Origin of the sequence: Mycolicibacterium canariasense, assembly GCF_002101555.1 — a bacterium.
In the GTDB taxonomy this organism is placed as follows: domain Bacteria; phylum Actinomycetota; class Actinomycetes; order Mycobacteriales; family Mycobacteriaceae; genus Mycobacterium; species Mycobacterium canariasense.
This window is the reverse complement of record NZ_LQOL01000018.1, coordinates 1-57,671: the sequence shown is the minus strand read 5'-3', so window position 1 is coordinate 57,671 and position 57,671 is coordinate 1. Positions and strand designations below refer to the sequence as shown.

General features: G+C 69.1%; 46 protein-coding genes and 1 pseudogene. 33 read left to right on the top strand and 14 right to left on the bottom strand.

What is annotated here, in order from left to right; genetic code table 11:
* Positions 1-223: 223 nt before the first annotated feature.
* Both AWB94_RS01975 and AWB94_RS01970 read right to left on the bottom strand, forming a co-directional pair.
* Positions 224-979, bottom strand: a complete 756-nt coding sequence (locus AWB94_RS01975; protein ID WP_234811576.1) for a CPBP family intramembrane glutamic endopeptidase — start codon at positions 977-979, stop codon at positions 224-226.
* Between the two features lie 32 nt (positions 980-1,011).
* Positions 1,012-1,803 carry a DUF2470 domain-containing protein gene (locus AWB94_RS01970; protein ID WP_062660062.1) on the bottom strand — a complete coding sequence of 264 codons (792 nt, stop codon included), beginning with the start codon at positions 1,801-1,803 and terminating at the stop codon, positions 1,012-1,014.
* A gap of 115 nt (positions 1,804-1,918) precedes the next feature.
* Between AWB94_RS01970 and pheA the strand changes: the two genes are divergently transcribed.
* Positions 1,919-2,851, top strand: a complete 933-nt coding sequence (pheA, locus tag AWB94_RS01965; protein WP_062660063.1) for a prephenate dehydratase — start codon at positions 1,919-1,921, stop codon at positions 2,849-2,851.
* The gene (locus AWB94_RS01960) at positions 2,848-3,519 is read left to right on the top strand and encodes a histidine phosphatase family protein (RefSeq protein ID WP_062660064.1); all 672 of its coding nucleotides are present in this window, start codon (positions 2,848-2,850) and stop codon (positions 3,517-3,519) included. The genes pheA and AWB94_RS01960 overlap by 4 nt, the downstream gene beginning before the upstream one ends.
* On the opposite strand, the gene AWB94_RS01955 is transcribed toward AWB94_RS01960, so the two are convergent.
* The 3 genes from AWB94_RS01955 to AWB94_RS01945 form a co-directional block, all read right to left on the bottom strand.
* Positions 3,471-3,686, bottom strand: a complete 216-nt coding sequence (locus tag AWB94_RS01955) for a hypothetical protein (RefSeq protein WP_084395536.1) — start codon at positions 3,684-3,686, stop codon at positions 3,471-3,473. The two genes, AWB94_RS01960 and AWB94_RS01955, sit on opposite strands and share 49 nt — an antisense overlap.
* 120 nt (positions 3,687-3,806) lie before the next feature.
* The gene (locus tag AWB94_RS01950) at positions 3,807-4,157 is read right to left on the bottom strand and encodes a metallopeptidase family protein (protein ID WP_062660065.1); all 351 of its coding nucleotides are present in this window, start codon (positions 4,155-4,157) and stop codon (positions 3,807-3,809) included.
* 7 nt (positions 4,158-4,164) lie between these two features.
* Entirely contained in the window at positions 4,165-5,613 is a 1,449-nt protein-coding gene (locus AWB94_RS01945) for a septum formation family protein (protein WP_062660066.1), read from the bottom strand.
* Positions 5,614-5,728: 115 nt separating this feature from the next.
* Between AWB94_RS01945 and serS the strand changes: the two genes are divergently transcribed.
* The 5 genes from serS to AWB94_RS01920 all read left to right on the top strand — a co-directional run bounded on the left by serS (position 5,729) and on the right by AWB94_RS01920 (position 9,772).
* Positions 5,729-6,982, top strand: coding sequence for a serine--tRNA ligase (serS, locus tag AWB94_RS01940; RefSeq protein ID WP_062660067.1), 1,254 nt, complete (start codon positions 5,729-5,731; stop codon positions 6,980-6,982).
* On the top strand, positions 6,979-7,779 hold the full coding sequence (locus tag AWB94_RS01935; RefSeq protein WP_062660068.1) for a DUF5718 family protein: 801 nt from the start codon (positions 6,979-6,981) through the stop codon (positions 7,777-7,779). The genes serS and AWB94_RS01935 overlap by 4 nt, the downstream gene beginning before the upstream one ends.
* A 108-nt stretch (positions 7,780-7,887) precedes the next feature.
* On the top strand, positions 7,888-8,727 hold the full coding sequence (locus AWB94_RS01930) for an SH3-like domain-containing protein (RefSeq protein WP_062660231.1): 840 nt from the start codon (positions 7,888-7,890) through the stop codon (positions 8,725-8,727).
* A complete protein-coding gene (gene scnC, locus AWB94_RS01925) occupies positions 8,727-9,431 on the top strand; it encodes a thiocyanate hydrolase subunit gamma (RefSeq protein ID WP_109762672.1) in 705 nt (234 codons plus the stop codon). The genes AWB94_RS01930 and scnC overlap by 1 nt, the downstream gene beginning before the upstream one ends.
* The gene (locus tag AWB94_RS01920; RefSeq protein ID WP_024452584.1) at positions 9,428-9,772 is read left to right on the top strand and encodes a hypothetical protein; all 345 of its coding nucleotides are present in this window, start codon (positions 9,428-9,430) and stop codon (positions 9,770-9,772) included. Before scnC ends, AWB94_RS01920 begins: the two co-directional genes overlap by 4 nt.
* A gap of 6 nt (positions 9,773-9,778) precedes the next feature.
* Here the strand turns inward: AWB94_RS01920 and AWB94_RS01915 are convergent, their stop codons facing one another.
* On the bottom strand, positions 9,779-10,114 hold the full coding sequence (locus AWB94_RS01915; protein WP_024452583.1) for a hypothetical protein: 336 nt from the start codon (positions 10,112-10,114) through the stop codon (positions 9,779-9,781).
* Complete coding sequence (locus AWB94_RS01910; protein ID WP_024452582.1) at positions 10,111-11,670, bottom strand: MBL fold metallo-hydrolase; 1,560 nt, start codon at positions 11,668-11,670, stop codon at positions 10,111-10,113. Before AWB94_RS01910 ends, AWB94_RS01915 begins: the two co-directional genes overlap by 4 nt.
* A gap of 85 nt (positions 11,671-11,755) precedes the next feature.
* On the opposite strand from AWB94_RS01910, the gene AWB94_RS01905 reads away from it, so the two are divergent.
* The 3 genes from AWB94_RS01905 to AWB94_RS01895 are packed head-to-tail and all read left to right on the top strand — an operon-like array spanning position 11,756 to position 14,108.
* On the top strand, positions 11,756-12,526 hold the full coding sequence (locus AWB94_RS01905; protein WP_024452581.1) for a lysophospholipid acyltransferase family protein: 771 nt from the start codon (positions 11,756-11,758) through the stop codon (positions 12,524-12,526).
* Positions 12,527-12,531: 5 nt separating this feature from the next.
* Positions 12,532-13,278: a lysophospholipid acyltransferase family protein gene (locus AWB94_RS01900; RefSeq protein WP_024452580.1), complete on the top strand. Its 747-nt coding sequence runs from the start codon at positions 12,532-12,534 to the stop codon at positions 13,276-13,278.
* Between the two features lie 17 nt (positions 13,279-13,295).
* Entirely contained in the window at positions 13,296-14,108 is an 813-nt protein-coding gene (locus tag AWB94_RS01895) for a Cof-type HAD-IIB family hydrolase (RefSeq protein WP_024452579.1), read from the top strand.
* Positions 14,109-14,117: 9 nt separating this feature from the next.
* On the opposite strand, the gene AWB94_RS01890 is transcribed toward AWB94_RS01895, so the two are convergent.
* Positions 14,118-15,710 carry an N-acetylmuramoyl-L-alanine amidase gene (locus AWB94_RS01890; RefSeq protein ID WP_062660069.1) on the bottom strand — a complete coding sequence of 531 codons (1,593 nt, stop codon included), beginning with the start codon at positions 15,708-15,710 and terminating at the stop codon, positions 14,118-14,120.
* Between the two features lie 174 nt (positions 15,711-15,884).
* Positions 15,885-16,895 (bottom strand): hypothetical protein, encoded by a 1,011-nt coding sequence (locus tag AWB94_RS01885; protein ID WP_062660070.1) that lies wholly within the window; start codon positions 16,893-16,895, stop codon positions 15,885-15,887.
* A gap of 234 nt (positions 16,896-17,129) precedes the next feature.
* Here AWB94_RS01885 and glf point away from each other — a divergent pair, with 234 nt between their 5' ends.
* The 21 genes from glf (at position 17,130) to AWB94_RS01780 (ending at position 45,428) form a co-directional block, all read left to right on the top strand.
* Complete coding sequence (gene glf / locus AWB94_RS01880) at positions 17,130-18,368, top strand: UDP-galactopyranose mutase (RefSeq protein ID WP_062660071.1); 1,239 nt, start codon at positions 17,130-17,132, stop codon at positions 18,366-18,368.
* A complete protein-coding gene (locus AWB94_RS01875; RefSeq protein ID WP_062660072.1) occupies positions 18,365-20,302 on the top strand; it encodes a glycosyltransferase in 1,938 nt (645 codons plus the stop codon). Before glf ends, AWB94_RS01875 begins: the two co-directional genes overlap by 4 nt.
* Before the next feature lies 1 nt (position 20,303).
* Entirely contained in the window at positions 20,304-20,825 is a 522-nt protein-coding gene (locus AWB94_RS01870; protein ID WP_062660073.1) for a phosphatase PAP2 family protein, read from the top strand.
* Positions 20,825-21,742, top strand: a complete 918-nt coding sequence (locus AWB94_RS01865) for a decaprenyl-phosphate phosphoribosyltransferase (RefSeq protein WP_062660074.1) — start codon at positions 20,825-20,827, stop codon at positions 21,740-21,742. The genes AWB94_RS01870 and AWB94_RS01865 overlap by 1 nt, the downstream gene beginning before the upstream one ends.
* Positions 21,720-23,711 (top strand): terminal beta-(1->2)-arabinofuranosyltransferase, encoded by a 1,992-nt coding sequence (aftB, locus tag AWB94_RS01860; protein WP_409366001.1) that lies wholly within the window; start codon positions 21,720-21,722, stop codon positions 23,709-23,711. Before AWB94_RS01865 ends, aftB begins: the two co-directional genes overlap by 23 nt.
* 170 nt (positions 23,712-23,881) lie before the next feature.
* Entirely contained in the window at positions 23,882-24,862 is a 981-nt protein-coding gene (locus AWB94_RS01855) for an esterase family protein (RefSeq protein ID WP_062660075.1), read from the top strand.
* 121 nt (positions 24,863-24,983) lie between these two features.
* Entirely contained in the window at positions 24,984-25,988 is a 1,005-nt protein-coding gene (locus AWB94_RS01850; protein ID WP_024452570.1) for an esterase family protein, read from the top strand.
* Positions 25,989-26,239: 251 nt separating this feature from the next.
* Positions 26,240-27,085 carry an alpha/beta hydrolase-fold protein gene (locus tag AWB94_RS01845; protein WP_062660234.1) on the top strand — a complete coding sequence of 282 codons (846 nt, stop codon included), beginning with the start codon at positions 26,240-26,242 and terminating at the stop codon, positions 27,083-27,085.
* A gap of 49 nt (positions 27,086-27,134) precedes the next feature.
* Entirely contained in the window at positions 27,135-27,632 is a 498-nt protein-coding gene (locus tag AWB94_RS01840; protein WP_109762674.1) for a DUF732 domain-containing protein, read from the top strand.
* A 63-nt stretch (positions 27,633-27,695) separates the two neighbouring features.
* Entirely contained in the window at positions 27,696-28,709 is a 1,014-nt protein-coding gene (gene culp6 / locus AWB94_RS01835; RefSeq protein ID WP_062660076.1) for a carboxylesterase Culp6, read from the top strand.
* 170 nt (positions 28,710-28,879) lie between these two features.
* Positions 28,880-30,772, top strand: a complete 1,893-nt coding sequence (gene fadD32 / locus AWB94_RS01830; protein WP_062660077.1) for a long-chain-fatty-acid--AMP ligase FadD32 — start codon at positions 28,880-28,882, stop codon at positions 30,770-30,772.
* 56 nt (positions 30,773-30,828) lie between these two features.
* Positions 30,829-36,177: a polyketide synthase Pks13 gene (gene pks13, locus AWB94_RS01825; protein WP_062660078.1), complete on the top strand. Its 5,349-nt coding sequence runs from the start codon at positions 30,829-30,831 to the stop codon at positions 36,175-36,177.
* A complete protein-coding gene (locus AWB94_RS01820) occupies positions 36,174-37,748 on the top strand; it encodes an acyl-CoA carboxylase subunit beta (RefSeq protein ID WP_062660079.1) in 1,575 nt (524 codons plus the stop codon). The genes pks13 and AWB94_RS01820 overlap by 4 nt, the downstream gene beginning before the upstream one ends.
* A 3-nt stretch (positions 37,749-37,751) precedes the next feature.
* Positions 37,752-39,167 carry a phytoene desaturase family protein gene (locus AWB94_RS01815; protein ID WP_062660080.1) on the top strand — a complete coding sequence of 472 codons (1,416 nt, stop codon included), beginning with the start codon at positions 37,752-37,754 and terminating at the stop codon, positions 39,165-39,167.
* 90 nt (positions 39,168-39,257) lie between these two features.
* Positions 39,258-40,622, top strand: coding sequence for a serine/threonine-protein kinase (locus tag AWB94_RS01810; RefSeq protein WP_062660081.1), 1,365 nt, complete (start codon positions 39,258-39,260; stop codon positions 40,620-40,622).
* Entirely contained in the window at positions 40,622-41,059 is a 438-nt protein-coding gene (locus AWB94_RS01805; protein ID WP_064961427.1) for a hypothetical protein, read from the top strand. The genes AWB94_RS01810 and AWB94_RS01805 overlap by 1 nt, the downstream gene beginning before the upstream one ends.
* Positions 41,052-41,501 (top strand): RDD family protein, encoded by a 450-nt coding sequence (locus AWB94_RS01800; RefSeq protein ID WP_234811575.1) that lies wholly within the window; start codon positions 41,052-41,054, stop codon positions 41,499-41,501. Before AWB94_RS01805 ends, AWB94_RS01800 begins: the two co-directional genes overlap by 8 nt.
* 44 nt (positions 41,502-41,545) lie before the next feature.
* Positions 41,546-42,547 carry a DUF4331 family protein gene (locus AWB94_RS01795; protein ID WP_036397829.1) on the top strand — a complete coding sequence of 334 codons (1,002 nt, stop codon included), beginning with the start codon at positions 41,546-41,548 and terminating at the stop codon, positions 42,545-42,547.
* Positions 42,548-42,632: 85 nt separating this feature from the next.
* The gene (locus AWB94_RS01790; protein WP_234811574.1) at positions 42,633-42,929 is read left to right on the top strand and encodes a WhiB family transcriptional regulator; all 297 of its coding nucleotides are present in this window, start codon (positions 42,633-42,635) and stop codon (positions 42,927-42,929) included.
* 38 nt (positions 42,930-42,967) lie between these two features.
* Entirely contained in the window at positions 42,968-43,246 is a 279-nt protein-coding gene (locus AWB94_RS01785) for a DUF1490 family protein (RefSeq protein WP_024452558.1), read from the top strand.
* A 10-nt stretch (positions 43,247-43,256) separates the two neighbouring features.
* The gene (locus AWB94_RS01780; protein ID WP_062660082.1) at positions 43,257-45,428 is read left to right on the top strand and encodes a heavy metal translocating P-type ATPase; all 2,172 of its coding nucleotides are present in this window, start codon (positions 43,257-43,259) and stop codon (positions 45,426-45,428) included.
* On the opposite strand, the gene AWB94_RS01775 is transcribed toward AWB94_RS01780, so the two are convergent.
* A complete protein-coding gene (locus AWB94_RS01775; protein WP_062660237.1) occupies positions 45,391-46,221 on the bottom strand; it encodes an MBL fold metallo-hydrolase in 831 nt (276 codons plus the stop codon). The genes AWB94_RS01780 and AWB94_RS01775 overlap by 38 nt on opposite strands.
* Positions 46,222-46,517: 296 nt before the next feature.
* Here AWB94_RS01775 and AWB94_RS01770 point away from each other — a divergent pair, with 296 nt between their 5' ends.
* A complete protein-coding gene (locus AWB94_RS01770) occupies positions 46,518-47,720 on the top strand; it encodes an ankyrin repeat domain-containing protein (protein WP_062660083.1) in 1,203 nt (400 codons plus the stop codon).
* A 75-nt stretch (positions 47,721-47,795) separates the two neighbouring features.
* Here the strand turns inward: AWB94_RS01770 and AWB94_RS01765 are convergent, their stop codons facing one another.
* From AWB94_RS01765 to AWB94_RS01755, 3 genes are all read right to left on the bottom strand, one after another.
* Complete coding sequence (locus AWB94_RS01765; protein ID WP_109762702.1) at positions 47,796-50,981, bottom strand: arabinosyltransferase domain-containing protein; 3,186 nt, start codon at positions 50,979-50,981, stop codon at positions 47,796-47,798.
* A gap of 17 nt (positions 50,982-50,998) precedes the next feature.
* The gene (locus AWB94_RS01760; protein ID WP_062660084.1) at positions 50,999-54,241 is read right to left on the bottom strand and encodes an arabinosyltransferase domain-containing protein; all 3,243 of its coding nucleotides are present in this window, start codon (positions 54,239-54,241) and stop codon (positions 50,999-51,001) included.
* Between the two features lie 74 nt (positions 54,242-54,315).
* Complete coding sequence (locus AWB94_RS01755; RefSeq protein ID WP_109762676.1) at positions 54,316-55,464, bottom strand: alkane 1-monooxygenase; 1,149 nt, start codon at positions 55,462-55,464, stop codon at positions 54,316-54,318.
* Between the two features lie 261 nt (positions 55,465-55,725).
* Between AWB94_RS01755 and AWB94_RS01750 the strand changes: the two genes are divergently transcribed.
* A complete protein-coding gene (locus tag AWB94_RS01750) occupies positions 55,726-57,216 on the top strand; it encodes a GMC oxidoreductase (protein WP_234811573.1) in 1,491 nt (496 codons plus the stop codon).
* Here the strand turns inward: AWB94_RS01750 and AWB94_RS34920 are convergent.
* A pseudogene (locus AWB94_RS34920) lies at positions 57,213-57,671 on the bottom strand (hypothetical protein); the annotation flags it as partial. The gene AWB94_RS01750 and the pseudogene AWB94_RS34920 overlap by 4 nt on opposite strands.

Sequence of the window (57,671 nt, the reverse complement as noted above, 5' to 3'; positions counted from 1 at the left end):
AGCCCAGGGCGTTGCGGCCGTCGAGTTCCTGGCAGCCGGCCGGGAGGTCGATACCGGCCAGGGATTGGGCGGCCACTGCGGTGGCGGCCGATACCCGGGCTCGCGACGGATGACCTGTGACGGCTCCCGTGGGGGCACCGGCCGCCTGCGGGGCGGCGGTGGCTCCTGGCCGGGCGGCCGGTGGTCGTTCACAGCTGCGAATGTACTGGCCGGGGCCGCGGCGTCAGGTCAGCCAGTCCAAGTGGCCCGCGGCCAGCGAGTAACCGACGAACGCGACGGCGTCGATCAGTCCGTGCGCGATGATCAGCGGCCACAGTCGGCCCGTGCGCATCCAGAGGTATCCGAACACCAGCCCCATCACCACGTTGCCCAGGCCCGCGGAGTAGCCCTGGTACAGGTGGTAGGCGCCGCGCAGCAGCGCCGAGATCGCCAGCGCGGCCGCCGGATTGAATTGCAGCTGGCGCAGTCGGGTGATCAGGAACGCGACGACGATGATCTCTTCGGCCCAGCCGTTGGCGAAGGCCAGCGCCAACAGCACCGGGATGCGCCACCAGGTGTCGTACAGCTGGGCCGGTTCCACGGCGGCGCTCAGGCCCAGCACCCGGGCCGCGACGTACAGCCCCAGTCCGGGCAGCCCGATGAGGGCGGCCAGGCCGAGGCCACCGGTCACGTCGGGATGCCAGCGGATACGCCCGAGGCCGATGCGGCGGGGGCCGAAACCGCTGCGCCACAACAGGTACAGCCCCAGGGCGCCCCAGGCCACCAGCTGCAGGACCGAGGCCATGTTGAGGCCGAAGTCGATGAGGTCGAACGGGGACCGGCGCTGATTCAGTGCCACCCGCCGACCGGCCAGCCCCAGCAGGACGGCCTCGATCAGGTCCAGCAGCGCGGTGTAGGCGCTCAGTCCGAAGGTGACGGCGAGGACGACGAAGACCTCGATGCGCAGGGTGCGCCGGGGCAGCGGGTCCGGTTCGGTCACCGCAGCCACGCTAGTGGCCGCGCGGCGCGACTTCAGATCCGGCGCGCGCGTAGCCCGTTGAGGAAGGGGCAACCCATCAGGATCCGGATGGCCTGGCTGAGGCCGGCCACGTCGTCGACCGGTTTGGCGAACGGCAACCGGACGTCGTGGTCGCCGGTCTCGTCCTCGACCCGCAGTTGCACGCCGTAGCGATCCAGGCCCAACGGCCGCACCCGGCCACTGCGCAGCGTCATGGGCAGCCGGGCCGACAGCCGCTCGACGACATCGCGGTGCGCCGATTCCAGGTGGCGTAGCCAGCAGGACTCCAGGCCGCAGAACGGATCGGGCCGCGCCTCCAGCAGGGCGCCGACACCGACCGACTCGGCCCCGGTCGAGTCGGCGACCACCACGGATTCGATCTCCAGGCGGACCAACGCGTACGGCGTCTCACCGCCGACGGGTTCGTCGGTGTTCACTTGCAGCAGAGCGGGATTCGGGTGTTCGGCGGCGATGAGGTCGAGCAGGCCGCCGACCTCGTGGGCGGGCACCGGCACCAGGCGGCCACGCATCCATACCAGGGATCGCACCGGTTCGCGCAGGGGCAGTGGCGCGTAGTCGGTCATCTCCAACACGGCTTGCATACCGGCCGCGCCGGCCGACACCAGCGCGCCTGCCAACGCTCCGTCGGCGGGGATGGTGATCGCGAACGAGCCGTCGGCCAACAGATGGTGCACCGGGGTGGCGGTGGGATCCAGACCGTCGACCGCCACCATTGCGCCACCGGCCCGTGCGCAGGCGCTGCGGATCCGCTCGGCCGTCGTCGGGGCCGCCACCACAGTCGTCATCAGAACACCTTCCCTTAGTGAGGTAAGCCTTACTTAACTACACGACCTCCCTGTCCGCAAGGTTTTCCTCTCGGCGTGGGCGGGGCCGCCCGCGCGAGCCACTAGGGTGAGAGACGTGCCGCGCATCGCCTATCTCGGACCGGAGGGGACGTTCACCGAAGCGGCGTTGTTGCAGATGGCGGCCGGTGCGAAGATCCCCGGCGGCGGTCCTTCCGGAACTGAGGTCACGCCCGTGGGCTGTGACAGCCCCGGCGCGGCGCTGGAGGCCGTCCGGTCCGGCGGGGCCGAGTACGCGTGCGTGCCCATCGAAAATTCCATCGAAGGGTCGGTGTTGCCCACCCTGGACGGGTTGGCCGCCGGATCGGCCCTGCAGATCTTCGCCGAGCACACACTCGACGTGGCGTTCAGCATCGTCACCCGGGCGGGCGCCGCCGCCGCGGACATCGCCACCGTGGCGGCCTTCCCGGTCGCGGCCGCGCAGGTGCGGCGCTGGCTGGCCGCCGAACTGCCGCAGGCCTCGGTGGTCCCCGCGCAGTCCAACGCCGCCGCCGCGGCCGATGTCGCGGCCGGCCGGGCCGATGCCGGGGTCAGCACGGCGCTGGCGGCCGAACGCTATGCGCTGCAGGTGCTCGCCGCGGGCGTCGTCGACGAGCCCAACGCCCGCACCAGGTTCGTGCTCGTCGGGCGGCCGGCGCCGCCGCCGGCGTGCACCGGCGCCGACTGCACCTCGGTGGTGCTCAGGCTGGACAACGAGCCCGGCGCGCTGGCGGCCGCGATGACCGAGTTCGCCATGCGGGACATCGACCTCACCCGCATCGAATCCCGGCCCACCCGAACGGAATTGGGAACCTACAAGTTCTTCCTCGATTGTGTGGGACATATCGATGACGACGCCGTCGCCGAGGCGCTCAAGGCGCTGCACCGGCGCTGCGTCGACGTTCGTTTCCTGGGGTCCTGGCCGACCGGTGCCGCGGCCGGGGCGGTACCGCCCGCCTCGAGCGAGGCGACGCGGTGGCTGGCGGCACTGCGCCAAGGAGAGCGATTGTGAGCGGGCGGCTGGTACTGGTACGGCACGGGCAGTCCTTCGGCAACGTCGAGAAGCGGCTGGACACCCGGCCGCCCGGCGCCGAGCTCACCGAGCTGGGGCACGAACAGGCCAGGGCGTTCGCTCGGGACTGGGGGCATCCGGTCGGCGTGGTCGCCCACTCGGTGGCCACCCGGGCGCGGCAGACCGCCGCCGGAATCGGCGGGCACCTCGAGGTGGCGCCGCGGGAGCTCGACGACATCTATGAGGTTCAGGTCGGCCACCTCGAGGACCGCAATGACGACGCCGCCGTCGAGCAGTTCGACAGCATCTACCGGCGCTGGCAGCTGGGCGACCTCGACGCGTCGATGCCAGGGGGCGAGAGCGGGCGGCAGGTGCTCGATCGCATCGTGCCGGTCCTGACCAAACTGCGGATCCGACACCTCGACGACCACGACTGGCAGGACGACATCGTGGTGGTCAGCCACGGCGCGGCGATCCGGCTGGTGGCCGCGGTGCTGGCCGGTGTGGACGGCCGGTTCGCGCTGGATCATCACCTGGCCAACACCGAGAGCGTGGTGCTCAGCCCGATCACCGACGGGCGCTGGAGCTGTGTGCAGTGGGGCGAACTCGCTCCGCCGTTCTACGCGGACAAGCTGCCCGAGGAGAGCGTGCCCGACCCGATGGGCTGATCCTGCGCGCAGCCACACCCGACGGCCATGCAGTCGATGGTGTAGGTGTGGTCCATCTCGGGATGGCCGCAGTCCTCGGTGCATTCGGCCCGCCAACCGATGTGCAGGATCACCGTGCCGTGGCAGTGGGCGAGGCCGTCCGCGCACTCGCGGCAGTGCGCACTCATGTGCGATCCGCCTTCGGCTCCTGGTTGGTCCTCATGGTTCGTTCTTAGCACCGCGTGCCGACAAGCCGGCGTTCCCACGCGGAAGGCACCCTCGCCCGTCGCTCCGCTCGCCCCAGGAATTCAAGCCCAACCCAATTCGTGCAGCCGATCGTCGTCGATGCCGAAGTGGTGGGCCAGCTCGTGCACGACGGTGATCGCGACCTCCTCGACCACCTGCTCCTCGGTGTCGCACATCTCCAGCAGCGCATCGCGATAGATGGTGATGGTGTCGGGCAGGTACCCGCCGTAGGACGAATCCCGTTCGGTGAGCGCGACACCTTCGTACAGGCCGAGCAGATCCGGCTCGTCCGGATGGCGGCCCTGCACCAGGAACACCACGTTGTCGGCGGTGGCGGCCAGCTCCGGCGGGATCAGATCCAGGGCATCGGAGACCAATTCGTCGAACCGTTTCCGGCTCATCGGCACCGGCATCAGGCGGTCACTGCACCGGCGGCAGCACCGGCTCCGCGGGACCGGGCGGCGGGCCGGCCGGCACGACTGGTGCGTCCGCGGGCGGTGGCGGTCCGTCCAGTGGGGGGCCGCCCGGAGCCTGCACATCGGCCGGCGGCGGCACATCGGCCGGCGGCGGCGCATCACCGGGCGGGGGCGGTCCGTTGAGGAACGTATTGCCGCCGGGCGCGGGCGCCGGGGTCGACGGCTGGCTGCTCTGGGTGGTCGGTGTCTGGTTCGACTGACCGGGCAGGTGCTGGTCGGACTGGGTCTGCTGGGTGGTCGACTGTGACGACTGGCCGGAGTCGTATCCGCTCGACGAGGACTGGCTCTGCGACAGATCGATGGACGGCGGCGGGATGGCCGGCATGTTCAGCCGCTCGTCCGGGATGTCCGGTGGCGGCACCGGCGGCCGGCCGTTGATCATCAACGCACCCTTGGCGCTGTTGAGCAGGGTGGACCAGCCGCCGTTGCCCAGGGTGGTGCCGATGCTGCAGGACACCTGATGGCTGCCGGCCAGCCAACTGGGCAGCGAGATGGTGCTGTACACCAGCGTCAGCGTGGTGGTGCGCAGCTTCAGCGGCGCCAGGTACTCGTCGGTGATCTTGGTGCAGGTGTCCTTGACGTAGGTGTCCTGCTCCTGCTCGGGCGGGACGCCGGCCGGATACTTCTCGGCGAGGTTGACCGCGCCGGTGACCTCGAGCGCGTGCGGGCTGGCGCAGTCGACCGGGATGTCGGTGGGCTGGTTGGTGGCCGGATCGATACCCAGGCAGGTACCTGCGGGCCACACCTTGGACTGGTCCACCGCGGCGACCTTGCCCTGGAAGGCCTGCTGCTGGTTGTCCGCGCCGGGCAACTGCAGGCCGCACAGCATGCGGCGCTCGCCGTTCTGCCGCCACGCCTTCTCCCCGGACCACAACAGGCTCACCGCGAACCGGCCGTTGGGGTCGTACTTGTCGCCCAGGTAGCGCTGCACGGCGCTCTGGCACTGCTCCTGGCTGATCTGCTGGATGCGCGCCGGCGACGGCGGCGCGGCGTTGGCGCCGTACTCGGTGCCGGGGAAGGCGCGCAGGTCGATGGCCTCGGCCACCTCGAACCGGTGCTCGGTGGTGCAGTCGACGATCTGTGCGGCGTCGGGCACCCGGTCCGGCCAGTTCAGGCACGATCCGCTGGTGGCGTGGTCGAAGGTGCTGTTGGACCGGGCCAGGCCACCGGTGCCGGAACTCAGGCCGGCGAGCCGGCCGCCGGCCGCGGTGTCCGGCAGCACGGTGATCACACCGGCGATCATCAGGCCCCCGAGGGCGGTCAGCAGCAGCGCGCGCCGGGTGGGGGTGAGCTGGGCGTCACGCAACCAGGCCAGCCGCCGCGACGCGGGCGGCGGGGGCCCCTCGTCGAGGAACGGCTGCGGGTGCTCTGGTGCGTCCAACATCGGCTCCATTGTGACAGGCGTGTCACGGCCTGTGACAAGTGATGCGGTTGTAACGTTATGTGGTTGTGGCACGGTGCTCCCCACCGGCGCTGCCCAATTCGGGCGGCACAGTAGGGTTACCGCCGTGATCGACCTCAAGCTGCTGCGTGACGAACCGGACCGGGTGCGTGCCTCACAGCGCGCCCGCGGCGAGGACCCCGGCTTGGTGGATGCGCTGCTGGATGCGGACACCGCCCGCCGCGCCGCCATCTCGGCCGCCGACAATCTCCGTGCCGAACAGAAGACGGCCAGCAAGTCGGTGGGCAAGGCCTCCCCCGAGGAGCGGCCGGCCCTGCTCGAGCGCGCCAAGCAACTCGCCGAGGAGGTCAAGGCCGCCGAAGCCGCGCAGGCAACGGCCGAGAGTGCCTTCACCGCCGCGCATCTGGCCGTCGCCAACGTGATCGTGGACGGGGTGCCCGCCGGCGGCGAGGACAACTTCGTCGTGCTGGACACCGTCGGTGATCCGCCGGTCATCGACTCGCCCAAGGATCATCTCGAGCTCGGCGAGGCGCTGGGGCTGATCGACATGGAGCGCGGCGCCAAGGTGTCGGGCTCGCGGTTCTACTTCCTCACCGGCCAGGGCGCGCTGCTGCAACTGGGCCTGCTGCAACTCGCGGTGCGGCTGGCCACCGCCAACGGGTTCACCTTGATGATCCCGCCGGTGCTGGTGCGGCCGGAGGTGATGGCCGGTACCGGATTCCTCGGCGCGCACGCCGACGAGATCTACCACCTCGACGACGACGATCTGTACCTGGTGGGCACCTCGGAGGTGCCGCTGGCCGGCTATCACGCCGACGAGATCCTGGACCTGTCCGGCGGGCCGCTGCGCTACGCCGGCTGGTCGTCCTGCTTCCGGCGCGAGGCAGGCAGCTACGGCAAGGACACCCGCGGCATCATCCGCGTGCACCAGTTCGACAAGGTCGAGGCGTTCGTCTACTGCAAGCCCGAGGACGCCGAGGCCGAGCACGAGCGGCTGCTGGCCTGGCAGCGGGAGATGCTGGCCGCCATCGAGGTGCCCTACCGGGTGATCGACGTCGCTGCGGGCGATCTGGGCTCGTCGGCCGCGCGCAAGTACGACTGCGAGGCCTGGGTGCCGACCCAGGGGACCTACCGCGAGCTCACCTCGACGTCGAACTGCTCGACGTTCCAGGCCCGCAGGCTGTCCACCCGTTACCGCGACGACGACGGCAAGCCGCAGATCGCCGCCACGCTCAACGGCACCCTGGCCACCACCCGGTGGCTGGTCGCGATCCTGGAGAACCACCAGCAGCCCGACGGCAGTGTCCGGGTGCCCGCCGCGCTGGTGCCCTATCTCGGTACGGAGGTGCTGACAGCGTGATCGAACTCGACGATGCGGAGCTGCGGAACTGGTTCGGGTTCGGGGTGGCGGGCAACTTCGCCGGTCATCTCGAACAGGCCGGGGAAGCAGTCGATTTCACCAACGTGGCAGCCGTCGGGAACGCCCCGAAAGGCATCTTCCCGTGGTACGCGCCGGGCAGCGACACCTTCCTCGGTGAGTTCCCGCTGTCGCACGACGAGATCGCCCTGCCTGCCAGTGACAGCCCGCTGAATCTCCAGATCGAGCCCGAGGTCGGACTGGCCTGCGAGGTGCGCTGGCAGGGCGACACCGTGGTGTCGTTGCTCCCGTTCGCGCTCGGCGCGTTCAACGACTGCTCCATCCGGCGCCCGGGCGCACCGAAGATCAGCCACAAGAAGAACTGGGGCCCCGCCTCCAAAGGTGTTGCGCGCCAGTTCTTCGAGGCCCACGACCTCACCCCGGACGGCCCGACGGCCACCATGCGGCTGGTGTGCTACCTGAACACCGCCGACGGTCAGGAGCACGAGTACGGGGTGGACAGCCCGCTGCTGGGCTACTCGTACTACGGCGAGGTGCTGCTGGACTGGATCACCGAACGGCTGGCCAACCAAAAGGGCGCCCCGGACACACCGCTGGAGGACGTCGGCGCACTGATGGTGGCCTCCGGGCATCCCGAGCACGTGCTCATCGGGATCGGCGCCACCCGCTACACCCCGCTGGGCGAGTCGACCTATCTGTCGCCGGGCGACGAGGCGGTGGTCCGGGTGTATGACACCGCGTCCGACGCGTACTCCGAGTTGCGCCAAAAGGTGCGCTGAGCGGAGCGTCCGCCGAGCAATCGGTGCGGTTCTGCCCACGCGGCGCCGCGATGTGCGCTGTACTTGATCGCGAGCATGGCCCTGCCGTTGGCTGAGGGGGAATCGCGGATGAGTACGGCCGCCGAACGCGCTGCACAACTGGATCTGGTCGGCCGGTTGAAATCGGCCTTTCCCGAGATCCCGGACGCGCCCTATCCCGACTTGATGGACCACGGGCGGATCGTCGCGCTGACCAAACCGGTGCACGACGTCGGGGGCGAACCCGACGCCCCGACGCGCTACGTCAACAAGGACTACGAGTACTGGGAGCACATGACCTATGTCATGTGCGAAGTGCTCGCCTGGCGCGGCATCTGGCTGTCCGAGGAGCGCCGCCGGATCGGCAACGTCGACGTGGGACGCGCCGTCTACCAAGGCTTCCCGTACTACGGCCGGTGGCTGCTGTCCGTCGCGCGGGTGCTGATCGAGAAACACCACATCGGCCTCACCGAACTCACCGAGCGGATGATCGAGGTGCGCGACCGCTATGCCGACGGCCTGGCCGGCCAACAGTTGCGGGCCGAGCCCAAGGGCGAGGGGGACGGCTCGCAGGTCCCGCGCAACGAGCACCACATCCACGCCGTCGGCAAGGGTGACCCACAGGTGTACGCCGGCCAGGCCGGTGACCCCAAGTTCACGGTCGGCGACCGCGTGGTGGTGCGCGACGAACTGCCGGTGCTGTTCTACACCCGCACGCCCGAGTACTGCCGCGGCGCCGAAGGCGAGATCGCCGTCGTCGCCTACGAGAGCCCGGCCGCCGAGGACGAGACCTGGGCCCGCTCCGATGCCAAGCCGGAGTGGTTCTACGTGGTGCAGTTCAACCAGGCCGACCTGTGGGACGACTACACCGGGTCCCCGACCGACACCCTGCGAACCGAGATCCCCGAACACTGGTTGCGAGGCGCCTGATGCACGACCACGACCATGACCACGACCGCACGGTGAAGCCGATGGTCGACGAGATCACCGACTTCGAGGTGCTCGAGATCGCCCTGCGCGAGCTGTGCATCGAGAAGGGCATCTTCACCGCCGAGGAGCACCGCCGGTTCACCGAATTCGCCGAGCAGATCGGGCCGACCCCCGCGGCCCGACTGGTGGCGCGCGCCTGGCTGGATCCCGACTTCAAGGCGCTGGCGCTGGCCGAACCGATGACCGCCAGCAAGGAGGTGGGGGTCGACTGGCTGGAACCGACCGGGTTCGGCACGCCCAGTGACTTCACCGCCTTCGAGATCCTGGCGGACACCCCGACCGTGCACCACGTGATCGTGTGCGCGCTGTGTTCCTGCTATCCCAGACCGATCCTGGGCAACTCGCCCGAGTGGTACCGCACCCCCAACTACCGGCGCCGGCTGGTGCGCTGGCCCCGTCAGGTGCTCTCCGAGTTCGGCCTCTATCTGGGTGACGACATCGAAGTGCGCGTGCAGGATTCGAACCAGAAGCATCGCTTCATGGTGATGCCGCTGCGCCCCGAGGGCACCGACGGCTGGACTGAGGACCAGCTCGCCGAGATCGTCACCCGCGACTGTCTGATCGGCGTCGCGCTGCCCAAGGCGGGCGTGACGACCAACGTCGTCGTGGAGACCCGGCCCGCGATCCACCCCAACGGCGCATGAGCACCGCGCCCGAGCCGCTGGCCGCCATCGTCGAGCGCAATCAGGTGTGGTCGCGGATGGCCGCGAAATACGGTGTGGAGAACCCGGTTCCGCCCTGGAAGACGAGCCTGGACGGGCTGTGCGACGCGCTCGACCGCGCCGAGTGCGACGAGGCCGACCTCCCGAACTTCAAGGAGCGCCGGGACGAGGAGGATGCGCTGTCGGCGACGGTGTACGCAGACCTGCCGTACCCGGAGAACCAGCTGATGTCACTGGCCCATTCGCTGCTGGCGCGCGGGGTGATCGGGGAGGCCGAGCTGGCGCAGCGGCTGGCAGCGGTGCGGGCCCGGCTGGAGGCCTGACCGTCACTACTGCTGCAGCAGCTCGTCCAACACCGACACGAACTCCTTGACCCGCAGCGGCGTGAACGCCGGGCTGGGCCGGGTGCCGGGCACGTCGAGCACGATCAGGGTGGACTTGATCGGCCGCCACACGTCCAGCGGCAGCCAGCGGCGCGGGTCGTCCGACGGCCCCCAGATCCGGAACCGGTCGAAGACCAGGCCCAGCGACTCCGCCTTGTAACCCCGGATCGCCTGCAGCGGGATGATTTTCGACGTCCCGGACGGGAAGTGGTAGCGCCGCAGCGTCAGGGCCTGGCGATCCAGTTGGATCAGCCCGTCGTCGTACGACACCGCCGTGGTCATGACGTCCTGGCGCTCCTGAGCTGGTGCCCCTTGGCGGTCAGGCAGCGGCCGTTCTCCAGATTCCACTGCCAGCCGTGCAGATTGCAGGTCAGCGTGTTGCCTTCCACCACACCGAATTTGGACAGATCCGCCTTCAGGTGCGGGCAGCGGCGCTGGATCTCCCATCCGTCGAGCACGGTGGAGGCGCTGTCGTCGTGCGCCTCGGCGAACCAGCCGTCCGCGTAGGCGATCCGTTCGTCGGTGAGGCATTTGAAGAACGTGTAGAGGTATTCGTTGTAGCCGCCGACCCGCCAGGCCCGGAACCGGGTGGACAGGAAGATGGTGTTCACCCAGTCGGGTTCGTTGTCGCGCACCACCGTCCGCACCAACTGCGCCGGGATCTCGAAGCCGTACCGGAACTTCTCATCCGGGATCGGCTCGCGCACTGCCCGTTTCGGGAAGTCCAGCACGACGGTCTCGGTGCGCGACGCCCCGGGCAGCCGCAGCTCCACGGGGTACCCGATCCCGTCGCAGATCTGATCGGACTGCGCCATGATCGGTTCGAAGCGGGCTCGCAGCGGCTCCAGCAGCGATTCTCCGTCGGCCGGTGCCCAACCGGCCTTCTCCGCCGCCAGCACCGGGGCCATCCGCTGCGCGTATGCCTCGATGTAGGCGGCCTTGCCGGTGGTGAAGATGGACTCCGGGTCGTCGACCGGGTGGGTCAGCGAAACCAGTTGTGCGCCGGTGAAATCCGCCGTCGAGCCGGGGATCATCAGCAGCCCGCCATCGTGACCGTGGGTGCGCAGCTGGTCCAGGAACACCACCTGGTCGGGGAAGATGTTGGCCGGATCGCCGTGGTCGTCGTTCAGGTCGCGCAGCTCCGGGTCCAGGAAACACGGCGGCCCGGCCGACGGCACCACCCAGGTGGCACCGACCTGGGCGATGTACTGGCGGCAGCGGTCCATCTGGCGCTGCCGCTTCTGGATGCCGAAGGCCTCCTTGGCCCGGGCCGGCATGTCGTAGACCATCGGGTACCAGATGGCGCCGGAGTACTGCAGCATGTGCACGTCGATATGGCCGAACTCGCGGGCCAGCATGTCCAGATCGATCGGCCGCGCGTCGTTCATGTTGAACGCGGTGGTGACGCGGTCGGAGACCACCAGGCCTGAATCGCCGATCGGGCCGTCGGCGGGAGCGCGCAGCGCGATGATCATGATGTCCAGCTCGCCCTTGGGGCCGCTGACGGTGTGCTTCACCGAATCGGTGGTCTCGACGAAACGGTGGAACCCGAGGGCCTCCAACTCGCGGCGCAGATCGGGCACCGGGTAGTCCGGCAGTAGCACGACGGCGTCCTTGTTGACGTGGTCGCGCAGGGTCGCCGGATCGAAGTGGTCCTTGTGCAGGTGGCTGACGTAGAGGTAGTCGCAGTTCCCGAGGGCGTCCCAGTCCAACGTGCTGTTGTCCGGGAAGGGGAACCAGGAGGCGAAATACGCGGGGTTGACCCAGGGGTCGCACAAGATGCTGCCTGCCGACGTATCGATCAGGAAGCCTGCGTGCCCCACACTCGTGACCTGCACAAATACCCTTTCGTGTGGTTACAGCCGTGCGGTATCAGGGTAACCGGAGCCGCCGGGTGGCCGCTGCAGCACTAGGCTGTGCGATGTGGAGCCGGTATACGGGACTGTCATCCAAGCCGCTCGCCTCGTGTGGCGGTTGCAGGGCTTGAAGTTCACCGTGACCGGGGTGGAGCACCTCCCGGTCACCGGGGGTGCGGTGATCGCGATCAACCACACCAGCTACTTCGATTTCACCTTCGCCGGGCTGCCCGCATATCTGCAGCACCGCGGCCGCAAGGTCCGGTTCATGGCGAAGAAAGAGGTGTTCGACAGCAAGGTCAGCGGCCCGATCATGCGCAGCCTGCGCCATATCGAGGTGGACCGCGACAGTGGTGCCGAGTCGTTCACCGCGGCCTGCCAGGCCCTCAAGGCCGGGGAGCTGGTGGGGGTGTACCCCGAGGCGACCATCAGCCGCAGCTTCGAGATCAAGGCGTTCAAGTCCGGGGCGGCCCGGATGGCCATCGCGGCCGACGTGCCGATCGTCCCGCACATCGTGTGGGGCGCCCAGCGCATCTGGACCAAGGGTCACCCCAAGAAGATGTGGCGGCCGAAGGTGCCGATCTCGGTGGCGGTGGGTGAGCCCATCTACCCGACGCTGCCGGCCGCCGAGCTGACGGCGCTGCTGCATTCGCGCATGCAGCATCTGCTGGAGCAGGTGCAGGATGCCTACGGGCCGCACCCGGCGGGCGAGTACTGGGTACCGCACCGGTTGGGTGGCGGGGCGCCGACGCTGGCCGAGGCCGATCGGATGGACGCCGAAGAGGCGGCGGAGAAGGCGGCCCGCCGGGCCCAGCGCGCCGGTGAGGCGCCGGAGTAGCGCGTATGGAGCCGGTTTTTCGTTCCCTCGAGATCGCGGGGAAGGCGGCGATGCGTGTCACCGGCACCCGGCTGGATTTCCAGGGGCTGGAACACCTTCCGCGTGTGGGCGGGGCGGTGGTCGCGATCAACCACACCAGTTACGTGGATTTCCTGCCCGCGGCGCTGGCCGCGACGGCTCGCGGGCGCCGGATGCGGTTCATGATCAAGGCCGAGATGCAGGACGTGCGCGGGGTGCACTTTCTGATCAAGCATGCCGGCACCATTCCGGTGGACCGCAGCGCCGGCGGTGCGTCCTACCCGATCGCCGTCGAGCGCCTGCGGGCCGGCGAGCTGGTCGGGGTGTATCCGGAGGCCACCATCAGCCGCAGCTTCGAGCTGAAGGAGTTCAAGACCGGGGCGGCGCGGATGGCGCTCGACGCGCGGGTGCCGATCATCCCGCTCATCGTCTGGGGAGCACACCGCGTCTGGACGAAGGACCATCCGAAGGCCTTGGGCCGCAACCACCTTCCCATCACGGTGGCGCTGGGTCCAGCGCTGCCCCCCGAGGGCGGCGTCGACGAGATCATGGCCGAGCTGCGCCGGGCGATGCGGTCGTTGCTGCATGCCGTGCAAGAGGCCTATCCACATCCCGCGGGGGCGTACTGGGTGCCGCGGCGGCTCGGCGGCGGCGCACCCACCCCCGAGGAAGCCGCCCGTCTCGACGAGGCCGAGCTGGCCGAGCGGGGCCGCAGACAACTCGGGAGGCACTGAATCTTGGAAGGCACGCAATGTTGCCCGCTCTGATCGCCACGGACGTCGACGGCACGCTGCTCGACGAAGGCGAGAACGTCACCCCCCGTACCCGCGCCGCGGTGCGGGCCGCGGTGGACGCCGGGGCGCAGTTCGTCCTGGCCACCGGCCGCCCGCCGCGTTGGGTGCCGCCGGTGGTGGAGCAGCTGGGCTTCGCCCCGATGGCGGTGTGCGCCAACGGCGCGGTGATCTACGACGCCGCCAACGACCGGATCGTGTCGGCGCGCACCCTGTCGGCGGAGGTGCTCACCGCGCTGGCCGATATCGCCACCTCGGTGATTCCTGGCGCCGGTTTGGCGGTGGAGCGGGTGGGCCGCAGCGCACACGATGCCGCGACCCCGCAGTTCGTCAGCTCACCCGGTTACGAACACGCGTGGCTCAACCCGGACAACACCGAGGTGTCCATCGAGGACCTGCTCAGCGCTCCCGCGGTGAAGCTGCTGATCCGCAAGGCGGGGGCGCAGAGCGCCGATATGGCCGCGGCGCTGGCACCGTACGTCGGCGTCCGGGGTGACCTGACCTACTCGACCAACAACGGTCTGATCGAGGTGACGCCACGGGGCGTCAGCAAGGCCTCGGGCATCGCGGAGGTGGCCGGGCCGCTGGGGATCGCCGCCGAGGATGTGGTGACGTTCGGTGACATGCCCAACGACATCCCGATGTTGAGCTGGGCCGGGCACGGGGTCGCCATGGGCAACGCGCATCCCGACGCGGTGGCCGTCGCCGACGAGGTCACCACCACCAATGCCGACGACGGGGTGGCCCGGGTGCTCGAACGCTGGTGGATGTGAACTCTTCGGTCAGCGCGCATCGATCGGGGTGAACCGCTCCATCTGGATGGGGGAGTGATTCGGCGGCGGCAGCTTCAGCGGCACGCCGTCGGTGACGCGGGTGACCGCACCGGTCTCCCGGTCGAAGTTCAGGGTGCCGTGCTGGAAGTTCTGCACGATCCACTGCGGCTCGCCGATCTCGCCGCTGGTGGGCAGGCCGAGCGCGCCGCGCTCGAAACCCAGTGCGCCCCAAGCGTCGTAGATGGCGCCGGTCACCGGCTGGGCACCGGTGACCGGTGACCAGTACATGGCGCCGCGGTCGAAGGTGACATAGCGGGCGGTGCCGTCGCCGGCGGCCTCCGGTGAGGTCGGCATGCCCAGCGGGCCCTTCTCGGCGCCCATCGCCTGCCACTTGGCGAAGATGGCGCCGCCGCGCAGCGTGTCCACCAGATCGGCGGGGCCGGCCGGCCGGTTGAACCGGGCGGCGATATCCCGCAGCACCGGCATCAGGGCGTAGGCGGCGTTGCCCGGGCAGTCGGTGTTGCCGACGTCGCGGTGCGTGAAGATGGTGGGCAGGGTTTCCACGGCTCCCGCCGCGAATTTGGTGAAGTCGCCGCCGGCCGAGGTCAGGGTGACGGTGCCCAGCGGATCCACGTGGTCCAGCCCCAGGCGCCAGCCCAGCAGCCGGCCGGTGGTGCGCAACTGGATCGGGGTGGGCGGCTCGGTGTCGAAGTCGCCGAGCATGGCCACCCCCCAGGTGTCGGTGTTGAAGCCGCCGGTGTGCGCGCCCTGCACGGGGCGGTCCATGCCGCCGGCGCGGCCCTCGAACACCTGCCCGTACTTGTCCACCAGGGCGTTGTAGGCGATGTCGCACCAGCCCAGGGTGCGGGCGTGGTACTCGTAGATCGAGCGCACGATCGCCGCCGAGTCCTCGGGCAGGTAGTCGTTGCTGCCGGCCGTGTGGTGCACGACCCCGGCCCGCACCCCTTGGTCGTAGATGGGGGCGCCGCACTTCATCGCTTCGTCGGCACCCCACTGGGCGCGGCTGATGATGTTGGGCGGCCGGCCGGGGATGGTCGCGGCGGCCGCGGGCGGGTTGAACTGCACGTCGATCGGCGCCTTGGGTGGGCTGATCAGCACGGCGTTGACGTTCTGCGGCAGCGGCTGCTCGACATTGGCCGGGATGTAGCCGAGGTCGCGTTTCACTGGGGCCGGTGCCGGAGGTGTGTGGCTGACGGCGATCTGCACGGTGGTGGTGCGGCCGACGAACACCGGCTCGGTGCCGTGCGTCGCCTTACCCTGCGGTCCGACGCCGTCCAGGGTCTCGGTCTCGTACCAGGGGCCCCAGGAGCCGTCGGGCTGTTTGGCGCGGACCCGCGCGGTGGTGCCGTCCAGGTCGTCGGCGGTGATCGCCACCAGCGAGAACGGGGTGTCCTGGTGGACTTCCTTGATGGTTTCGCCGGCAGCGTCGGTGCCGTGCAGGTCGTTCAGCGGCTGCTGGCTGATGGCCACCGGGGGCTGCTTGTCGGTCTCGGGTACGCCGTTGATCGCCCACGGCAGGATGACGACCGTGCCGACGACTGCCGAGAGCAGCAGTGACGGTGCAGGACGACGACGTAACACGCCCCGATGTTACGTATGGGTCTGGTGTTACCAGAGTTTCGACACGATACGAATTCTGGGCCGCACATAACGGCACCGCAGAGCCGGAAAGGCTTCTGCGGTGCCGTTCGGTGACAGGCTTGAGATCAGGCGCCCGCGCTCAGGTTTGACTAGGCGCCCGCGCCTGGGGCTTGATCAGGCGCCCGCGCCTGAAGCGACCTGGGCCACCGCCCCCGTCGCCGTGCTGGCGGCGGTGCTGGCGGCGTCGGCAACCGGCGCGGCGGCCGCCGCGGCCGGGGCGGCGGCCGGAGCCGCCTGCTTGATGGCCGACTGGATGGCCGGCATCACCATGCCCTTGAGCAGATCGATGGCCTGCCCGGCGCCCAGCTGCTGGGCCGCGCTGTTCAGGTCGCCGAGCAGCCCGCCGCCACCGCTGGCGGCCGCCGGGGCGCCCAGGCCCAGACCCGGATCGCCACCGAGGATCGGGTAGGTGCCCGCCATCGGGTCCAGCCCGATCGGAGCCGAGATCGGCACCTCACCGGGAACGCCCAGGCCGGTGCCACCGAGCCCCGGCGTACCCAGGCCCGGCGTCGTCAGGCCCGCAGTGCCCAGTCCCGGCGTGGTGCCCAGACCGGCCGGGGTGGCCAGGCTCGGCGACAGCGGCGAGGTGAGGCCCGGGGTGGCGCCGGTCAGCGCCGGGTTGGTGTTCGACGGATCGGTCAGCGAGGTCGGGCTCAGCGACGGGGTGGTCGAGTTGATCGGCGGCACGCTGAGTCCGGGCGCGGTGGTCCCCGAGCCCTGCAGGCCCGGCGTCAGGCCGGTCGGCGGGGTCAGGCCGGTGGCGCCCAGTCCGGGTGTGCTCAGGCCGGGCGTCAATCCGGGCGAGGTCAGACCCGGCGAGGTGAGGCCGGTGGCACCGAGGCCCGGTGACGTCAACACCGGGCTGGCCGCCGGCGAACCGGTCAGAATGCCCGTCGGCATCGGGGGCAGATTGACCCCGAACTGGGACAGCCCCTGCGACAGGGCCGAGATCAACTCCCCGGGCAGGTCGGTGATCAGCGCCGCCTGCACGAACTGCCGGTGCTGCGGCTGTTCGTCCTTGGCGGGTACTTCTGAAAGCGCAGCAATTGCAACTGGACTTGCGACGGCCAGGGCGGCGACTGCGCTCATGGCTGTCGAGAGCTTGCGTCGACGTCGGTTCGGCACGGAAGTCTCCTCAATACATGGACTACGTGTTTGCGGTTGATTCGGTGAAACACGTCGGCGACAACGGTTTTGTGCCTTGGTAAACCAGCGTCCGCCAACGTGATTGATGGTACTGCTGTGACTACTGGGTCAAGAGTGACGATATTGAATTGTGAGCGAATTGCGACCTGCCCAGTACGTGGCGCCGTCCCACGTTTCGGGTGCGTGGGGCGCGGTCGGATACCCTTGCTGCCGATGACCGATCAATCTGCCCGCGTCGCCGCGCGCCCTGCCACCGGTCGTTTCGACCTCCTCGTCGTGGGTTCGGGTTTCTTTGGCCTGACCATCGCCGAGCGCGCCGCCACCCAGCTGGACAAGCGGGTCCTGGTGGTCGAACGCCGGTCGCACATCGGCGGCAACGCCTACTCCGAGCCCGAACCCGAAACCGGGATCGAGGTGCACAAGTACGGTGCCCACCTCTTCCACACCAGCAACAAGAGGGTGTGGGACTACGTACGCCAGTTCACCGAGTTCACCGGCTACCAGCACCGCGTCTTCGCGCTGCACAAGGGCCAGGCCTATCAGTTCCCGCTGGGGCTGGGGCTGGTCTCGCAGTTCTTCGGCCGGTACTTCACCCCGGACGAGGCGCGGGCGCTGATCGCCGAGCAGGCCGCCGAGATCCACACCGCCGACGCCCAGAATCTGGAAGAGAAGGCCATCTCGCTGATCGGCCGCCCGCTGTACGAGGCGTTCGTCAAGGGCTACACCGCCAAGCAGTGGCAGACCGACCCCGCCGAGCTGCCCGCCGCGATCATCAACCGGCTGCCGGTGCGCTACACCTTCGACAACCGCTACTTCAACGACACCTATGAGGGTCTGCCCGCCGAGGGGTACACGGCCTGGCTGCAGAACATGGCCGCCGACGACCGGATCGAGGTCCGGCTGGACACCGACTGGTTCGACGTCCGCGACGAACTGCGGGCGGAATCCCCGGACGCCCCCGTCGTCTACACCGGCCCGCTGGACCGGTACTTCGACTACGTCGACGGCCGGCTGGGCTGGCGCACGCTCGATTTCGAGACCGAGGTGCTGCCGACCGGAGACTTCCAGGGCACCCCGGTGATGAACTACAACGACGTCGACGTCCCGTTCACCCGGATCCACGAATTCCGGCACTTCCATCCCGAACGGGACTACCCGGCCGACAAGACCGTGATCATGCGGGAGTTCTCCCGCTTCGCCGAGAACGACGACGAACCGTACTACCCGATCAACACCGAGGCCGACCGTGCCCTGCTGGCCGGCTACCGGGACCGGGCCCGTGCCGAAACGGCAAGTGCCGGAGTTCTTTTCGGTGGACGGTTGGGTACCTACCAGTACCTCGACATGCACATGGCGATCGCCAGCGCGCTCAACATGTACGACAACATCCTGGCCCCGCATCTGCGCGACGGCGCGCCGCTGCCGGCCCCAGACGAAAGCAGCAAAGCATGAGTGACATCCCCTCCGGCGCGCTCGACGGCGCCGAATCCCGGGCGGTCAGCCTGCTGTCCAGGGTGATCCTGCCGCGGCCCGGTGAACCGCTGGACGTGCGCAAGCTCTACATCGAGGAGTCGGCCACCAACGCGCGGCGGGCGCACGCGCCCACCCGCACCACGCTGGAGATCGGCGCCGAATCCGAGGTGTCGTTCGCCACCTATTTCAACGCCTTCCCGGCCAGCTACTGGCGGCGCTGGTCCATCCTGGAATCGGTGGTGCTACGCGTCGAGCTCAGCGGCAGCGCCCGGGTCGACGTGTACCGCTCCAAGGCAACCGGGGCGCGGATCACGGTGGGCGGCACCGAAATCGTCGAGTCCGGGGTCGCCGAGTTCGAGATCGGGCTGGAGCCGTTCGAGGACGGCGGCTGGATCTGGTTCGACATCACCACCGACACCGCGGTGACGGTGCGCAGCGCCGGCTGGTACGCGCCCATCCCGGCGCCCGGCGTCGCCGATATCGCGCTGGGCATCCCGACGTTCAACCGGCCCGCCGACTGCGTCGGCGCGCTGGCCGCACTGACCTCGGACCCCCTGGTGGACAAGGTGATCAGCGCGGTGATCGTCTCCGACCAGGGCACCAAGAAGGCCAAGGACCATCCCGGATTCGCCGCGGCGGCGGCCCCGCTGGGCGACCGGCTGACCATCCACAACCAGCCCAACCTCGGCGGGTCCGGCGGCTACAGCCGGGTCATGTTCGAGGCGCTGCGCAACACCGACTGCCAGCAGATCCTGTTCATGGACGACGACATCCGCATCGAGCCGGATTCGATCCTGCGGGCGCTGGCCCTGAGCCGTTTCGCCAAGGTGCCCACCCTGGTCGGTGGGCAGATGCTTAACCTGCAGGAGCCCTCCCACCTGCACGTGATGGGTGAGATGGTCGACGCGGAAAACTTCATGTGGACCGGTGCGGTCAACACCGAGTACGACCACAACTTCGCCAAGTACCCGCTCAACGACGAGGAGCACTACCGCAGCCGAATCCTGCACCGCCGCATCGACGTCGACTACAACGGCTGGTGGATGTGCATGATCCCGCGGCAGGTGGCGCAGGAACTGGGCCAGCCGCTGCCGCTCTTCATCAAATGGGACGACTCCGAGTACGGGCTGCGCGCCGGTGAGCACGGCTACCCCACCGTGACACTGCCGGGCGCGGCCATCTGGCACATGGCCTGGAGCGACAAGGACGACGCCATCGACTGGCAGGCCTACTTCCACCTGCGCAACCGGCTGGTGGTCGCGGCGCTGCACTGGGAGGGCGACGTCAAGGGCCTGCTGGCCAGCCACCTCAAGGCGACATTGAAACACCTTCTCTGCCTTGAATATTCGACAGTCGCCATCCAGAACAAGGCGATGGACGACTTCCTGGCCGGCCCGGAGCACATCTTCTCCATCCTGGAATCGGCGCTGCCCGAGGTGCGAGCCATGCGCCAGCAGTACCCCGACGCGGTGGTGCTGCCCAGCGCGACAGCGCTGCCGACACCCTCGGACAAGAAGTGGCGCAAGAAGGTGAAGATCCCCACCAGCCCGCTGTCCATCTCACTGCGCCTGACCCGCGGTGTCGTGCACCAGCTCAAGCCGCACGATCCGGCGCACCACGTGCGCCCGCAGATCAACGTCGCCACCCAGGACGCCCGATGGTTCTCGCTGTGCAAGGTGGACGGGGTCACCGTCACCACCGCCGACGGCCGAGGCGTGGTGTACCGCCAGCGCGACCGCGCCAAGATGTTCGAGCTGCTGCGGGAATCGCTGAAGCGGCAAGCGCTGCTGGCCCGCAAGTTCAACCGGATGCGCAAGGTGTACCGCGCCGCACTGCCGGAGCTGACCAGCCCGCAGCGGTGGGAGGCGGTGCTCAACGCGCACGCCGAGCGCACCTCCCTGGAAAAGGCCTGAGATGGCCGGTGACCTGACGCGCGAGGAGACCGCGCTGGTGGTGGTGCAGACCACGCTGGCCGGCCGGCCTGGAGTGCTTCCGGCCGCGCGCGCTCTTTCGCATTTCGGTGAGCACAGCGCCGGCTGGGTCGGCGTCGCCGCCCTGGGCGCGGCGCTGCAGCCGCGGCACCGGCGCGCCTGGCTGGCCGCCGGTATCGGCGCCTTCGCCGCACACGCGGCGGCGGTGCTGATCAAACGCGTCGTCAAACGCGAACGCCCACACCACCCGGCGATCGCCGTCAACGTCGGTACACCCAGCCGGCTGAGCTTCCCGTCCGCGCATGCCACCTCGACCACCGCGGCCGCCGTGCTGATCGGCCGGGCCACCGGCTCGCGGTTGCCGTGGCTGCTGGTGCCCCCGATGGCGTTGTCGCGCTTGGTACTCGGCGTGCACTACCCGACGGACGTGCTCACCGGAGCGGCGGTGGGACTTGCCACCGCCAAAGCGGTTCAGGTCATCGCTGACAAGAAGGCGGGCAACTGATGAGTGACGGAGCGCCGGAATCGACTCTGGGCCCGCCGAAGAACCTGGCGAGCGGGCTGATCAAGGCGCTGCGTCCCCGTCAGTGGGTCAAGAACGTGCTGGTGCTGGCCGCACCGCTGGCGGCACTGGGTACCGACGTGCACTACGACTACGGTTTCCTGGCCTCCCGCGTCGCGGTGGCCTTCGTGGTGTTCTCCATGGCCGCCTCGTGCATCTACCTGATCAACGACTCCCGTGATGTCGAGGCCGACCGCCAGCACCCGACCAAACGATTCCGCCCGATCGCGGCCGGGGTGGTCCCGGAGTCGGTGGCCTACGGCCTGGCCGTCGTGCTGGGGGTGGCCGCGCTGGTCATCTCCTATGTCGTCAGTCCCAGCCTGGCCGTCGTCATCGCCGTCTACATCGGCATCCAACTGGCCTACTGTTTCGGGCTGAAACATCAAGCGGTGCTGGACATCTGCATCGTGTCCTCGGCCTACCTGATCCGGGCCATCGCCGGCGGTGCGGCGACCGACATCCAGCTGTCCCAGTGGTTCCTGCTGGTGATGGCCTTCGGTTCGCTGTTCATGGCGGCCGGCAAGCGCTACGCCGAACTACAGCTGGCCGAACGCACCGGCGCCAAGATCCGCAAATCGCTGGAGAGCTACACCAGTTCGTATCTGCGCTTCGTCTGGACGCTGTCGGCCACCGCAGTGGTGCTCTGCTACGGGCTGTTCGCCTTCGAGCGCGACGGCGGCTCGGCCTCCTGGTGGGCCGTGTCCATCATCCCGTTCACCATCGCGATCCTGCGCTACGCCGTCGACATCGACGGCGGTGACGCGGGCGAACCCGAGGACATCGCCCTGCATGACCGCGTGCTGCAGCTGCTCGCCCTGGCGTTGATCGGAACAGTCGGTGCCGCTGTCTACTTCGGCTGACCGAGCCGGCCGCGCCGCGGCGACCCGCCTGTCCGGCTGGCCGTCGTTCCGCTACAGCGTGTCGGTGCGGATCAGCCTGTGGTTGTCGGTGCTGGTGGTGGCCGGCCTGTTCGGCTGGGGGGCATGGCAGCGACGCTGGATCGCCGACGACGGGCTGATCGTGTTGCGCACCGTGCGCAACCTGTTGGCCGGCAACGGCCCCGTCTTCAATGCCGGGGAACGGGTGGAGTCCAACACCTCCACCCTGTGGACGTATCTGATCTACGTGGTCAGCTGGATCAGCGGTCCGGTCCGGCTGGAGTACGTCGCGCTGACCCTGGCACTGGTGCTCTCGGTGGCCGGCGTGGTGCTGTTGATGCTCGGGACCGGCCGGTTGTACGCGCCCGGCCTGCAGGGCCGGGCCGCGGTGCTGCTGCCGGCGGGCGCGCTCGTCTATATCGCGGTGCCACCGGCCCGCGACTTCGCCACGTCGGGTCTGGAAAACGGTTTGGTGCTCGCCTATCTCGGCCTGTTGTGGTGGCTGATGGTGTGCTGGTCGCAGGCGCCCAGGCTGCCCGAGGGGCGGCGGCAGGGCCCGGTGTTCCTGGGATCGCTGGCCTGCGTGGCCGGCCTGAGCGTGCTGGTCCGTCCGGAACTGGCGCTCATCGGCGGGCTGGCGCTGGTGATGATGGTGGTGGCCGAGCCGCGGTGGCGGCGGCGAGCGCTGATCGTCGCGGCCGGCGGTGCACTTCCGGTGGGATATCAGATCTTTCGGATGGGGTATTACGGCCTGGCGGTGCCCCAGACGGCCATCGCCAAGGACGCCTCGGGTTCGAAGTGGGCCCAGGGTTTCGAGTATCTGACCAACTTCAACCGGCCCTATCTGCTGTGGCTGCCGTTGCTGCTGGTGATCCTGCTGGCGGTGGTGCTGGTGCGCGGCCGGTCGCATCCCTGGACCATCGGGCCCATCCGGTCCGGGGCCGCCGGTCGATCCCTGGCCAGGCTGGTGCAAAACCCCACGGCGGTGGTCGTTTTCATCGTCGGAAGCGGCCTGCTGCAAGGCGTGTACTGGGTGCGCCAAGGCGGTGACTTCATGCACGGGCGGGTGTTGCTCACCGCGCTGTTCTGCATGCTCGCGCCGGTGGCGGTGATCCCGGTCAGGGTGCCCGACGAGACCAAGGTCAGCCGCCGGACCGGCTATCTGCTGGCGGGGGCGACCAGTGTGTTGTGGCTGGCGATCGCGGGATGGTCACTGTGGGCGGCGAATTCGCCGGGAATGGGCGCCGACGCCACCCGGGTCACCTATTCCGGCATCGTCGACGAACGCCGGTTCTACGCCCAGGCCACCGGCCACGCCCACCCGCTGACCGCGGCCGACTACCTGGACTACCCGCGGATGCGCGCGGTGCTCACCGCCATCAACAACACCCCCGACGGCGCGCTGCTGCTGCCGTCCGGCGACTATGACCGCTGGGACGTGGTCCCGGCCATCCCGCCGCCGCCGGACAAGCCCTACCGCAACGGCGAAACCGGGCCGCACACGGTCTTTTTCACCAACATGGGCATGCTGGGGATGAACGTCGGCCTCGACGTCCGGGTCATCGACCAGATCGGTCTGGTGAACACCCTGGCGGCGCACACCGCCCGGCTGGAGGACGCCCGCATCGGTCACGACAAGAACCTGTTCCCGGACTGGGCGGTCGCCGAAGGACCTTTCCTGAAGGAACGTCCGTACATCCCGGCCTACCTGGACGAGGACTGGATCGCCCAGGCCGAGGTGGCGCTGAAGTGTCCGGAGACCGAAGTGATCCTGAACTCGGTGCGAGGCAAGCTGACGCCCCGGCTGTTCATCTCCAACCTCACCCATGCGCTGCAGTTCGGCAGTTACCGGATAGACCGGGTCCCGCTCTATGAGCTGTACCGGTGCGGTCTGCAGGCGCCGCCGGCGAAGAATCCGCCGTACACCGGGATGCCGGCCACCGGTCCGTAGCGCACGTGGTTTTGCGGGTGGCGTAACGCCGCGGCTATGTTGTGGCGATACAGGAAGCGTGGTGGCCCCGAACTCAACGGCGAGTTCACGGCGAGCGGCCCCCGCACTGGGACTCCGGCCTCGACATGCGACGCATCGCATTGCCTGTGAAACGGAATGGATTGACGCACATGGGTAGGACCGCTGCTGTGAGAACCGTCACATGGTTGCGGACCGCTGTCGTGGCCCTGGTGGCCATGATCGCCCCGGCAGCCGTGCTGTTGCCCGCCGCGCCGCCGGCCCAGGCGTTCTCCCGCGAGGGGCTGCCGGTCGAGTACCTCGATGTGTTCTCGGCGTCGATGAACCGCAATATCCGCGTCGAGTTCCAAGCAGGGGGTCCACACGCCGTCTACCTCCTGGACGGCATGCGCGCCCAGGACGACTACAACGGCTGGGATATCAACACCGCGGCGTTCGAATGGTTCTACGGCTCCGGCATCTCCGTCGTCATGCCGGTCGGCGGGCAGTCCAGCTTCTACAGCGACTGGTACTCGCCCTCGACGTTCAACAACCAGGGCTACACCTACAAGTGGGAAACGTTCCTGAGCAGTGAGCTGCCGCAGTGGCTGGCAGCGAACAAGCAGATCTCCACGTCCCGCAACGGTGTCGTCGGGCTGTCGATGGCCGGCGGGGCGAGCCTGATCTTGGCCGCCTACCACCCGCAGCAATTCAGCTACGCCGCATCGCTGTCCGGGTTCCTCAATCCGTCGACGGTGTTCATGAAGCAGGCCATCCGCGTCGCCATGCTGGACGCGGGCGGCTACAACGTGGACAACATGTGGGGCCCGCCGTGGGACCCGGCCTGGAAGCGCAACGACCCGGTGGAGCAGGTCGGCAAATTGGTGGCCAACGGCACCCGGCTGTGGATCTACTGTGCCCCCGGCGGTTCCACGCCGCTGGACGAGAACGCCGACCCGGGGCAGCAGTTCAACGCCGACAGCCTGGAGGGCCTCGCCATCGGCAGCAACAAGCGGTTCCAGGACCGCTACACCGCGGCCGGCGGCCGCAACGCGACCTTCCAGTTCCCGCCCGCGGGCAACCATTCGTGGGCGTACTGGGGCGCTCAATTGCAGGCCCTCAAACCCGATCTGATCGCCACCCTGAACGGGTGAGCGGGCATTCGTCGGAAGAGAGAAGTCACACAGACTTGTGGTTGACTACACGGGCGATGCGGCCCGGACCGGCGCACACCGACCGGGTGCGGCACACGACAGATGGGATAGGTAAGCAGTTATGAGTTTCGTTGGGAAAATTCGCGGCGCCACGCGCCGAGTGGTGGTCGCGGCAGCTGCTGCCGCGGTACTGCCCGGTTTGGTCGGCGTTGTCGGAGGCTCGGCGACTGCTGGTGCCTTCTCTCGGCCGGGCCTGCCGGTCGAATACCTGGACGTCCCGTCGGCCGGTATGGGCCGCGACATCCGGGTGCAGTTCCAGAGCGGCGGCGCGAACTCGCCGGCGGTCTACATGCTCGACGGCCTGCGTGCACAGGACGACTTCAACGGCTGGGACATCAACACCGCCGCCTTCGAGTGGTACAACGGCTCGGGCATCTCGATGGTGATGCCGGTCGGTGGTCAGTCCAGCTTCTACTCCGACTGGTACAAGCCCGCCTGCGGCAAGACCGGTTGCACCACTTACAAGTGGGAAACCTTCCTGACCCAGGAACTGCCGGCGTGGCTGCAGGCCAACCGTCAGGTGAAGCCCACCGGTGGTGCCGCCGTCGGTCTGTCGATGGCCGGTTCGGCCGCGCTGACGCTGGCCATCTACCACCCCCAGCAGTTCATCTACGCCGGCTCGATGTCGGGCTTCCTGAACCTGTCCGAGGGCTGGTGGCCCTTCCTGGTGAACATCTCCATGGGTGACGCCGGTGGCTACAAGGCCGACGACATGTGGGGCAAGACCGGCGACGCCGGCAATGCCTGGAAGCGCAACGACCCGTTCGTGAACATCAACCAGCTGATCGCCAACAACACCCGGCTGTGGGTCTACTGCGGTAACGGCACCCCGTCGGACCTGTCGGCCGGCGTCAGCGGCGGCAACCTGTTCAACGCGAAGTTCCTCGAGGGCCTGACCATCCGCACCAACAAGACCTTCCGGGACACCTACATCGCCAACGGCGGCACCAACGCGGTGTTCAACTTCCCGGAGAACGGTGTGCACGACTGGCCGTACTGGGGCCAGCAGCTGCAGGCCATGAAGCCGGACATGCAGCGTGTGCTGGGAGCCGTGCCGACCGCCTGATCCGCGGGCCTGCCGGCAAACAAACGAGAAGACGGGCGGCGGCGATCCTTCGGGGTCGCCGCCGTCGGTCGTTTCCGGACCGTTTCGAAAGCACCGCGCCGCAGTGATGTGATTCACTACAACGCGGTGGTGGGGGATATTCGATCAAGATGAGGTGGGCAATGAGGCTGGGCGAGCGAAGCGACGGAAACCACGCGCTGCCTTCGGCCATCCGCAAGACCCTGCAGGCGACCTTCGCGGTGTTGCTGGCGATGGGCCTGTGGTCGGCGTCGGGCGCGGTGGACACTCCAGCCAGGGCCGACGGCATCGAGTACCTCATGGTGCCGTCGGCGGCCATGGGCCGCGACATCCCGGTGGCCTTTCAGGCCGGTGGCCCGCACGCGGTGTACCTGCTCGACGCCTTCAACGCCGGACCCGATGTGAGCAACTGGGTCGGCACCGGCGCGTTCAACACCCTGGCCGGTAAGGGCATCTCGGTGGCCGCTCCGGCCGGCGGGGCATTCAGCCTCTACACCAACTGGGAGATGGACGGCAGCAAGCAGTGGGAGACCTTCCTCACCGATGAGCTGCCCAACTGGCTGGCCGCCAACAAGGGCCTGGCGCCCAACGGGCACGGCATCGTCGGCGCCGCCCAGGGCGGTACCGCGGCCATCACGCTGGCCGAGTTCCACCCGGACCGGTTCCGCTACGCCGGCTCCATGTCGGGCTTCCTGACGCCGTCCAACACCTTCCTCAACGGCGCCATCACGGCGGGCATGGCCCAGTTCGGTGGCGTCAACACCCAGGCCATGTGGGGCGCGGCGCAGCTGGGCCGGTGGAAGTGGCATGACCCGGACGTGCACGCACAGCTGTTGGTGGACAACAACACCCGGCTGTGGGTGTTCAGCCCGCAGACCCTGACGTGCAGCGACCCCGCCGCGATGATCGGCTACTGCGATCAGGCCCAGGGCAGTAACCGCACGTTCTATTCGCATTACCGCTCACTCGGGGGCCGCAACGGGCACTTCGACTTCCCGACCGGTGGGCAGCACGACTGGGGCAGCTGGGGTCCGCAGTTGGCCGCGCTGGCCGGCGATTTGTCGGCCGCGATCCGCTAACGACATCTGGCCCCCGGAGGCCGGCGCGCACAGCCGGTACCGTGGAGCCGTGCAGCGCAACCGGCGGTGGTCTGCGGGTCTGGCAAAGCGACCCGCGCTCGTGTTGACCCCGCTGATGCTCGCCTCCACGGCGGCGGCGGTGTGCGGCTGCTCGTTCAGCGACGACATGATCACCACGATCGGTCTGCCGGCCTCGCAATCGGCCGGGCATTCCGACGGGTTGGGCAGCATCGCGCCGCCCGCGGCCAGCGCGGCGGGCGGATACCGCGAACACATCCCCATGTCGGCCCAGCAACAGTCCTACCTGGACGCGCTCGGGGCGGCCGGCGTGCACCCGTCCGACGAGATGGTCGCGCTGACCATCGGGTCCTACGTGTGCCAGGCGCGTGCCGCCAAACAGAACGATCAGGCGGTCTGGGATTTCGTGCTGCCCCTGGTCCGCGCCGATGTCCGCGAGGCCCACATCAGTTCGGCGGCCCCGCCTGCGGGTGAGGTCAACGCCGCCACCTCCGACTACATTCGCATCGCGACCGAACAGCTCTGCTGATCCGCCCGGCGGTAGGACAGCAGCGCCCGAAGACATTCAGCCGAACCGAGGAGCGCTTCGACCATGGCGACCAACAACCGCAAACGACACCGGATTCTGGCGGTGGCCGCGGCCGCGGCCGTCGCCGTCCTGGTGGCGGTCATCGTCGCCGCCCTGGTGGTCTGGCTGCGTCAGCCCGAGACCCCGCCGCTGGCCACCCCGCCCACCGCGCCGCCGTCCGGTGTCCCCAGCACGGGGCCGTCGCCGAGCAAACCGCGCCCGGAATCCCAGGACGCCAGCTGCCCGGACGTCTTCGTGCTCTCCATCCCCGGCACCTGGGAGTCCTCGCCCCAGCTGGACCCGAACAATCCGACGCAGTTCCCGATGGCGCTGCTGCTCAACGTGACCAACCCGCTGCTGCAGCAGTTCGGCACCGACCGGGTGCAGGTGTACACCGTGCCCTACACCGCGCAGTTCCATAACCCGTTCTCCGCCGACGGGCAGATGTCCTACAACGACTCCCGCGCCGAGGGCACCAAGAAGGCCATCCAGGCGCTCACCGACATGAACAACAAGTGCCCGCTCACCAGCTACGTGATCGTCGGGTTCTCGCAGGGCGCGGTGATCGGCGGCGATATCGCCTCCGATATCGGCAACGGCCGCGGCCCCGTCGACCAGGACCTGGTGCTGGGCGTGACGTTGATCGCCGACGGCCGCCGCCAGGACGGGGTGGGCCAGAGCCTGCCGGCCAACCCGCCCGGCCAGGGTGCCGAGATCACCCTGCACGAGGTGCCGATGCTGTCGGCGCTCGGCCTGGCGATGACCGGCCCGCGCGACGGCGGGTTCGGCGCGCTCAACGACCGCGTCTACCAGATCTGCGGCAACGGCGACCTGATCTGTGCCGCGCCGGAGCAGGCGTTCTCGGTCGGGAACCTGCCCAAGACGCTGGAGACACTGCTGGGCAGCACCGCCGGGCCCGTGCACGCGCTGTACAACACGCCCCAGTTCTGGAGCCTGGACGGCCAGACCGCCACCCAGTGGACGCAGCAGTGGGCCCACAACCTGGTGGAGAACGCACCGCATCCCAAGCACGGATGAATCTCGTTGCGACTCGCGGGTAACCAGATTTGGCCTGCGACATTCGTTCACCTAACATTAAGAGAAAACTAAGAGCGGCGAGCGGTCGTCGAAGGGGGGAATCGGGCGCCCCGGTACGATCGCCGGGGCTCGTGACGACCGCGTGCGATGTGCTGTGACAGGAGAGTTTGATGCCGTTCCATAACCCGTTCATCAAGGACGGTCAGATCAAGTTCCCTGACGGCGCCAGCATCGTCGGTCACGTCGAGCGCTGGGCCAAGGTGCGCGGCGACAAGCTGGCCTACCGGTTCCTCGACTTCTCCACCGAGCGCGACGGTGTCGCCCGCGATCTGACCTGGGCGCAGTTCAGCGCCCGCAACAAAGCCGTCGCCGCCCGGTTGCAGCAGGTCACCCAGCCCGGTGACCGGGTCGCGATCCTGTGCCCGCAGAACCTGGACTACCTCGTCGCCTTCTTCGGCGCGCTCTATGGCGGGCGCATCGCCGTTCCGCTGTTCGACCCGTCCGAGCCCGGGCACGTCGGCCGTCTGCACGCGGTGCTCGACAACTGCCATCCGTCGGCCATCCTGACCACCACAGACGCCGCCGAGGGTGTCCGGAAGTTCTTCCGCAGCCGCCCGGCCAACCAGCGGCCGCGCGTCATCGCCGTCGACGCGGTGCCCGACGACGTCGCCGCCACCTGGGTCCAGCCCGACGAGCCGGACGAGACCACCATCGCCTATCTGCAGTACACCTCCGGGTCGACCCGCATCCCCACCGGTGTGCAGATCACCCACCTGAACCTGGCCACCAATGTGCTGCAGGTCGTCGAGGCACTGGAAGGTGAGGAAGGCGACCGCGGCCTGTCCTGGCTGCCGTTCTTCCACGACATGGGTCTGATCACCGCGCTGCTGGCCCCGATGATCGGCCACTACTTCACCTTCATGACGCCGGCGGCCTTCGTGCGCCGACCCGAGCGCTGGATCCGCGAGCTCGCCCGCAAGGAGGGCGACACCGGCGGCACCATCTCGGTGGCGCCCAACTTCGCCTTCGACCACGCGGCATTGCGGGGCGTCCCCAAGGAGGGCGCCGGCACCGTCGACCTGTCCAACGTCAAGGCCGTGCTCAACGGCAGCGAGCCGATCTCAGCGGCCACCGTGCGCCGGTTCAACGAGGCATTCGCCCCGTTCGGCTTCCCGCCCAAGGCCATCAAGCCGTCCTACGGCCTGGCCGAGGCGACGCTGTTCGTGTCGACCACGCCGTCCTCCGAAGAGCCCAAGATCATCACCGTCGACCGGGACGCACTGAACACCGGCAGCATCGTCGAGGTGCCCGCCGACTCGGAGAAGGCCGTGGCCCAGGCCTCGGCCGGCAAGGTCGGCATCGGTGAATGGGCGGTCATCGTCGACGCCGAAAGCGCCACCGAACTGCCCGACGGCCAGATCGGCGAGATCTGGATCAGCGGCCAGAACATGGGCACCGGGTACTGGGGCAAGCCCGAGGAGTCCCGCGAGACGTTCCAGAACACCCTCAAGTCGCGGGCCAACCCGTCGCACGCCGAGGGCGCGGCCGACGACGCCACCTGGGTGCGCACCGGCGACTACGGTGCCTTCTACGACGGCGACCTCTACATCACCGGCCGGGTCAAGGATCTCGTCATCATCGACGGCCGCAACCACTACCCGCAGGATCTGGAGTACTCGGCGCAGGAGGCCAGCAAGGCGCTGCGCACCGGTTTCGTCGCGGCGTTCTCGGTGCCGGCCAACCAGTTGCCGGCCGAGGTGTTCGAAAACGCCCACGCCGGACTCAAATTCGACCCCGAGGACACCTCCGAGCAGTTGGTGATCGTCGGTGAGCGGGCGCCCGGCTCGCACAAGCTGGAGGTCGGCCCGATCGCCGACGACATCCGGGCCGCCATCGCGGTGCGTCACGGCGTGACCGTGCGCGACGTGCTGCTCACCGCCGCCGGCGCGATCCCGCGCACCTCCAGCGGCAAGATCGGTCGCCCCGCCTGCCGGGCCGCCTACCTCGACGGCAGCCTGCGCAGCGGCAAGATCGCCAACGCCTTCCCCGACGAAGCTGACTGACACCCGCACACAACCGGCCCGTCATCAAGGCCGCACGGCGGCGAAAGTGAATGAGAATGACTGAAAACAGCGAGAATTCGCAGAACTCTGAAACTGGCCCGGTGCGCCCTGACCTGACGGTCAACGAGATGCGCGACTGGCTGCGCAACTGGATCGCCAACGCCACCGGCCAGCCGGCCGACAGCATCAACGACGCGGCGCCCATGGTCGAGCTCGGCCTGTCCTCCCGCGACGCGGTGGCGATGGCCAGCGATATCGAGGACTTCACCGGGGTCACCGTGACGGCCACCATGGCCTTCCGGCACCCCACCATCGAGGCGCTGGCCCAGGTGATCGTCGAAGGCGAACCCGAGCCCGCCACCGGCGAGGACGAGGACTGGTCGCGCCCGGAGGGTGTGGAGGACATCGCCATCGTCGGTGTCGCGACCCGCTTCCCCGGGGACATGAACACCCCCGCCGAGATGTGGACGGCGCTGCTGGAAGGCCGCGACGCCATCACCGACCTGCCCGAGGGCCGCTGGGAGGAGTTCCTCGGTGAGCCGCGGATCGCCGAGCGGGTGGCCAAGGCCCGCACCCGCGGCGGCTACCTCTCCGATATCAAGGGGTTCGACGCCGAGTTCTTCGCGCTGTCGAAGATGGAGGCCGACAACATCGATCCGCAGCAGCGGATGGCCCTCGAGCTGACCTGGGAGGCGCTCGAGCACGCCCGGATCCCGGCATCGAGCCTGCGCGGCGGCAACGTCGCGGTGTACATCGGCAGCTCCAACAACGACTACTCCTACCTGTCGCTGGCCGATCCGACGGTCACCCACCCGTACGCCATCACCGGCAACCAGACCGCGATCATCGCCAATCGGGTGTCCTACTTCTACGATTTCCGCGGCCCGTCGGTGTCGGTCGACACCGCCTGCTCCAGCTCGCTGGTCGCCGCGCACCAGGGTGTGCAGGCGCTGCGCTCGGGTGAGGCCGACGTCGCCGTCGTCGGCGGCGTGAACGCACTGATCACCCCGCTGGTGACCATCGGCTTCGACGAGGTCGGCGGCGTGCTGGCCCCGGACGGCCGGATCAAGTCGTTCTCCTCGGACGCCGACGGGTACGCCCGCTCCGAGGGTGGCGGCATGCTGGTGCTCAAGCGGGTGTCCGACGCCCGCCGCGACGGCGACCAGATCCTGGCGGTCATCGCGGGCAGCGCGGTCAACCACGATGGCCGGTCCAACGGCATGCTGGCGCCGAATCCCGACGCGCAGGAAGCGGTGCTGCGCAAGGCCTACAAGGACGCCGGTATCGACCCGCGCGTCGTCGACTATGTCGAGGCGCACGGCACCGGAACCATCCTCGGAGACCCGATCGAGGCCGACGCGCTGGGGCGGGTCATCGGCCGGGGTCGCGCCGCGGACAAGCCCGCGCTGCTGGGTGCGGTGAAATCCAATGTGGGACACCTGGAGTCGGCCGCCGGTGCGGCCAGCCTGGCCAAGATGACGCTGGCGCTGCAGCACGACAAGCTGCCGCCGTCCATCAACTACGCGGGCCCCAACCCCTACATCGACTTCGACAAGGAGCACCTCAAGGTCAACGACACCGTCTCGGACTGGCCGCGTTACAGCGGGCACGCCGTCGCCGGGGTCTCGGGCTTCGGCTTCGGTGGCGCCAACGCGCACCTGGTGCTGCGTGAGGTGCTGCCCTCGGATCTGGTCGAACCGGAGCCGGAATCCGATGCGGTGCAGGAGAAGTCGTCCGACGATGCCGCGGCCGAGTTCGCCGGCGGCATCCAGATGAACGAGTACGGCGAGTTCGAGCAGGAGTACCCGAGCTACGAGGAAGGCTCCTTCGAGCTGCCCGGCCTGACCGAGGCGGCCCAGCGTCTGATCGAGGCCGGCCGTCAGGAGCTGGAGGGCAAAGAACCGCCAAATCCGATTGTGCCGCTGGTTATCTCGGGCTTCCTGACGTCCCGGAAGAAGGCCGCCGCGGCTGAACTGGCCGACTGGATCGACAGCGAGGACGGCCGCGCCGCGTCGCTGGAGTCGATCGGCCGGTCGCTGTCGCGGCGCAACCACGGCCGGTCCCGCGCGGTGGTGCTGGCGCACGACCACGACGAGGCCGTCAAGGGCCTGCGGGCGATCGCCGAAGGCAAGCAGAGCCCGCTGGTGCTCTCCGCCGACGGGCCCGTCACCAACGGCCCGGTCTGGGTGCTGGCCGGTTTCGGCGCGCAGCACCGCAAGATGGGCAAGGACCTCTACCTGCGCAACGAGGTCTTCGCGGAGTGGATCAACAAGGTCGACGCGCACATCCAGGACGAGCGCGGCTACTCCGTCGTGGAGTTGATCCTCGACGACGCCATCGACTACACCAACGAGACCTGCGAGTACCCCATCGAGGTCGTCCAGACGGTGATCTTCGCCATCCAGATCGCCCTGGGTGAACTGCTCAAGCATCACGGCGCCCATCCCGGCGCGGTGGTGGGACAGTCGCTCGGCGAGGCCGCCGCGGCGTACTTCTCCGGTGGCCTGTCGCTGGCCGACGCGACCCGCACCATCTGCTCACGCGCCCACCTCATGGGTGAGGGCGAGGCCATGCTGTTCGGTGAGTACATCCGCCTGATGGCGCTGGTCGAGTACTCCGCCGACGAGATCAAGACCGTCTTCTCGGACTTCCCCGGCCTGGAGGTGTGCGTGTACGCCGCCCCCAGCCAGACTGTCATCGGCGGTCCGCCCGAGCAGATCGACGCGATTGTCGCCCGTGCCGAATCCGAGGGCAAGTTCGCCCGCAAGCTACAGACCAAGGGCGCCAGCCACACCCAGCAGATGGACCCGCTGCTGGGTGAGCTGTCCGCCGAGATCCAGGGCATCCAGCCGCACCCGTTGCAGACGGCGTACTTCTCGACGGTGCACGAGGGCAAGCTGATCCGCGCGGGCGCCGAGCCGATCCACGATGTGGAGTACTGGAAGAAGGGCCTGCGGCACAGCGTCTACTTCACCCACGGCATTCGCAACGCCGTCGACAACGGGCACACCACCTTCCTGGAGCTGGCCCCGAACCCGGTGGCGCTCATGCAGGTTGGCCTGACCACCGCCAGCGCGGGCTTGCACGACGCGCAGCTCATCGCGACGCTGGCGCGCAAGCAGGACGAGGTCGACTCGATGACCACGGCCATGGCCCACCTGTTCGTGCACGGCCACGACCTGGACCCGCGCACGCTGTTCGGGCCCGGCGAGTTCGCCGCCATCCCGCCCACCCGGTTCAAGCGCAAGGCGCACTGGCTGGACGCCCGGTTCTCCGGCGACAACTCGGTGTTGATGCCGGGCACCCACGTGGCGACCCCGGACGGCAGGCACGTGTGGGAGTACGCCCCCAACGGGGAGACCGATCTGGCGGCGCTGGTGAAAGCCGCTGCCACCCAGGTGCTTCCGGACGCCGCGTTGACGGCCTTCGAGCAGCGCGCCGTGCCCGGTGACGAGGCCCGGTTGGTGACCACCCTGTCGCGCCATCCCGGTGGCGCCACCGTGCAGGTGCACGCGCGTATCGGCGAGTCCTTCACCCTGGTGTACGACGCCGTGGTGACCCGCAACGGTGCCGGCGGCGCGCTGCCTGTCGCCACGGGTGTCGCGATCGCGGCCGAGCCGGTGACCGAGGCGGCGCCGGCACCGGCCGCGGATGACGCGGCCATATTGCAGGACAACCTGACCGCCGGTGCCGGTCTGGCCGCGCAGTTCGCCAAGTGGTCGCCGGATTCCGGTGAGACGGTGGCCGACCGGCTCGGCGCCATCGTCGGCGGCGCCATGGGGTATGAGCCCGAGGACCTGCCGTGGGAGGTGCCGCTGATCGAGCTCGGCCTCGATTCGCTGATGGCGGTGCGGATCAAGAACCGCGTCGAATACGACTTCGACCTGCCGCCGATCCAGCTGACCGCGGTGCGCGACGCCAACCTGTACAACGTCGAGGAACTGATCAAGTACGCGATCGAGCACCGCGACGAGGTGGACCAGATCGCCGAATCCCAGAAGGGCCAGACCGCGGAGGAGATCGCGGCCGCGCAGGCCGAACTGCTGGGTGGTGCCTCGACGGTGGCCGAGCTGGAGGCCAAGCTGACCGAGGCCGGGCATCCGCTGGGGCAGAGGGAGACCGACGGCTCGCCGGCCGCCGGCATTCCGGCCCCGCCCACCGATCCGAGTGGTCCTACCGCGAATGCTGCTGCGGCTCCGACCATCCCGGCCCCGCCGACCGACCCATCGGGTCCTAGCAAGGCGACCGCCGCGGCGGCCGCCGCCAAGGTGCTGACCCAGGAGGCCGTCACCGAGGCGCTCGGCGCCGACGTGCCGCCGCGCGACGCGGCCGAGCGGGTCACCTTCGCCACCTGGGCGATCGTCACCGGCAAGTCGCCTGGCGGCATCTTCAACGAGCTGCCCGCCCTGGAGGCTTCGGCCGCCGAGAAGATGGCCCAGCGGTTGTCCGAACGCGCCGAGGGCACCATCACCGTCGAGGACGTGGTGGGCGCCAAGACCATCGAAGAACTCGCGACGGTGGTGCGCAATCAGCTCGAGGACGGCATGGTCGACGGTTTCGTGCGCACCCTGCGGGCGCCGAAAGAGGGATCGAACGCGGTGCCGCTGTTTGTGTTCCACCCGGCCGGCGGGTCGACGGTGGTGTACGAGCCACTGATCAAGCGGCTGCCCGCCGACACCCCGGTGTACGGCATCGAACGGGTCGAGGGATCCATCGAGGAACGGGCCGCCGAGTACGTGCCCAAACTGCTTGACCTGCACAAGGGTCCGTTTCTGCTCGCCGGGTGGTCGCTCGGCGGGGCGCTGGCCTACGCCTGCGCGATCGGCCTGAAGCAGCACGGTGCCGATGTGCGGTTCGTCGGCCTGATCGACTGTGTGCGCCCCGGTGTACCGATCGACCAGTCGCAGGCCGGGATGCGGGCCCGCTGGGACCGCTACGCCCGGTTCGCCGAGCGCACCTTCAACGTCGAGATTCCCGAGATCCCCTACGAGGAGCTGGAGAAACTCGACGACGAGGGCCAGGTGAAGTTCGTGCTGGACATCGTCGCGCAGAGCGGGGTGCAGATCCCGGGCGGCATCGTCGAGCACCAGCGCACGTCGTACCTGGACAACCGGGCCCTGGACACCATCGAACTGCGGCCCTACGACGGTCACGTCACGCTGTACATGGCCGACCGGTATCACGATGACGCGATCGTGTTCGAGCCCGCCTACGCCACCCGCCAGCCCGACGGCGGCTGGGGTGAAGCGGTCAAGGACCTGGAGGTGGTGCACATCGGTGGCGAACACATCCAGGCCATCGACGAGCCCTATATCGCCAAGGTCGGCGCGCACATGAGCGAGGCCATCAACCGTATCGAGAACGAAGCGACCGATAGCCCGGCAGAGAAGGACGCGAACAAGTGACGGAAACCCCGACGGCACAGCCCGCGGCCACCACGGCCGAGAAACTGGCCGAACTGCGCGAGAAGTTGGCGCTGGCCCAGGATCCCGGCGACGAGAAGGCCAAGGCCCGCCGCGACAAGAAGGGCATCCCGTCGGCGCGGGCGCGTATCCACGCCCTGCTGGATCCGGGCACCTTCCTGGAGATCGGCGCCCTGGCCCGCACCCCGGGTGACCCGAACGCGTTCTACGGCGACGGCGTGGTCACCGGGCACGGCACCATCGACGGCCGCCCGGTCGGGGTGTTCAGCCACGACCAGACGGTGTTCCAGGGGTCGGTCGGGGAGATGTTCGGCCGCAAGGTGGCCAAGCTGATGGAGTGGGTCGCCATGGTCGGCTGCCCCATCATCGGCATCAACGACTCGGCCGGTGCCCGCATCCAGGACACCGCCACCTCACTGGCCTGGTACGCCGAACTCGGCCGCCGCCACGAGATGCTCCGCGGACTGGTCCCGGAGATCTCCCTGATCTTCGGCAAATGTGCCGGCGGCGCGGTGTATTCGCCGATCCAGACCGACCTGATCGTCGCGGTGCGCGACCAGGGCTACATGTTCATCACCGGCCCGGACGTCATCAAGGACGTCACCGGTGAGGACGTCACCTTCGACGAGCTGGGCGGTGCCGACGTGCAGGCCGAGCGCGGCAACATCCACAAGGTGGTCGAGTCCGAGGCGGCGGCCTACCAGTACGTCCGCGACTACCTGAGCTTCCTGCCGCCCAACCACTTCGACGATGCGCCGATCGTCAACCCGGGCCTGGAGCCCGAGATCACCGCGTCCGACCTGGAGCTCGACACGATCGTGCCGGACTCGGACAACCAGGCCTACGACATGCACGAGGTCTTGCTGCGCATCTTCGACGACGGTGACGTCTTCGAGATCGCCGATCAGCGCAGCCCGTCCATGATCACCGCCTTCGCCCGGGTGGACGGCCGCCCGGTCGGCGTCATCGCCAACCAGCCGATGCACATGTCCGGTGCGGTGGGCAACGAGGCGTCGGACAAGGCGGCCGGTTTCATCCGGTTCTGCGACTCGTTCAACCTGCCGCTGGTCTTCGTCGTCGACACCCCCGGTGCCATGCCGGGCGTCGAAGAGGAGAAGGGCGGCATCATCAAGCGCGGTGGCCGGTTCTTCAACGCCATCGTGGAGGCCGACGTGCCGAAGGTGACCATCATCGTGCGCAAGGCGTACGGCGGTGGTTACGCGGTGATGGGCTCCAAGCAGCTGTCCGCCGACCTGAACTACGCCTGGCCCACCGCGCGGATCGCGGTGATCGGCGCCGAGGGTGCGGCGCAGCTGCTGGTCAAGCGCTTCCCGGATCCCACCGCGCCGGAGGTGCAGAAGATCCGCGCCGACTTCATCGAGGGGTACAACCTCAACCTGGCCACCCCGTGGATCGCCGCCGAGCGCGGCTACATCGACGGTGTCATCGAGCCGCACCAGACCCGGCTGCTGCTGCGCAAGTCCCTGCATCTGTTGCGGGACAAGCAGAATCTGAAGAAGGTGCAGCGCAAGCACGGCCTGACGCCGCTGTAACCGATGACGACGGGGGTGGTGGTGGGCGGCGGCCCCAACGGGCTGGCCGCCGCTATCACCCTGGCCCGGGCCGGCGTCCAGGTCACCGTGCTGGAGGCGGCCGATCGGGTCGGTGGCGGCCTCCGGTCCGGGGAAGCGATCGTCCCCGGCTTGGTGCACGATCACTGCGCGGCCATCCACCCGATGGCCGTCGGCTCACCCTTCCTCGCCGGGCTGGACCTCGCGCGGCACGGATTGCGTTGGCGCTGGCCCGAAATCGACTGTGCACACCCGCTCGACGACGGCGGCGCCGGACTGCTGTACCGCAGTGTCGAGGCCACCGCCGCGGCTCTGGGCGCCGACGGTGCGCGGTGGCGGGCGCTGTTCGCCGGCCCGGTCAGCCGGTACGACCTGCTGGAGCGCGACATCCTGGGGCCGCTGCTGCACGTGCCGAAACATCCACTGGCCCTTGCCCGTTTCGGTCTGCCGACGCTGCTGCCGGTCACGGTGCTGACCCGTGCCTTCCGGACGCCGGCCGCCGCGGCCCTGTTCGGCGGCGTCGCCGCGCACACCTTCCGCCCACTGCAGCTGCCGATGACCTCGGCGATCGGCCTGGGCATCGTGACCACCGGGCACCGGCACGGCTGGGCCGTCGCCGAAGGCGGCTCGCAGGCGATCGCCGATGCGTTGGCCGCGACACTGGCCGACCTCGGCGGCACCGTGCAGACCGGGGTGCGGATCGATGCCGCAGCCCAGCTGCCGCGCGCCGATGTGACCGTTTTCGACCTGGCGCCGACCGCGGTGGCCGGCATCCTCGGTGACCGGCTGCCCCGGCGGGTCGGCCGGGCGCTGCGGCGGTTCCGTTACGGCCCAGGGGCTTTCAAGGTGGACTTCGCCGTCGAAGGCGGGGTGCCCTGGACGAACCCGGGGGCGCGCCGCGCCGGCACCGTGCACCTGGGCGGGGAGCTTGCCGAGATCGCCGCCACCGAACGCGATATCCAGGCCGGCCGCATGCCGGCCCGCCCGTTCATCATCGTCGGCCAGCAGTACCTGGCCGATCCGGGCCGCTCGGTCGGCGACATCCACCCGGTCTACGCGTATGCGCACGTGCCGCACGGGTACGGCGGGGACGCCACCGAGGCGATCATCGGGCAGTTCGAACGCTTCGCACCCGGTTTCCGCGACCGGGTGGTGGGCATGGCGGTCCGGTCGACCACCGAGATATCGGTGTACAACCCCAACTACGTCGGCGGTGACATCAACACCGGCGCCAAGGACATCCGCCAGCTGGTGTTCGGGCCGCGGCCCACGCTGCACCCTTACCGGCTCGGCATCCCCGGCATGTACCTGTGCTCGGCGGCCACCCCGCCCGGCCCCGGTGCCCACGGCATGTGCGGCGCCCATGCCGCCGCCGACGCGCTGGCGTATCTGCGGCGCTGATCTCCGGCCTCACCACCGCGCTGACCAGGTGCGCACCGGTACCTGCGAAGATGCGGCACACCAGCTCTGATCAGGCATTACACTTCGGCCATGCCGCTCGTGGAAGGCCAGGTGATCGCCGGGTACACCGTCGTACGGTCACTGGGCGCCGGAGGCATGGGGGAGGTGTACCTGGCCCAGCACCCGCGGCTGCCCCGCCGGGACGCGCTCAAGGTGCTCGGCGCCACCGTGTGCGCGGACTCCGAATACCGGCAGCGCTTCGAACGGGAGGCCGATATCGCGGCCACGCTGTGGCACCCGCACATCGTCGAGGTGCACGACCGCGGTGACGTCGACGGGCAACTGTGGATCGCCATGGACTACGTCGAGGGCACCGACGCCGGGGCGCTGCTCGCCGAGCGTTACCCGGACGGGATGCCCGCCGACGACGTGGTGCGCATCGTCACCGCGGTCGCCGAGGCGCTGGATTACGCCCACCAGAAGGGCCTGCTGCACCGCGACGTGAAGCCGGCCAACATCCTGATCTCCAATCCGGGTACACCCGATGAGCGAATCCTGTTGGCGGATTTCGGCATCGCCCGCCGGACCGGTGAGACCAGCAATCTGACCGGCACCAACATGACCGTCGGCACGGTGGCCTACGCGGCGCCCGAGCAGCTGACCGGCGCCGAGATAGACGGCCGCGCCGATCAGTACGCGCTGGCGGCCACCGCCTACCAGCTGCTCACCGGGGCACCGCCGTTCCAGCACTCCAACCCGGCGGTGGTGATCAGCCAGCACCTGACCGCCAACCCACCACCCATCGGTGACCGCCGGCCCGAATTGTCCAGTCTCGGTCCGGTTTTCGACAGGGCGCTGGCGAAGAACCCGGTGCAGCGGTACGGCCGGTGCATGGACTTCGTCCGCGCCCTGGAACACCGCATCGGCACGCCGGGATCCGACGCCACCATGCTCGCCGTGCCGGCGTCGGGGCCGCGGCACGCCAAGGCGCACGCCGTCCCCGCCAGATCGCGGTCCAAACTGCTCATCCCGGCCGTGGTGGTGCTCGTGGCGATCGTGGCCGCCGCGGTCGCGTTCGCCTTCGGCGCGTTCAGCGGGTCCGGCAGCGCGCCGGCGACGCAGCAGGCCAAAACCACCCCGACCACAGCGCCACCCCCGCAGGCCCCGCCGATCCCGGTCGTGGTGATCGGCGCCGACTGCGCGACCCTGGGCGCGGCCGGGGTCGCCGAGTCCGGGGCACCGGCCTACTGCGCCCAGCTGCCGAATGCGAGCACCACCATCTGGTCGCTGAGCCAGCAGGTGACGCAGCCGTCCGCGCCCGCCGCCACGCCCAGCGAGGGGGAGCAGACCTATGCCCCCGAAACCGAGGGACCGGTGCGGGTATGCGTGGACCAGACGCATCAGACGCGGTTGAAATGCCTCGAGGACATCATGCGCGGCAATGGCAGAGCCTGATGTCCGATGAGCCGCCGCCGGCGGTGAAGCTCGCCGCCGGAATGGCTGCCACCGCCGTGGGCGGGGCGGCCGCGGTGTATCGGGGCGCCGAACGGCTGCCGGTGATCGGCCATCTGCTGCATCAGACCCGCACCGGGCTGGCCGCCCGCGGCGAGCGGGCCATCGAACCGGTGACGGCGGTGATCGTCGCGGTCGCGGTGCAGCTGGTGGAGCGGGTGCTCGACGAACTCGACCTCAACGAACTGGTGCGGCGCAGGGTGGATCTGGTGGCACTGGCCGACGAGGTGGTCGAGGGAATCGACCTGCCGGCCATCATCCGGCAGTCCACCGAGTCCGTCACCGCCGAGGTCATGACCGACGTGCGCAGCCAGGGCGAACGAGCCGACGATCTGGTGGCCGGTTTCGTCGACCGACTGTTGGGCCGCGGGCGTGTCTGATGCCCGCACCGCGGGCGTGCCTGAGACCCGTACCGCCGGTGTCGTCAGCCGCGGTATCGCCGCCGTGATCGACCTGGTGGTCGTCGGGGTCGTGATGGCGGCGATCTATCTCGGTCTGCTGCTGACCCGGTTGATGTTCCATCCCGCCGCGTTCCGGGTGCCCACCGTCGGTGCGGTGTTCTCCACCGCGGTGCTGTTCGTCGTCGCCGTCGGTTACCTGACCGCGTGCTGGGCGGTCTCGGGCTGCACGGTGGGGTCGGTGACCATGGGGCTACGGGTAACTGGGCGCAGCGGGAACCGGCTGACACCCGCGGTCGCGCTGTTACGCGCCGTTGCCTGTGTGTTGCTGCCCGTCGGGTTGCTGTGGGTGGCCGTGGACCGGCGGCGAAGGTCCTTGCAGGACATCGTGTTCGGCAGCCGGGTCAGTTATGTGCGGCCCTGACCCAAAGTCCTGCGGGCAGCGCCGATCCGGAGTTGGATGGCGGTATGTCGAACCACTTCACCGGTCTGTCCCTCGGCCCACCGCTCGGTGACCAACGCCTGGATCTGTGCGATCTGTACGCGTTTCAGTCACCGGCCAACCCCGCCAACACCGTGCTGATCCTCAACGCCAACCCGAACGCCGACGCCTTGCATCCCGGCGCCATCTACCGGCTCGCCATCGACAACGACGGCGACCTGCGCAACGACATCGCGTTCAGTTACGTCTTCTCCGAGCCCGTGCAGGACCGCCAGACCGTCGACGTCTACCTCGCGGTCGGTGCGGAGGCCCGATCACCGGAAGCGGTGGGGGAGCGGATCTTCGACGCCGTACCGGTGTCCTTCGACAAGGCGCCCGTCATCGCCCGCGAGGGTGAGTACCTGTTCTTCGCGGGGGCGCGCAGCGATGCGTTCTTCTTCGACTTCGACGGGATCAAGAACCTGTTCGACATCACCGGCGGACGGAATTTCACCGCACCGCATCTCGGCGGCGAATCACCGTGGACCGGTGTGGATTCCAATATCGAGGCCAATGTGTGCTCGATGGTGCTGGAGTTGCCGACGGTGAAACTCGGTGCGGCACCGGACATCAGGATCTGGGGCCGGTGCAGCGTGCGCCGCGACGGTGAGCTGGTGCACGTGGACCGGGCCGGACACCCCTCGGTGAGCAGCTTCTTCAACACCGATGAGACCAAGGAGGAGTACAACGCCAGCGAACCCGTCCATGACCGCACCCGCTGGCTGGGTCAGTTCGTCCACCTGCTCGGCCACACCGGCGGCTACTCGCACGACGAGGCGGTCGCCGCGATCGACGCCGAAGGCATCTTGCCCGACATGCTGACCTACAACCCGGCCGAGCCCGCCAAGTACCCGAACGGCCGGGTGTTCACCGACGATGTCATCGACTACCGGCTGGCCTCGCTGACCAAGGGCGAGTGCCCGCCGAGCGGCCTGCACCCGCACACCGACACCCTGGACGTCTTCCCGTATCTGGGGCCGCCGCACTAGGGGCCGCGTCGACAAACCGCTGTCGAGTGGGTAGCGTAGCGCGCGCTAATGAAAACCATTGTCGAAATCGACGGGCGGTGGGGTGATGCGTGAGCCGCACATCCGGTGCCGCGGCGACAGCCGCGCGCGCGGCTTGATGCATGCACAATGGCGTCTGCGGGCGCGTTGCCGGGGGATGTCGGCCGACATCTTCTTTCCGCCGGATCACGAGAGCCGGGTGCGTCGAGCCGAGCGTGAAGAGGCCGCCAAGCGCATCTGCCGGGCATGTGCGGTGCAAGCGAAGTGCTTTGACCATGCCGTCAAAAATGTTGAACCACAAGGTATCTGGGGTGGTACCACACCCGGTGAGCGACGGCGGCTGGAACGGCTCGCGGCCGAGTAGTCTGAAACGAATTTGCCGGACGGGAAGGGGATGGCCTGATGGTGTGGCACGGATTGGTGGCAAAGGCCGCGTCCACGGTGGTCACGGGTGCGGTGGGAGTGGCCGCGTACGAGGCGTTACGGAAGACCGCGGCCAAGCTGCCCGCACGGGAAGCGACTGTGACGGTGACCGCCTGGGGTCTGCGTGGGGTGCGCAAGGCCGAAGAGAGCGCCGAGCGCGCCCGCCTGGCCGTCGGGGACGTGGTCGCCGAGGCGCGCGAACGCATCGGTGAGGAGGCGCCTCCACCCGCGGCGGCCGGCCACGATCACGAGCACTGAGGGTCCCGTCATGCCCACCGTCATATCGGATGCGGCAGGCCGGATTCGGTTGCAAGCCGACGGCTTCCGCAACGAGACGCCGCGGGCGGTGCTGATCGAGGACACCGTGCTGCGCGTGCCGGGGGTGCGTGCGGTGCACGCCTATCCGCGGACCGGTGCGGTGGTCATCTGGTATTCGCCGGCCCGTGCCGATGTCGACACGCTGCTGGCGGCGGTCACCGAGGCGCTGGCCATGCCGAAGTCCGAGCTGTCGACCCGAGCTCCGCATTCCGCCGATGTGCGCAGCGGCGACATCATGCGGATGGGCCTGGGTGGGGCGGCCCTCGGGGTGTTGGGGATCCGGCGATATGTGCTGGCGCGGCCACCGATCCTCGGTCCGACCACCAGGCTGTTCGCCACCGCGGTCACCATCTTCACCGGCTATCCATTTCTGCGCGGGGCGCTGCGTGCCCTGCGGCGCGGCCGCTCCATGGGCACCGACGTGCTGGTGTCGGCGGCCACCGTCGCGAGCTTGGTGCTGCGAGAGAACGTGGTGGCGCTGACGGTGCTGTGGTTGCTGAATATCGGTGAGTACCTTCAGGATCTGACCCTGCGCCGGACCCGGCGCGCGATCGCCGATCTGCTCACCGGAAACCAGGACACCGCGTGGATCCGGCTGACCGACGGCACCGAGGTGCAGGTCGCCATCGACACCCTCGCCGTCGGTGACGAGGTCGTCGTGCACGAGCGGGTCGCGGTGCCGGTCGACGGTGACATCGTCGACGGCGACGCGGTGATCGACCAGTCGGCGATCACCGGCGAGACGCTACCGGTCGCCAAACGCACCGGCGAACCGGTGCACGCCGGATCCGTCGTGATGCAGGGGCGGATCGTGGTGCGTGCCGCCGCGGTGGGATCGCAGACCGCGATCGGCCGGATCATCACGCGGGTCGAGGAGGCGCAGCACGACCGGGCGCCCATCCAGACCGTCGGGGAGAACTTCTCCAGACGGTTCGTCCCGGCCTCGTTTCTGTTGGCCGGCGTGACCCTGTTGCTCAGCCGTGATGTCCGCCGAGCCATGACCATGCTGCTGGTGGCGTGCCCCTGCGCCGTGGGACTGGCCACCCCGACGGCCATCAGCGCCGCCATCGGCAATGGTGCCCGGCGCGGCATCCTGGTCAAGGGCGGCTCGCATCTGGAGCAGGCCGGCCAGGTCGACGCGGTGGTGTTCGACAAGACCGGAACCTTGACCGTGGGCCGGCCCGTGGTCACCAGTATCATTGCCTTCAAAAAGGATTGGCAGCCCGACGAGGTACTCGCCTACGCGGCCAGTTCGGAGATCCACGCCAGGCATCCGCTCGCTCAGGCGGTCATCCGCTCGACCGAGGAACGCCACATCGTCATCCCACCGCACGAGGAATGTGAGGTGTTGGTCGGCCTGGGCATGCGGACCCGCGCCGACGGGCGGACCTTGCTACTGGGCAGCCCGGCGCTGCTCCGGCAGGAGAAGGTGCGGGTCACCAAGAAGGCGACCGAATGGGTGACGCGGCTGCAGCGGCAGGCCGAGACGCCGCTGCTGCTGGCCGTGGACGGTGCGCTGGTCGGATTGATCAGCCTGCGCGACGAGGTGCGTCCCGAGGCGCTCGAGGTGCTGGCGGCGCTGCGCGCCGCGGGTGTTCGCCGGATCGTCATGCTCACCGGTGATCATCCGGAGACGGCGCGGGCCGTCGCCGAGGAGCTCGGCATCACCGAGTGGCGGGCCGAGGTGCTGCCCGAGGACAAGCTGGAGGTGGTGCGCGAATTGCGTGCGACGGGCCATGTGGTGGCCATGGTCGGCGACGGCGTCAACGACGCGCCCGCGCTGGCGGCCGCCGATATCGGCGTGGCGATGGGTCTCGGGGGCACGGACGTCGCCGTCGAAACCGCGGACGTCGCCCTGGCCAGCGATGACCTGCGCCGGCTACTGGACGTGCGCTCGCTGGGTGCCGCCGCGGTGACCGTGATCAGGCAGAACTACGCGATGTCCATCGCCGTCAACGCGATCGGCCTGGCCATCGGTGCGGGCGGCGCCTTGTCGCCCGTGCTGGCCGCGGTGCTGCACAACGCGTCCTCGGTCGCCGTGGTGGCGAACAGTTCCCGGCTGATCCGGGCCGAACTGAGCCCGGTCAGATCGGCTCCAGGTCCAGCCAGTCGTCGACCATGAACGCGTCCCCGCGGGCGACGATGGTCGCGCCGCCATGCCCGGGATAGTGCGCGGGCACCACGGCGGCCCGCCGGCGGGCCGCCTCGGTGAAGATCCGTCTGCGGGTGGCCGCGGCCGCCGGACCGTCCACGTCGAATGCGCAGGCGTCGTCGGGCCGGGGAATCTGGATGGGGCAGTGGGTGAGGTCCCCGACGAACACCGCCGGCGTGCCCGCGTCCAGCCAGACCACCGAGGAGCCCGGGGTGTGTCCCGGCGCCGGCCGTAGCCACACCGATTCGCTCAATTGATGATCGCCGCTGAACATTTCGACCTGCCCGGCGGCATACACCGGCGCGATGCTGTCGTCGAACACCAACGCGGTGGCCTCGTCGTGGCCGGTGCCGCCCGGCTCGAAGAACCGGAAATCGGCCGCCGGGAACAGGTATCGGGCATTGGGAAAGAACGGTACCCAGGCGTCGTCTACGCGCCAGGTGTTCCAGCCGACATGATCGCTGTGCAGATGCGTGTTGACCACCACGTCCACACTCTCCGGTGGGACACCCGCGCGGCCGAGGGCGGCCGCGAAATCGGTGTTCAGCTGATCCAGCACCGGGATGGTCCGGCGCCTGCCGTTACCCACGCCGGTGTCCACCACGATCCGCAACCCGTCGACGTCGATCACCCAGGACTGCACGGACACCCGCCACTTCTGGGTGTCGGGCCGGTAGAACGTCGGCACCAGCAGTTCGGCGTTGTCGGTCCATGCCTGCGCCGGTGTCTGGCCGAACACCGCGGCCGACGGTTCGAACATCATCTCCACCACACGGGTCAGCACGGCGGTCCCGAGGCGGACATGCCCGCCGGCGGTGCCGGCAGTCGAATTACCGTCGGCGGTGCCGGCAGTCGAATCACCGCCGGCGGTGCCGGCAATCGAATCACGGTCGGCCATGCCTTGACGGTACGGCGCAGTCGGGTAGGTTGCGGTGCAGGCGCGCAGGACCGCCCGACGTCCGCTCGAAGGGGCCCAGCCCCCCTGCAGCAGTACCACACCAGGACCGACCTCTTCTCGGCCCGACCTCGCGGACGCCGGGCACCCGAGAGGAGGCCGTCATGGCCAGCACACTGCCCGCCAATCCGTCCCTGGTTCGGCTCCGCACCGACGCCCGCGCCCTGCAGAGGGCCGTACGCGCCGGGGCCGCGGACGCCCGCGCGACGGTGCGTAACCACCATCCACGACCCGAAACAGCGCTTGCCCGAACGGCTTTCGCGCTACACGACGCGCAGCTGACGGTCGCGCGACAGTACGGCTTCACCGGCTGGCCGGCTCTCGTGGGCTATCTGCGCACGGCCGCCGGACTCAGCGTAGACCCCGACGGCGTCGACGAGGATGCCCTGGCGCCGCAGGACCGGTTCTGCGCCCTGGCAGTACTGCGCTACGACGCCGCCGACGCCCCACCTCGCCGGCAGGCCGCCGCGGACCTGCTGGCCGCGCAACCGGATCTGGTGGGCAGACACATCTGGGCGGCCGCCGCGGCCGCCGACCCGGACGCCGTGGCCCACCACCTGCGCACCGAATCGGCGACCGCCCGCGGCGGCCCGTACCGGTGGTCGCCGCTGCTGTACCTGGCCTACAGCCGGGTGCCCGGTGATGCCCCGGCCGCCGCCCGCGTCCTGGTCGACGCCGGTGCCGACCCCGACGACGGCTACCTGTGGTGCGGCATGTCCACCCCGTTCACCGTGCTGACCGGGGTGTTCGGCGAGGGCGAGCAGGGGCCCCGCCGGCAGCCCCGGCACCCGGATGCCGACAAACTGGCCGCCCTGCTGCTGGGGCGCGGGGCACATCCGGCCGATCAGCAGACGCTGTACAACCGGATGTTCGGCGCCGACGACTCGCACCTGCGGCTGCTGTTCGCCCACGGGCTGGCCGGCGTCGGTCCCAGTCCGTGGGAGCGCCGCCTCGGTGAGGCGATGGAGACCCGCGAGCAGATGTGGCGGCGGCAGGTGCAGTGGGCCGCCGAACACGGCTTCGCCGAGCGGTTGGCGCTGCTGGCCCGGCACGGCATCGACACCTCCGGCGCGCAGTTGCGGCCGGTGACGTTCCCCGTCGACCCCAACCAGCGCGACGCCGAAGGTGCCACCCCGCTGCACCACGCGGCGTGGGCGGGCGACGTGGACCTGATCGAGCGGCTGCTCGCGGCCGGGGCGGACCCGGGCATCACCGATCTGCGCTTCGACGCCACCCCGCAGGGTTGGGCCGAGCACGCCTACCAGACCGAGGCGGCCGACCTGTTAGGCCGGGTGCGTCCCACCTGAGCTCCGCGAGCGGCCCCAAAATGCCAGGCACGCACGGCGTGTTGCGTGCAGACACGGCCGCTCGCGGAAGAAACGCTACGGCTTGATTCGGATCCGGCCGGGGGAGTACAGGCCCGAGTGTGTCGCGGAGCCCAGTTCGATGTCGGCGGGCCGTGCGTCGACGATGGTCTCGAAGCGGCGCAGCGAACCCCAGTCCCGGCCCCAGTCCTTGTTCAGGTAGGTCGCCATCAGATGGGCCCGCAGCAGCAGGTCACTGATGCCGAGCAGGCCGCCGTTGATGCCGTCCTGCCAGGTGTCGGTGTCCTTCATCTTCGCGTTGTAGTCCGGCGTGATCCGGTACTTCGGGACGTCGGTGACGCCATTGGCGTGCAGCATCGGCTGCTGGCAGGGGAACGCCAGGCCGACGGCCCAGTCCATCAGCACCGGTTGTTGCGACCCGACGTACTCCTGGATCGTCTTCAGCTGCGGCACCCGCGGCGGGGTGATCGCGACCCAGTCGCCCTGCGACAGCGACTTGTCCTCGGCGACAACGCGAACGAACGTGGCATCGCCGGGGATCTGGCGCCGGTCGTAGCGCAGGTTGCGCCAGGACGGCAGCGGGCCGATGTCATAGGGCACCACCCGCCCGGCGGCCACCGGCGTGCCGTCGGGTCCGGGCTTGCCGTACTCGAGTTCCACCGGCTGCCCCTGGGTGAGGCCGTTGAAGATGCTGTTGCCGGTGATGGTGCCCGCCGCGGTGACGACCACCAGCGGGTGCGCGGCGTCCGGCGGCGGTAGCTGGTACCACGCCGAGGCCAGCCGGGCCTCCTGCTGGGCCGCGCCGCTGGCGAAGCTGCCGGCCAGCGGCACCCGGGTCGGGTCCAGGCCGTACGGCAACGGCACGGTCGAACCGTTGATACCGGGGGTGGTCAGCTTCACCGGGGCGTCCCAGTCGTAGTCGGTGCCCGGCATCGGCAACGTCAGCCGAATCGCTTCGGCGACAATGTGATCCGGCACCCCGTTGGGGGTGAAGCCCACCGGCTTGACCCCGCCCAGAGGGCCAAGGGGACCGTAGTCACCGGGCAGCGCGGTCAGGAAGCCCTGGTTGGGGTCGGGTTCGACCAGCACGTCGTCGGCCAGGCCGCAGCCGCCGGCGAAAGCTTTGATATTCGATTCCCCGTTGCTGTAGGTCCCGTGCTGGCGCACCACGCCGAACAGCATGGACGCCACGAACACCGTCACCATGAAGCCCGCCGCCACCGGCACCGGCGCGGCCGTCAGCCGCCGGATCACCGTGCTCTCGCCACCGTTGCGCGGCGCGAAGTGCAGCCAGTACGCCCACACCGCGGTGATGGCGAACAACGCGAAGAAGATGGCGCTGACCGTGATCCCGCCGATCGCGGGCTTGTCGTTGTTGAACGGCACCCCGTAGCTGGACACGTACCACCAGCCGTTGGTGGTGGCGAAACACAGTGCCATCACGAAGAACACGGCCGACGTGAACGCCATCCGGTTGCGGGCCGAGCGCAGCACCACCGGTGAGGCCAGCACCGTCACCACGGCGGCCATCGCCGCACCCACGGCGGCGAACAGCCCGAAGTGGTGCACCCACTTGGTGGGGGTGAACATCAGGCAGAACATCGTCGCGAAGATGATGCCCATCAACCGCCATACCGGTCCGCGGGCCACACCAGGAATGCGTTTGCGACGCAACATGATGAACATCGAGGCGAACAGGCTGAGCGCGGTGATCATGAAGCCGAACCGGCGCGACAGCGAGCCGTCCACGGTCGGCAGGATCAGGTAGTAGTAGCGCAGGTTCTCGGTGTACCACTCCTGGCTGGGCCCGATCGCGGTGCGAATCCTGGTGGCCTCCAACACCGTTGCCAGGGTCTGGTCGGCGAACACGACCGTCAGGATCACGGTGCCGGCCGCCAGCAGCGGCAGGATCAGCGGCCACAACCCGACCCGACGCCGGCGCTGCACCACGATGCGCAGGATGGGCCGGCCACCGGCCAGCAGCGCCGCCACCGCGATCAGCCCGGTGGGCTGGATACCCAGGGTGAACGCGGCGGAGATGATCGCCATGGCGGCCGGGGTGAGCCGGCCCGACGTGATGGCCCGTTCGATCAGCACGTAGGTGATCAGCGCGCCGGTGGCGATCTGCCCCTCGGGGCGCAGACCGTTGTTGAACGGCATCCACGCCGCCATCAGCACGAACCCCGCCGCCCACAGCGCGGGCCGACTCGCGATGACGGCGGGCCCCAGCCGGGGCAGCACCTCCCGGGACAGCAGCAGCCAGCACACCAGCGCGCACACCAGATCCGGCAGCCGCATCCAGATGCTGGCGTCGCTGACATGGGTCATCAGGGCCAGCAGGTTGTAGAACCAGCCGAACGGGTCCTCCGGGCTGCCGAACCAGCGGAAGTAGTTGGACATGTACCCGGCGTGGTCGGCGACCCGGGCCATCTGCAGGATGTAGCCGTCGTCGGAGGAGTTGGCACCGACCACATGCCACAGCAGGAACCCGCCGACCACCACACCGTCGACCGGGGTGACGGTGCGCCAGCGGGTCGGGATCAGCCGCTGCATCCGCCGGCCGTCCAACTGGTCCAGCCGCCACAACGCGAACAGCGCGACGACGGTGGCCACGATGCCCAACAGGATGGCGGCCAGTTTGAGCGCGGTGGGTTTGGTGGTGAAGCGGGTGTCGATCGTGGCCGACAGCGACAACCCTTGCGGCGCAGGGCCGGTCAGCTCGGTGAACACGCCGACGATGGCCGGGCGCAGGTTGGGGTCGGGAAAGCCGGTGCGCTGGTCACCGCCCGGCAGCCCGACGAAGGTGGCGAACGTGCCCTGTTCCGACGAGGTGATCTCGATGCGCTGGCAGGCAGCGGCTTTCGCGCGCGGCACGCTGGCGATCACCACGTTGCGGTCGGTGATGTCCACCCGCGAGGAGGTGACGTTGACGAACAGCGCGTTGAGCGCGGCCTGCTTGCCGTCCTTCGGTGCGGTGCCCAGCACCAGCACGCCGGCCGGCGGTGCGGACCTGATCACCTCACACGGCACCGTCACCGTCATGTTCACCGCGGTCTGGGTGATCAGCGGTGCGGTGACACTGTCCAGTTGCCCCGCGGTACCCGATGTCGCGCTTGCCGCCGGCCAGTTCAGCGTCGCCGTGGTCTGCACCACGGGCAGCAGTGGCGTGGCCACCGCGCACACGAAGCCGATCAGACCGGCGATGATCGCGATCCACCGGATGGTCTTCACGTTGTCTTTCATGTCGCTCATGGCCCCGTTCACGGCAGCGCCCTGATCGGTCCGGGCCTACTCCAACCGAACACCCGCTGGGTGCCCTGCTGGATGTCGGCAACCGGCGCCTGGGCCGGCGGCACGACGGGGTCGTATCGCTCCAGCGAGCCCCAGTCCCGGTACCAGTCGTCGCGTAGATACGTCGGGATGGTCGACGTGCGCAGCAGCGCCTGGATGAACAGGAAGGGGCCACCCTTCTGGGCGGACTGCCACATGTTCGACGACACCACCACTTGTTTGACGTTGGGTAGGATGCGGTACTGCGGCAGCTCCGCCACCCCGAGGTGCTCGGCGAACGGCCGCTGGCAGGGGAAGTTCGCGGCGGTGGCGATGTCGAGCATCACCGGGGTCTGCGAGCCGAGGAACTGCTGCGCGGTCTGCAGCTGCGGCACCCGCGGCGGCGTGAAACCGAACCACTGGTCGTCGGACAGGTTCGGGTCGTCGGCCACCAGCCGGGCGACGTTGGCCTCCGGCGGCGCCCACGCCAGCGGGAAACGCAGGTTGCGCCAAGCGTATTGGGCGAACACGTCGATCGGCTGCACCGACTCGAGGGCCTGATAACTGCCGTCGGGCCGGTGCACACCCCACTGCAGTTTCAGCGACTGGCCGTAGTGGAAGTCGCCTTCCTCGTCGTAGTACCAGATCGCACCCGCCGCGGCGACGGTCACCAGCGGCCGGTCCGGGGTGCGCGGCGGCAGCTGGTACCAGGCCGAGGTGGCCTTGGCGGCGGTGGAGTTCTCCTTGTAGCTACCCATCACCGGGGTGCGCGCCGGGTCCAATCCGAACGGCAGGAACACATTCGAGCCGTTCACCCCGGTGGGCCCGTAACCACCGCCGGTGCCCGCGGCGTACGCGATGCCGACGTTGGGTTTGTTGGGCGAGCCGTCGGAGTTCACCGTGCCCGGGTTGGCCACCACCGGCTTCGGGGGTTCCAGGGTGTCGCTGATGCCGTTGGGGGTGAAGCCGACCGGGTTCTCTCCGCCCAGCGGGCCGTACTGGCCATACGTCTGGCCCGGAACCGGTTGCAGCATCCCGGCATTCGGGTCGGCCTCGACCAGGACGTCGTCGGCCATCGCGCAGCTGGTGCCCGACAACCCGGAGGCCAGCGCCGACAGGTTGGCCTTGGCGGTGGTGTAGGCGGGGTAGCGCTGAACGAAACCCTTTGCCATCGAACCGACTTCGAGCACCACCATGATGATCGCCACCACCAGCAGCGGGGTCGAGGCGAGCACCCGGTTGCGGCGGGTGTCGGCCACCTCGGTGTGCCCGGCGTAGTCGATGCGAAAGTGCAGCCAGCCGGCCAGTACACCGGTGATGATGGCCAGCACCAGGAACATGGTGGTGACGGGCTGACCGGCCAGCACCGGCTGCCGGTCGAACCACGGCACCCCGTAATTGCCGACGTAGAACCAGCCGTTGAGCCCCGAGGTCGCCCATGCCAGGACGAACAGCAGCGCGGTCACGTACAGCGCGAGGTTGCGCCGGCTGTGCAGGCCCACCCGCGCGAACGTGAACGCGGTCACCGCGCCGAACAGCCCGGCGATGCCGGCGAATGCGCCGAACTGCACGGCCCATTTGGTCGGGGTGAACGTCAGCAGCAGCAGGCCGACCGCGCAGATGCCGATCAGCCGCCAGGTCGGGCCGCCGGCCAGGCCGGGGATCCGGCCCTTGCGCAGCAGCACGGCGATCATGCCGAACAGGCACAGCAGCATGGTCAGCACCGCGAAGCGCCGGGTCAGGGAGCTGTCCACGCTGTCCTCGACGGTGAGGAAGTAGTAGCGCAGGAACTCCTGGTACCAGGAGATGGTCGGTCCGACGGTGTACTTGATGCGCACCGCCTCGGCGACGGTGGCCAGCGTCTGGCGCCGGAACACGACGATCGCGATGAGCGACGCCGCCGCGGCGAACGCCGCCAGGGCGGGCAGCACCGCACGACGGTCGCGGATCACCAGCACCACGGCGCGGGCGCCGACCAGCAGCGGGGCCAGTGCCAGCAGCCCCTGCGGTGCCAGCGTCACGGTGAACACCGCGACGACGAGGGCCAAGGCGGTGGGCCACAGCCGCCGGGCCGCGATGGTGTACTCCACCAGCGCCCACACCGCCAGCACACCGAAGGCGATCAGGGGTTCGGGGCGCAACCCGTTGTTGAACGGGTACCAGGCGGCCAGGAACACCGCGGCCGCCGTCCACACGGCGATCCGGTTGGTGGCCAGCGTGCGCCCGAGCCGGGGGATCAGCCAGCGCGACACCAGGATCCAGGTGCCGATACCGGCCAGCAGGGCCGGCAGCCGCATCCACACCCCGGCGGTGCTGACGGTCGCCAGGTGTTTGAGCACCAGCTGGTACCAGTCGAACGGAGCTTCCGAGGTGCCGAAGTAGCGGTAGTAGTTGGCCACGTACCCGGCTTCGCCGGACACCCGCGCCATGGTCAGGTTGTAGCCGTCGTCGGAGGAGATGGCGCCGATGACATGCCACACCAGCAGCCCACCGATCACCGCTGCGTCGGCAAGCCAGACCGCCCAGCCGACCTTCCAGAACCGTGCCCAGGCGTGCCGCACCCGGTGCCCGGCCGTGCGGTCCAGCAGGGCCAGCGCCACGATCGAGATCAGCACGCTGAGCAGGCCGATATCCATCACGATCGCCTTGAGCGCCGTCGGCTTGGAGATGAACCGGGTGTCGATGTCCACCCGCGCGCTCAGACCAGGCTGGGGCGCGACCTTGAGGTCGGTGAAGATACCGGCCACCTGAGGCTTCTTCTCGACGGCCGCGGTGCCGGTGGCACCGGGGATCCCCGCGAAGTCGGCGCCGACGCCACCGGAGTTGGCCCAGACGTGCAACGTGCTGCAGGCCCCGGAGCTGACGGCGGCGCGCGGCGCCACGGCGGTGACGGTGTCGCGGAACGCGACGAAGACTGTGTCGGATGTGGCGCGCACGAACAGCCCGTTGCGGGTCGCGTCGATGCCGCCGGGCGGGATGGTGGAGAACACCAGTCCGCCGGAGGCCGGCAGCGAGCCCATCGCCTGGCACGGGATGGAGACGTCCAGGGCCAGCGGCGCGCCGGAGACCAATGGGGCGGTCACGTCGCCGACGAACCCGTCGGCGCTCGGGGCCTGCGGCCACGTGATGGTGGCCGTGGTCTGGTTGACGGGAAGTAGCGGGGTCAGCGCACACAACAGCAGGCCGACGATGCCCGCGATGATGGCGACGAGTCGGGCAGTCCTGGCGGGCACGAGGCTCAAGAGTATGCGACGTAGCTATGGGCCCGGCCGGGCGACCCGCGGCGATGCCCGACTTTTCGGCTGCGTTACGCGGCCGGTGTCCGGGCCGGGTGCAGGGCGGCCCGGCTGATGTCGCCGTCGTAGTGGTCGAGCACCCGGGGATCCATCACCCGCCGCCAGATCGGCGTGCACCAGGCCAGCACCAGCATCGTGCCGTACCCGAACGGCAGCTGCGGCGCCTCGTCGGCGTGGCGCAGCGTCTGGTACCGGCGCTGCGGATTGGTGTGGTGATCGGAGTGCCGCTGCAGATGGAACAGGAACACATTGGCGATGAGTGTGTTGCTGTTCCACGAGTGCTGCGGCCCGACCCGCTCGTAGCGGCCGGTGGCCAGCCTTTGCCGGCGCAACCCGTAGTGCTCCAGATAGTTCACCGACTCCAGCAAGCACACCCCGATGACGGCCTGACCGATCAGCCAGGGCGCGACGACGGCGCCGAACCACACGTTGAGCCCGATGAACATCGCGGCGCTCAACAACCAGGCGTTGAGCACCTCGTTACGCAGCGTCCACGGCGACCTGCCGGCCCGGGCCAGCCGGTTGCGTTCCAGGCTCCAGGCCGACCGCAGGCCGCCCAGCACCGAGCGCGGGATGAAGCGGTAGACCGTCTCGCCGAGCCGCGCGCTGGCCGGATCTTCGGCGGTCGCCACCCGGACGTGGTGGCCGCGGTTGTGCTCGACGTAGAAGTGGCCGTAGCCGGTCTGTGCCAGGGCGAGCTTGCTGAGCCGGCGTTCGGCGGTGGCGCGCCGGTGACCGAGTTCATGCGCGGCGTTGATTGAGATTCCGCCCACAATTCCGACGGTGAGCATCAGTCCGGCCTTGTCCAGCCAGCTCATGGTGACCCAGCCGCCGCCGCTCCACAGCCAGCACGCGAACACCAGCGAGAGGTACTGGTTCGGCAGGTAGAGATAGGTGACCCAACGGTAGAACGCGTCGTCTTCCAGCCAGTCCAGGGTGCGCTCGGATTCGTCGGACTCGGCGCTTCCGACGAGGTGATCCAGTACAGGGACGACCATGAAGGCCATGACCGGCCCCACCCACCAGAACACTTCCTGGCCGGTCAGCTGGACGAGTAGCCACGCCAACGGCACAAGGCCGGGCACAATGGCACCGAGCAGCCAGAAGTATCGCTTCGCGTCACGCCAGCTCGGCGTGCGGAGGCCCTCTCGATCTGCCACGTTGTGTCCTTGCCGTTGTATCGAGCGATTAGCTGTGGTGACTATTTAACTTAACCTGGAATCCTGCGTCACGCAAAGGCGGGCGGCGGTTCGGGGTTTATTTGCTGAGAGGTATTTGTGACACTACCGCAAGTTAAGTTGACAAGACGTAAATTCCTGGGCGCTACCACGGGAATCGTCCTCGGCGGTGCCGGTGCGGGGGCATATCTCCTTTCCAGATCGGAACATCGTCCGGATTCGCGCAAGTATTACCGCGCGATCGTGATCGGCAGCGGCTACGGCGGCGGGGTCAGTGCGCTGAGGCTGGCTCAGGCCGGGGTGCAGACCCTGGTGCTGGAGCGCGGCCGGCTGTGGGACACCGCCGACGCGGACGGCAAACGGTTCACCAAAATGCTGCCCGCGGACACCCGCGCGGGCTGGTTCGCCGACGTCCCGCCCAGCATCGTGACGTCGTACCGGGGCGTGTCCATCTCCGCGGTCGCCGCCCAGAATCCGTCCGCCCAGCCCAAGCAGGCCGGCATCTGCGAGAAGGTCACCCATGGTGCCCATCACGTGTTCCGCGGGACGGGGGTCGGCGGCGGCTCGATGGTCAATGCCGCGATCGCGGCCATCCCGACGCCGGACCAGGTGCGGGCGGCCTTCCCCGATATCGACCCGGCGGAGTTCCTGGGCACCTATGTCGAGCGGGCCAAGGCCGCGCTGCGGATCAACTACCGCAACATGGACTGGTTCGAGCAGACGCCCTACTTCCAGTACGCGCGCGTCGGCCGTCAGTACGCCGACGCCGCTGGATACCCGGTCGACTACAACGGCAGCGCCTATTCGTTCGACTACATGGTGCGCGAGGCCAACGGTGAGGTGCCGCTGTCGGCGCTGGACTGGGAGTGCCAGTTCGGCAACAACTACGGCCGCGACGGCAGCGTGGACCAGACTTACATCGCGGCGGCGGTGCAGACCGGCAAGGTGACGTTGCAGACCCTGACCGAGGTCACCGGTATCCGTCGCGAGAAATCCGGTGAGTACGTGGTGTCCACCCGGCGTATCGACCGGTGGGGTGCCGAGCAGTCCCGCGACGAATTCGGGTGTGAGCAGCTGTATCTGGCCGCCGGTGTGCTGGGCACCAACGAGCTGCTGTTGCGCGCCCGCGAGACCGGCACGCTGCCTGACCTGTCCGACGAGATCGGCCGCGGCTACGGCAACAACGGCGATGTGATGGTGGCGCACAACACCGGCGCGGCCGACCCGGTGGGCACCAAGCAGTCCCTGCTGGGCATGATCAACCTGGACGGCCGCAACGATCCCGACAATCCGGTGTACGCCAGCATGTTCTCGCTGCCCTTACCGGTCGAGACCAACGCCCTTGGCTACTACGTCATGGTCAAGACCGGTGACCGCTCCGAGATCACCTACGACAAGGCGTCCGACTCCATCCGCATCGACTGGCCGCAGAGTCACACCGATCATCTGATCGAGCGGGCCAAGGTCGTCTTCGACAAGGTCACCCAGGCCAACGGCGTCGACTACCGCGACGACCTGTTCGATGGAAACGTCTTCGCCTCCAACACCGTTCACCCGCTGGGCGGATGCGTTCGGGGAAAGGCCACCGATGCCTTCGGCCGGGTGAACGGCTACGACAACCTCTACGTCAACGATGCGTCACTGGTCCCCGGCTATATCGGCTGCAATCCGTTCATGTCGATCACCGCGCTGGCCGAGCGCAATATCGAAGCCATCCTGGCCGGCCGGCACTAGGGCGCCGGCGGCAGCGGGGCCTCCGCGGGCAGCGGCGGCGGGTCCGCCGGTGCTGCGTCTCCCGTCGCTGCGCTCGCCGCTGGTGCGTCTCCCGTCGCCCCGGAGGGCTGGTAATACGGCGTGGCCGGTGTCGGCACGTTCGGACCGAAGTGCGCGTCCTCGTTCTGGCGGTCCGGGCGGATGCCGTCGATGATGTCGCGCAGCGGCGGCAATGTGATGGGGCCGTTGGTCGCCGGAGGCACGGCGGGTAGGTCCACGGGCTGATTCGCCCGGTCGATCGCCGGCGGAACGACGTTCTGCGCCACCTGCAGCGCGGTGTTGTTCAGCGCCGGGTCGGTTACCGGTGGCATGTTGCCGTGCAGGCCCTGATTCAGGGCCGCCAGTTGCGGTCCGGCCACGGCGGCCAGCAGTTGCAACGGGTTGGGTGGGACGGCGGGTGCGGGGGGCGGGGTGGC

What these genes read in the sequence shown, in the direction of transcription:
- AWB94_RS01785 (WP_024452558.1), top strand. Translation starts at nt 42,968, where the DNA reads ATGGTGTGGCACGGATTGGTGGCAAAGGCCGCGTCCACGGTGGTCACG.
- AWB94_RS01945 (WP_062660066.1), bottom strand. Translation starts at nt 5,613, where the DNA reads ATGGAGCCGATGTTGGACGCACCAGAGCACCCGCAGCCGTTCCTCGAC.
- AWB94_RS01815 (WP_062660080.1), top strand. Translation starts at nt 37,752, where the DNA reads ATGACGACGGGGGTGGTGGTGGGCGGCGGCCCCAACGGGCTGGCCGCC.
- AWB94_RS01775 (WP_062660237.1), bottom strand. Translation starts at nt 46,221, where the DNA reads ATGATGTTCGAACCGTCGGCCGCGGTGTTCGGCCAGACACCGGCGCAG.
- scnC (WP_109762672.1), top strand. Translation starts at nt 8,727, where the DNA reads ATGCACGACCACGACCATGACCACGACCGCACGGTGAAGCCGATGGTC.
- AWB94_RS01930 (WP_062660231.1), top strand. Translation starts at nt 7,888, where the DNA reads ATGAGTACGGCCGCCGAACGCGCTGCACAACTGGATCTGGTCGGCCGG.
- AWB94_RS01810 (WP_062660081.1), top strand. Translation starts at nt 39,258, where the DNA reads ATGCCGCTCGTGGAAGGCCAGGTGATCGCCGGGTACACCGTCGTACGG.
- AWB94_RS01780 (WP_062660082.1), top strand. Translation starts at nt 43,257, where the DNA reads ATGCCCACCGTCATATCGGATGCGGCAGGCCGGATTCGGTTGCAAGCC.
- AWB94_RS01915 (WP_024452583.1), bottom strand. Translation starts at nt 10,114, where the DNA reads ATGACCACGGCGGTGTCGTACGACGACGGGCTGATCCAACTGGATCGC.
- AWB94_RS01900 (WP_024452580.1), top strand. Translation starts at nt 12,532, where the DNA reads ATGGAGCCGGTTTTTCGTTCCCTCGAGATCGCGGGGAAGGCGGCGATG.
- AWB94_RS01895 (WP_024452579.1), top strand. Translation starts at nt 13,296, where the DNA reads ATGTTGCCCGCTCTGATCGCCACGGACGTCGACGGCACGCTGCTCGAC.
- AWB94_RS01845 (WP_062660234.1), top strand. Translation starts at nt 26,240, where the DNA reads ATGGGCCTGTGGTCGGCGTCGGGCGCGGTGGACACTCCAGCCAGGGCC.
- AWB94_RS01920 (WP_024452584.1), top strand. Translation starts at nt 9,428, where the DNA reads ATGAGCACCGCGCCCGAGCCGCTGGCCGCCATCGTCGAGCGCAATCAG.
- AWB94_RS01855 (WP_062660075.1), top strand. Translation starts at nt 23,882, where the DNA reads ATGGGTAGGACCGCTGCTGTGAGAACCGTCACATGGTTGCGGACCGCT.
- AWB94_RS01955 (WP_084395536.1), bottom strand. Translation starts at nt 3,686, where the DNA reads ATGAGTGCGCACTGCCGCGAGTGCGCGGACGGCCTCGCCCACTGCCAC.
- AWB94_RS01770 (WP_062660083.1), top strand. Translation starts at nt 46,518, where the DNA reads ATGGCCAGCACACTGCCCGCCAATCCGTCCCTGGTTCGGCTCCGCACC.
- pks13 (WP_062660078.1), top strand. Translation starts at nt 30,829, where the DNA reads ATGACTGAAAACAGCGAGAATTCGCAGAACTCTGAAACTGGCCCGGTG.
- AWB94_RS01950 (WP_062660065.1), bottom strand. Translation starts at nt 4,157, where the DNA reads ATGCCGGTGCCGATGAGCCGGAAACGGTTCGACGAATTGGTCTCCGAT.
- AWB94_RS01865 (WP_062660074.1), top strand. Translation starts at nt 20,825, where the DNA reads ATGAGTGACGGAGCGCCGGAATCGACTCTGGGCCCGCCGAAGAACCTG.
- AWB94_RS01850 (WP_024452570.1), top strand. Translation starts at nt 24,984, where the DNA reads ATGAGTTTCGTTGGGAAAATTCGCGGCGCCACGCGCCGAGTGGTGGTC.
- AWB94_RS01795 (WP_036397829.1), top strand. Translation starts at nt 41,546, where the DNA reads ATGTCGAACCACTTCACCGGTCTGTCCCTCGGCCCACCGCTCGGTGAC.
- culp6 (WP_062660076.1), top strand. Translation starts at nt 27,696, where the DNA reads ATGGCGACCAACAACCGCAAACGACACCGGATTCTGGCGGTGGCCGCG.
- AWB94_RS01790 (WP_234811574.1), top strand. Translation starts at nt 42,633, where the DNA reads ATGCGTGAGCCGCACATCCGGTGCCGCGGCGACAGCCGCGCGCGCGGC.
- glf (WP_062660071.1), top strand. Translation starts at nt 17,130, where the DNA reads ATGACCGATCAATCTGCCCGCGTCGCCGCGCGCCCTGCCACCGGTCGT.
- AWB94_RS01765 (WP_109762702.1), bottom strand. Translation starts at nt 50,981, where the DNA reads ATGAAAGACAACGTGAAGACCATCCGGTGGATCGCGATCATCGCCGGT.
- AWB94_RS01970 (WP_062660062.1), bottom strand. Translation starts at nt 1,803, where the DNA reads ATGACGACTGTGGTGGCGGCCCCGACGACGGCCGAGCGGATCCGCAGC.
- AWB94_RS01870 (WP_062660073.1), top strand. Translation starts at nt 20,304, where the DNA reads ATGGCCGGTGACCTGACGCGCGAGGAGACCGCGCTGGTGGTGGTGCAG.
- AWB94_RS01875 (WP_062660072.1), top strand. Translation starts at nt 18,365, where the DNA reads ATGAGTGACATCCCCTCCGGCGCGCTCGACGGCGCCGAATCCCGGGCG.
- AWB94_RS01805 (WP_064961427.1), top strand. Translation starts at nt 40,622, where the DNA reads ATGTCCGATGAGCCGCCGCCGGCGGTGAAGCTCGCCGCCGGAATGGCT.
- fadD32 (WP_062660077.1), top strand. Translation starts at nt 28,880, where the DNA reads ATGCCGTTCCATAACCCGTTCATCAAGGACGGTCAGATCAAGTTCCCT.